Source organism: Streptomyces sp. ADI95-17, assembly GCF_003846175.1.
GTDB classification, from domain to species: Bacteria; Actinomycetota; Actinomycetes; order Streptomycetales; family Streptomycetaceae; genus Streptomyces; species Streptomyces sanglieri.
Window position 1 is genome coordinate 395,435 of the sequence record NZ_ML123052.1, and the last position, 42,850, is coordinate 438,284.

Sequence of the window (42,850 nt, forward strand, 5' to 3'; positions counted from 1 at the left end):
GATGACCATCGCCATGCCCTGGCCGCCGCCCACGCACATGGTCTCCAGGCCGAACTGCTTGTCGTGGAACTGCAGGCTGTTGATCAGCGTGCCGGTGATCCGGGCGCCGGTCATGCCGAAGGGGTGGCCGACGGCGATCGCGCCGCCGTTGACGTTGACCTTCTCCAGCGGCAGGCCGAGATCGCGGTAGGAGGGGATCACCTGGGCGGCGAACGCCTCGTTGATCTCGGCCAGGTCGATGTCGCCGACGGTCAGCCCGGCCCGCTTCAGCGCCTGCTTGCTCGCCTCCACCGGTCCGTACCCCATGATCTCGGGGGAGAGGCCGGAGACCCCGGTCGAGACGATCCGGGCCAGCGGGGTCAGTCCCAGCTCGCGGGCCTTGGTGTCGGACATGATCACGAGCGCGGCGGCGCCGTCGTTGAGCGGGCAGCAGTTGCCCGCGGTGACCAGACCGTCGGGGCGGAAGACCGGCTTCAGGCCCTGCACGCCCTCCAGGGTGACGCCCGCGCGCGGGCCGTCGTCCTTCGAGACGACCGTGCCGTCCGGAGTGGTGACCGGGGTGATCTCGCGCTCCCAGAAGCCGTTCTTGATGGCTTCCTCGGCGAGGTTCTGCGAGCGGACGCCGAACTCGTCCATGTCCTGGCGGGTGACGCCCTTGAGCCGGGCCAGGTTCTCCGCGGTCTGCCCCATCGCGATGTACGCGTCCGGGACGACGCCGTCCTCGCGCGGGTCGTGCCAGTCGTCGCCGCCCCGCTCGGCGCGGGCCGCGGTGCGGGCCTCGGCGTCGGCGAACAGCGGGTTGTGGGTGTCCGGCCAGCTGTCGGAGTTGCCCTTCGAGAAGCGGGACACCATCTCGACACCGGCCGAGATGAAGACGTCGCCCTCACCGGCCTTGATGGCGTGCAGCGCCATCCGGCTGGTCTGGAGCGAGGAGGAACAGTAGCGGGTGACCGTGCAGCCGGGAAGGTGGTCCATGCCCATCTGCACGGCGATGATGCGGCCCAGGTTGTTGCCCTGCTCGCCGCCCGGCAGGCCGCAGCCGAGCATCAGGTCGTCGATGTCCTTCGGGTCCAGCTCGGGAACCTTGGCCAGCGCGGTCTGGATGATCGTGGCGGTCAGGTCGTCCGCGCGCAGGTCCTTCAGCGAACCCTTGAAGGCCCGGCCGATGGGGGAACGGGCTGCAGAGACGATCACGGCTTCGGGCATCACGCGGCTCCATGAGGGCTGGAAGGCGGGTTCGGGCACGTACTGACTTGGAAGTTACCTGTACGTAGACGCTGGGTCACCGGGCTGCGCATGTGACGCCGACCTCTTTTCTAAGCGACCGCTCAGTCGACGGCGGGGCTGGACCCCGGAGGGGCGGCCGGCCCCTGGCGGGCCGGTCGGTTCGCCGGGAGGTCGCGCGGTTCCCCGTGCGGCTCCGGGTGCGGCTGGGGCTCCGTGGCCGCGGGCAGACGCCGCCGCCTGCGCTGCTTGAGGAGCGCCCACGGCGCCCGCGCCCCGGTGACCTCCGTACCGGCCTCCTTGGCCGCCTGGGAGGCCGCCTTGGCCACCGGCAGCATGTCCGCGCGCCGGGCCCCGTCCAGCCGCTCGGACTCCGGCCACAGCCCCAGCGCCGCGCAGAGCGTGGGCAGCACCGCCATCGCCGCCGTGGCGTACCCCTCGGCCGACGGGTGGTAGTTGTCCGGGCCGAACAGCTCCCGCGGATTCGCCTCGAACTCCGGCCCGAGCAGATCGCCCAGCGACACCGTGCGCCCGCCCTGCTCCACCGAGCCGATCGTCTGGGCGGCGGCCAGCTGCCGGCTCACCCGCCGGGCCAGCCAGCGCAGCGGCTGGTAGACCGGCTCGATGGTGCCCAGATCCGGGCAGGTGCCGACCACGACCTCCGCACCCGCCGTACGCAGCCTGCGCACGGCGGTGGTCAGACAGCGCACCGACTGGGTGGCCGGGATCCGGTGCGTCACATCGTTCGCACCGATCATGATCACGCAGACGTCGGGCGGCCGGGAGGTGTCGGCCAGCAGCAGCGAGACCTGCCGCTCCAGATCGTCCGACCGGGCACCCGGCTGCGCCACATTGCGCAGATCCACCGGCCGTTCCGAGACCGCCGCCAGCCCCGAGGCGAGCAGCGCCCCCGGGGTCTGCCCGGCCCGGCGCACCCCCTGCCCGGCCGCCGTCGAGTCACCCAGCAACCCCAGCCGCAACGGGTCCGCGGGGCCGGCGAACGCCACCCCGTACCGCCCGTCCGCGCTCGGCGGAACCGGTGCGATCCCGCCGCCCACCTGCCGTTTCGCCAGCTGGACCTCCGCCAGCAGGACGCCCACCGCCGCCGCACCGATCAATCCGATGCTGCCACCGCCGTAGGCCGCGCCCGCCGCGATCCGCCGTGCCACCCTTGCCCTTGACACAGTCCGGTCCACCTCCTCGTCGCCGTACCGCCGTACATACAGCTAACTGCCCCGCAGCGACCGTCGCTCAATCGCATCGCCCAATCCCGTCCCCGTACGCATACCCTTGCCGCACCATCTCGGAGACCCCGGAGTACACGGTGCAATTCCACGATTCGATGATCAGTCTCGTAGGCAATACCCCGCTGGTGAGGCTGCGCAGTGTGACGGCCGGCATCCAGGCGACGGTCCTGGCCAAGGTCGAGTACTTCAACCCCGGCGGTTCGGTCAAGGACCGCATCGCCCTGCGCATGATCGAGGCCGCGGAGCAGAGCGGCGAGCTCCAGCCCGGCGGCACGATCGTCGAGCCGACCAGTGGCAACACCGGCGTCGGCCTGGCGATCGTCGCCCAGCAGAAGGGGTACAAGTGCATCTTCGTCTGCCCGGACAAGGTGTCCCTGGACAAGATCAATGTGCTGCGCGCCTACGGTGCCGAGGTCGTCGTCTGCCCGACGGCCGTCGACCCCGAGCACCCGGACTCGTACTACAACGTCTCGGACCGCCTGGTCCGTGAGACGCCGGGGGCCTGGAAGCCGGACCAGTACTCCAACCCCAACAATCCGCGTTCCCACTACGAGACCACCGGTCCCGAGCTGTGGGAGCAGACGGACGGGAAGATCACCCACTTCGTCGCGGGCGTCGGCACCGGCGGCACGATCAGCGGCACCGGCCGCTATCTGAAGGAGATCAGCGGCGGATCGGTGCGGGTGGTCGGCGCGGACCCGGAGGGCTCGGTCTACTCCGGCGGCTCCGGGCGCCCCTACCTCGTCGAGGGCGTCGGCGAGGACTTCTGGCCGAGCGCCTACGACCGTACGGTCACGGACGAGATCGTCGCCGTGTCCGACAAGGATTCCTTCCAGATGACCCGCCGCCTCGCCAAGGAGGAGGGCCTGCTGGTCGGCGGCTCCTGCGGCATGGCGGTGGTCGCCGCCCTGGAGGTCGCGGCGCGGCTGGGCCCGGACGACGTGGTCGTCGTCCTGCTGCCCGACAGCGGGCGCGGCTACCTGAGCAAGATCTTCAACGACGAGTGGATGGCCGACTACGGCTTCCTGGAGGACACCGGCCCGTCCGCGCGCGTCGCCGATGTGCTCGACCACAAGGACGGCCCGATCCCGACCCTCGTCCACATGCACCCGGAGGAGACCGTCGGCGAGGCGATCGACGTGCTGCGCGAGTACGGCGTCTCGCAGATGCCGATCGTGAAGCCGGGCGCCGGCCACCCGGACGTGATGGCCGCCGAGGTCATCGGTTCGGTGGTGGAGCGGGAGCTGCTGAACGCGCTGTTCGCCCAGCGCGCCTCGCTCTCCGACCCGCTGGAGAAGCACATGTCGCCGCCGCTGCCGCAGGTCGGCTCCGGCGAGCCGGTCGAGGACCTGATGGCCGTGCTCGGCGGCACGAACACCGCGGACGCGGCGATCGTGCTGGTGGAGGGCAAGCCGAAGGGCGTGGTCAGCCGTCAGGACCTGCTGGCGTTCCTCGCCAAGGACGCGTCGGCCGGCAAGGCGTAGGAGCCCCGCGGGGCTCCGCTTCGCGAAAACGGTACGAGCGCGACACGTTCGCGCAGCACCGGCTTAACACGAGTCCGGCAGATTGACGGGTGTCGGCGGGGAAACCCGCCGGCACCCGATACGGCGACACGGACTACGGAGCGGCTCCCGGACCTCCACCGTCGCCAGGACGCGGTGACCGGAACTGACCCGGACCGTGTCCCTCGCGGGGACCGCCGTCGTCCCGCCCCCTGGGCGACCGGGGGTGCGGCGGTCCCCGCGACACATCCGTCCGTCCGTGCGTGCGCGCGGCAGTCCCCGCGACACATCCGTCCGTGCGCGCGGCCCGTGTGCGGCCCGTGGACGTGTATCAGCCGGCCGGTGCCGGTGCGGCCGCCCAGCTCGCCAGCAGCGCGACGCGTTCGGCGGTCTCGCTGCCGGGCTCCGGGGTGTAGACCACCAGGGACTGACCGGGATCGCCGGCCGCGCCGAGCGTTTCGTACGGGAGAACCAGCTCACCCGCGACCGCGTGGTTGACGCGCTTGACGCCGCAGGTCTTCGACTTCACCTGATGGTCCGCCCACAGCCGGCGGAAGTCCTCGCTCTTCAGTGACAACTCGCCCACCAGTGTGGCCAGTTGCCGGTCATTCGGGTGCAGCCCCGCGTCCAGGCGCAGATACGCGACCGTCTCCGCCGCCACCGCCGCCCAGTCCGGGTACAGCTCCCGCGCCGCCGGTTCCAGGAACACCTGGCGCGGCATGTTGCGCTCGGCGGCGGGCATCCGGGAGAAGCCGACGACGGCGTCCCCCAGCGCGTTCCACGCCAGCACGTCCATCCGGCGCCCCAGGATGAACGCCGGGGCACCGGCCAGCGAGTCCAGCACCAGGCGCAGCCCGGGACGTACCCGCTGGGAGGAGGCCGGAGCCGAGGCGCCCGCCCTGGGGCGCGCCACCGTACGCAGATACGTGTGCTCCGTCTCGTCCAGCCGCAGCACCCTGGCTATCGCGTCGAGCACCGCGTCCGAGACGCTCGGGCCGCGCCCCTGCTCCAGCCGGATGTAGTAGTCGACGCTCACCCCCGCGAGCTGCGCCACCTCCTCGCGCCGCAGTCCGGGCACGCGCCGCCGGCCGTACGCCTGGAGCCCCACGTCCTCGGGCTGGATACGGGCACGGCATGAGCGGAGGAAATCACCTGGGTCAGCGTCCATGGCGTCGATCGTAGAAGAAGCGCGGGCGCCCAGCCTGGTACTGGCAGACCCAGGAACAGCGTCGCCCTGGGTAACCCGGTGGCGGCCCCGCAGGGTGGAACCAGGCCCGGGGAGACGCCCCGGTCCCGGAAGCGAACAAGGAGCACGACATGTCGTACACGACTCTCGCAGGCCGCACCGCCGTCATCACCGGAGCCGCCAGCGGCATGGGCAGCGCGACCGCCCGGCTGCTCGCCTCCCAGGGCGTACGGGTCGCGCTGCTGGCCCGGCGGGCGGAGCGGCTGGAGGAGCTGGCCGCCGCGATCGAGGAGGCGGGCGGCGAGGCGCTCGCCGTCGCCACCGACGTCACCGACCAGGCGTCCGTCGACGCGGCGGCCGAGCTGGTGCACAACACCTTCGGCCGGGTCGACCTGGTGGTCAACGCGGCCGGTGTGATGCTGCCGAACCCGGTCGACGCGGGCCGGACCGACGAGTGGCAGCGGATGATCGACACCAATGTGACGGGCGCCCTGCGGATCATCCGGGCCTTCACGGCCGACCTGGTGGCGGCGGCGGCCGAGGGCCGCACCGCGGACCTGGTCAACATCTCGTCCATCGGCGCGCACATCACGTTCCCCAACTACGCGGTGTACGGGGCGACGAAGGCCGCGCTGACGTACCTGTCCACGTCGCTGCGCACCGAGTTCGGACCGCGTGACGTCCGCGTCACGAACATCGAGCCGGGCCTCACCGACACGGAGCTGGCCGGCCACGTCGACAACGCCGAGCTGAGCGGGCAGCTCGACGGCATGTTCGACGCGCTCGGCGGGCTCTCCAGCGACGAGATCGCCGACCTGATCGCCTACACCACCAGCCGGGCGCGCCACATCAACCTGCGCCAGCTGATCGTGCAGCCCACCCGCCAGGCGTAGGGCCGTGCGTTTCCGGGACGGCTGCGCGGCCCCCGGCCGTCAGTCCTCCCAGTCGGAGCCCGTACGTCCCGGGCGGTGCGAGAACCACGGCCAGCCGCGGGCGGCGTGCACGGCGTTGACCGCGACGATCCCGAGCCAGGCGACGATCAGGCCCCCGGTGCCGGCGGTCGAGGCGCCGATCGCGGAGAGCGGGACGGCCAGGATCAACGAGATGATCCCGAAGCCGTAGCGCTCACCGAAATGCCCCAGAGGCTGCGGCGGGCGCACACCCCTGGCGGCGGTCACCCGCTGTTCGGCGAGATGGCGCCGGACCTGGCGGTCGAGCGTGCTGTCGAGCTGCTGCTCGACCTTCTCCAGAAAAGACTCGACGAGCGCGGGCTCGTACTCCGAACCCAGCTCACTACGGGCGTGCAGGGCGGCATCGAGCTCGCTCTTGAGCTCCGAGTCTCCGGCTTTCATGCCCTTCACGCTATGGGCCGGCGGCCTCGCGCACAGTGGGGCTGTCCCCCCTTTTTCCCCGGGGGAGCGCCTCACGGGAGAGTTTTTCCCCGGGGGAGCGCCTCACGGGAGAGCGCCTCATGAGGAACCGGCAGGAGACCGGAAAGCCGTCCGTAACATCCGGCCCCGCCGGCGCGTGTATCCGGTGAGAACAGTTCCTGGGCGATGAACGGACGGAGGACGATGCTGACGGGGGCCGAGGATTTCGACGCGTTCTACACGGCCACGGCCAAGCGGCTGGTCGCTGCCGTCTACGCGACGACGGGTGATCTGGCGGAGGCGGAGGACGCGGTGCAGGAGGCGTATGTGCGGGCATGGCAGCGCTGGGACCGGCTGGTGCGTGAGGGCGACCCGCTCCCCTGGGTGCGGACAGTGGCGATCAGGTTGGCGATCAGCACCTGGCGCAGGACGCGCAACCGGGTGCGCGCACACTTCCGGCACGGGCCGCCCTCGGACGTGCCCGGCCTCTCGGCGGACCGGGTGGCGCTGCTGGACGCGCTCGGCGAGCTGAGTGCCGAGCAACGCCGGGCCGTGGTCCTGCACCATCTGCTGGACCTGCCGGTGGAAGAAGTGGCGCGCGAGACGGGAGTGTCGAACGGTGCGGTACGGACCCGGCTCCACCGGGCCCGCAAGGTGCTCGGTGAGCGGCTGGCCGATCCCTTTGCCACCGCCGGGCGTGTGAGGGGGGCCAGCCATGGCTGAGGTCGAGGAGCTGCTGGACGGTGTCGTGGTGCGGCTGCCCGCCGCCGAGGAGATCCGGCAGAGGGGGCAACGGCGCCGGGCGCGGCGCAGGGCGGGTACGGCGGCACTGTGCGCGGGCGTACTGATGGCCGCCGGGGCATGGATCCTGCTGCCGGCCGGAACGGACCGGCCGCACGAGCGGGGCGCGGTGGCCACCGCACCGGACAATCCGTTCCGCGAGAACGGCATGGTCCGGACCCTGCCCGCGGAGGAGGTGCCCCTGTACGGCACGTGGCACTGGAAGGAGAACGAGGGACGGCCGGTCGACTCCGACGCACGCGGCGACCTCCTGAACCGGGCGGGTCTGCGCACCTTCTGCCCGGTCGCGTCCCCGCAGACGGGCGCGCCCGACCGGGTCGGCTACAGCCAGGAGTACCGGGGCAGGCGCGACGCCGTGGCCCGGCAGTGCCTCGTCGAGTACGACGACGCGGCAACGGCCCGGGAACAGCTGGGGGCGGTGCACACCGGACTGGAGGCGGACGGCCTGCGCCGCACACCGGGAAGCGCACCGGACGATGTGCGGGGCGACCGGGGTGCGACCGCCGCCTGGGCCGGGACCGTGCCGGGCGGCCATACGCTGCGGGTGTACACGCGGCGATGGGAGTCCTGGGTCTCGGTCGTCGAGATCCTGGACGGCACGGTCACGCCCTGAGCGGCGGGCCGGGGCAGCGCCCGAGGACCGGGCCCGCGTCCCCGGCACGCACTCCGGCCCGCGCTCCCGGCTGCATATGGACATGCAGACGCCTTGCTGGCTGAATGGATTTGTCGGCGCCGGATCGCGGTACGCCGGAATCTACCGAGGGGACAGCATGAGCGGGAGCAGCCCGGCCGCGCGGTTGCAGCAGCTCTTCGAGGGGCGCCGGCTCACACCCACCCAGCGCCGCATCGCGCACTCGATGGTGCGCAGGGCCGGGGACGTCCCGTTCCTGTCGAGCGTGGAGCTGGCCGAGCTGGCCGGAGTCAGCCAGCCGTCCGTCACCCGCTTCGCCGTGGCGCTCGGCTTCGACGGCTACCCGGCGCTCCGCAAGCACCTGCGGGAGGTCGCGCCCACCGAGCCCGTGGCCGGGGACGGGGACGGGGACGACGCGTACAACGAGTACCAGCAGGCGGTGCTCGGCGAGATCGAGAACCTGCGGCACCTGGCCGAGCTGCTCGCCGACCCGGGGCCCGTGGAGCGGGCGGGCAGGCTGCTGGCGGCCTCGCGGCCGCTGCCGGTGCTCGGGCTGCGGGCCGCCTCCTCGCAGGCGCGCGGCTTCGGGTACTTCGCGGCCAAGGTCCACTCCGATGTCCGGGTGCTGGACGAGGGCGGCAGCATGCTGCGCGACCGGATCGACGCCGCGCGCCGGGCGGGCGCCTCCGCGCTGATCTGCTTCGCGCTGCCCCGGCACCCGCGGGAGGTCGTGGACGCGCTCGCGTACGCGCAGGAGCAGGGGATGACCGTCGTATCGGTGGCGGACTCCGCGTTCGCGCCCGTCGCCAAGTACAGCGATCTGCTGATCCCGGCCGCCGTCGGCACCGGCCTCGCCTTCGACACGGCGTGCGCGCCGATGCTGCTGGGCCGGGTGCTGCTGGAGGCGATGTGCGACGACCTGCCCGACGCGCAGGCGAGGCTGGAGGAGTTCGACGCGGGGGCGGCGGTGCGTGGACTGTTCGTGGAGTGACCGCCTCCCGGGGGCGCGGGCTCCGGGCCGTGGGCGGTGTCGTCCGGACCGGCCGTGGACGATGGCGCGGTGCTGGAACCGCTGCCGGCAATCGGTGTGGCGCTGCCGGGGGCGCCGGGGTGCCGCGATTCGGGACGGGCGCCGATACGGCCATGACCTCCTGACCTCCTGACCGCGGCTGCGGACTCGGTCCACCTGGGGCTGCGCTTCTCAGGCGGCGCTCATCTACGGCCACTAATCTCCGGGCCGGAAAGGCTCACGAGGAGCTGCGGAGAGGGGTACGGACGTGGGGCGCGGAGCGCAGTCGTTGGCGAGGGTGGCCGTGATCGTACGGGCCGGAGCCGCACCGCTGTGGTGGCCGGGGCTGCTGGCCGCGGCGATCGGCGCGCTGGTGCCGGGGCTCACCGGGCGCCGGATCGGCCTGCTGTCCGGGGCCGCGCTGTTCCTGATCACCGCGGCGGTGGTGGCGCTCGCGCGCGGCCGCCGGTACGCGGAGCTGGCCGGGGGCGCCACGCGGGCCGGGCGGTCCGACTTCCTCCAGGACCGGGCCGTGACCGTACGCAACTGGCGGCGCGGGCGCCGGTGGTGGCTGCTCGGGGCGTTCCTGGCCGCCGTGGCGAGCGCGTTCGTGCTGCCCGGGGCCGGCGGGATGGTGCTCGCCGGGGCGGGCGCCGGGCTCTGGCTCAAGGCCGTCCGGATCGGGCGGCGCGAACAGCAGGACGACGCCCTGTACTGGGTGCGGACCGACTGGGTGGAGCGCGGCCGGCCCGCGGGCAAGCGGGTCAAGGGGTACCGGACCACCGGGCCGATGGCGGGGGACGCCGCGCCCGGCGGGGCGCGGCGCCGGCGCTGAATCCGCCCGCCTGACCTCGGCCGTCAGGGGCGGGGCGACAGCGGGTCGGGCCGTGGAGGCTGTGACCCGCGCTGCTGCTGGGACGGCTGCGGAGGCTGTGACCGGGGTTGCTGCTGGGACGGTTGCGGAGGCTGTGACCGGGTTGCTGCTGGGACGGTTGCGGAGGCTGTGACCGGGGTTGCTGCCCGGGAGAGAGGGCCGGGGGTGCCGGTCGGGCGGCGCGACGCCGTGCGGCGTCGATCAGCTCGCCGATACGGTCGCCCGCCCGGCGGCCTTCGAGGTGGAGGGCGGCGACATCGGCCCCGTCCTCGGCCAGCAGTGTGAGTACGGCCGAGGGCCCCGCGGCGTACGACGCGATGCAGCCGGACTCGCCCCGTACGAGAAGTTCGCCGAAGCCGCCCCGGCCGGTCGCCTCCGTCATCCGCGTCGCGACGCCGAGCGCGGCCGCGGTCAGCGCGGCGACGCGCTCCAGCGCCACGTCCGCGGTGTCGTGGGCCAGGACGAGCCCGTCGATGCCGGCGACCAGGGCGCCGGACAGGAACGGGACCCCGGCCCGTAATCGTCGGAGTTCGGCCAGGACGTCCTCCGCTTCCGCCTCGGGCGCCATCGGCCGCTTCGTACCTGCGCGCAGTCTGAGTGCTCGGATCACAGGGACCTCCCAGGTTTTTTCTGAGTGCGTCTTCGAGCCAGTGCGGCGGAGCGGCCGCGGGCATGAGGGCACCCCGCCCGGCTCGGTGTGCGAATGTGACCACGAGGCTACGCAACGTGCTTTAGCCGGACAGGGGTTCGGGCATTTTCCACCGGCACATGCCCCGGGCGTACGGAGGCGCGGGGAGGGCGCGCGTCGGGAGCACCGGGCGACCTGTGCGCGGGTCGTCCGTTCCCGTGCGACGGCGCGGAACTGTTGACTACGAGTATTCAGGCCCCCAGGATGTGAATAGAAGACTTACAGTCGCGAGGAGGCATTGCCATGTCAGGACCCCGCCCCGTACGGGCACCGCGCGGTACGGAACTGAGCGCCCTGGGATGGCAGCAGGAGGCCGCCCTGCGCATGCTCCAGAACAACCTCGACCCCGAGGTCGCCGAGCACCCCGACAAGCTCGTCGTCTACGGCGGCACCGGCAAGGCGGCCCGCGACTGGCGCTCCTTCGACGCGATGGTGCGCACCCTGCGGACGCTCAAGCAGGACGAGACGATGCTCGTCCAGTCCGGGCGCCCGGTCGGTGTCATGCAGACGCACGAATGGGCGCCGAGGGTCCTGATCGCCAACTCCAACCTGGTCGGCGACTGGGCGAACTGGGAGGAGTTCCGCCGCCTGGAGGCGCTAGGGCTCACCATGTACGGCCAGATGACTGCCGGATCGTGGATCTACATCGGCACGCAGGGCATCCTCCAGGGCACGTACGAGACCTTCGCGGCGGTGGCGGCCAAGAAGTTCGGCGGCACCCTCGCCGGGACGATCACCCTGACCGCCGGACTCGGCGGCATGGGCGGTGCCCAGCCGCTCGCCGTGACCATGAACGACGGCGTCGCGATCTGCATCGACTGCGACCCGCGCGCCATCGAGCGCCGGATCGAGCACCGCTACCTGGACGTGCGCGCCGACTCCCTGGAGCACGCGCTCCAGCTCGCCACCGAGGCGCGGGACGCCCGCCGGCCGCTCTCCATCGGCCTGCTCGGCAACGCGGCGGAGCTGCTGCCCCGGATGCTCGCCGAGGGCGCCCCGATCGACATCGTCACCGACCAGACCAGCGCGCACGACCCGCTGGCGTACCTCCCGCTCGGGGTCGACTTCGACGACATGGCCTCGTACGCCGCCGAGAAGCCCGCCGACTTCACGCAGCGCGCCCGGGAGTCGATGGCCAAGCACGTCGAGGCGATGGTCGGCTTCATGGACGCCGGGGCCGAGGTCTTCGACTACGGCAACTCCATCCGCGGCGAGGCACAACTCGCGGGCTACGAGCGGGCATTCGACTTCCCCGGCTTCGTGCCCGCGTACATCCGGCCGTTGTTCTGCGAGGGCAAGGGCCCGTTCCGCTGGGCGGCCCTGTCGGGCGAGGCCTCCGACATCCACAAGACCGACAAGGCGATGCTGGAGCTCTTCCCGGAGAACGAGTCGCTGCACCGCTGGATCAAGATGGCCGGCGAGCGCGTCCACTTCCAGGGGCTGCCCGCCCGCATCTGCTGGCTCGGCTACGGCGAGCGCGACCGGGCCGGCGAACGGTTCAACGACATGGTGGCGAGCGGCGAGCTGGCCGCCCCGCTGGCCATCGGGCGCGACCACCTGGACTGCGGCTCCGTCGCCTCCCCGTACCGGGAGACCGAGGCCATGCTCGACGGGTCCGACGCGATCGCCGACTGGCCGCTGCTGAACGCCATGGTCAACGTGGCGTCCGGCGCCTCCTGGGTCTCCATCCACCACGGCGGCGGCGTGGGCATGGGCCGGTCCATCCACGCCGGACAGGTGACCGTCGCCGACGGTACGAAGCTGGCGGGCGAGAAGATCCGCCGGGTGCTCACCAACGACCCGGGCATGGGCGTCATCCGGCACGTCGACGCCGGGTACGACATCGCGGAGTCCGTAGCCGAGGACAAGGGCGTACGCGTGCCGATGACCGAGGACACCCAGTGAGCCTTCCTGCCGGGGGCGTGGCGAACCCCGGGGGCGGCGCCGCCGCCCCCGGCGGCTCGTCCTCGTTCCTGTCCATGTGGCGCGAGCTCCTGCCCATCGGCCGGCACCGGGGCAGCGGGGGCTACCGGCGCTACGCCTGGACCGGGGCCGACGTCGACTGCCGTGCCTGGTTCCGGACGCAGGCCGAGGCGCGCGGGCTCGCCTACGAGGTCGACCGCAACGGCAACCAGTGGGCCTGGCTCGGCGATCCCCTGGCCGGGGACGCCGTCGTCACCGGATCGCATCTCGACTCCGTACCGGACGGCGGCGCCTTCGACGGGCCGCTCGGGGTGGTCTCCTCCTTCGCCGCGCTCGACGAACTCCGCCGCAGGGGAGTGGAGTTCACCCGGCCGCTGGCCATCGGCAACTTCGGCGACGAGGAGGGGGCCCGCTTCGGGCTCGCCTGCGTCGGCTCCCGGCTCGCCGCCGGACAGCTGACCGTCGAAGCGGCGCACCGGCTCCGCGACGGCGACGGCATCACGCTGCCGCAGGCCATGGAGGCGGCCGGGTACGACCCCGACACCATCGGCCCGGACCCCGAACGGCTCGCCCGCATCGGCGCGTTCGTCGAGCTCCACGTCGAGCAGGGGCGCGCCCTCGACCTCACCGGCGACCCGGTCGGCATCGCCTCGGCGATCTGGCCGCACGGACGCTGGCGGTTCGACTTCCGGGGCGAGGCCAACCACGCGGGCACCACCCGACTGGCCGACCGGCGCGACCCGATGCTCACGTACGCCGAGACCGTGCTCGCCGCCCGCCGCGAGGCGGAACTCGCCGGAGCCCTCGCCACCTTCGGCAAGATCGCCGTCGAGCCCAACGGGGTCAACGCCATCCCCTCCCTCGTACGGGGCTGGCTCGACTCCCGCGCCGCCGACCAGGACCGCCTGGACGCCGTGGTCACCGGCATCGAGCGGGCCGCCCGGGAACACGCCGAGCGGGCCGGGATCGACCTCGACGTCGTACGGGAGTCCTTCACCCCCGTCGTGGAGTTCGAGCACGCCCTGCGCGACGAGCTCGGCAAGATCCTCGCGGGCCGGGGCGACGCCGGCCGGACCGTGCCCGTCCTCGGGACCGGCGCCGGACACGACGCGGGTATTTTGTCCGCTTCGGTACCGACCGCCATGCTGTTCGTACGGAACCCCACCGGGGTCTCGCACTCGCCGGCCGAACACGCGGCCGAGGACGACTGCGTGGCCGGGGTGGTCGCACTCGCCGACGTACTGGAAGGTCTCGCGTGCAGCTGACAACGGAACCGGCGGGCAGGCCCGCCACCGTGACGTACTGGTTGTCCCACGCCTGGCTCGGCACCCATGTCGAGCCGGGCGTCGCCCTGGACGTCTCCGGCGGGCTGATCGCGGGCGTCCGCACCGGCGTCGCCACCCCGCCGCCGGGCGCCACCGTACTGCGCGGGCTCACCGTCCCCGGGCTCGCCAACACCCACTCGCACGCCTTCCACCGCGCCCTGCGCTCCACCGTCCAGGTGGGCTCCGGCACCTTCTGGACCTGGCGCGAGACCATGTACCAGGTCGCCGCCCGGCTCACCCCCGACTCGTACTACGAACTCGCCCGCGCCGTGTACGCCGAAATGGCGCTGGCCGGCATCACCGCGGTCGGCGAATTCCACTATCTGCACCACGCGCCGGGCGGCACCCCGTACGACAACCCGAACGCGATGGGCGAGGCCCTGATCGCGGCGGCGGGCGAGGCCGGGATCCGGATCACGCTGCTGGACACCGCCTACCTCTCCGCCGGATTCGGCAAGCGCCCCACCCAGTACCAGCAGCCCGACCGGCACCAGCTGCGCTTCTCCGACACCACCGCGGACGCCTGGGCCGAACGCGCGGCCCTCCTCAAGGGCTCCGACCACGCCCTGATCGGCGCGGCCGTCCACTCCGTGCGCGCCGTGCCCGCCGCGCAGCTCGCCACCGTGGCCGCCTGGGCCGAGGAGCGGCAGGCCCCGCTCCACGTCCACCTCTCCGAGCAGACCGCGGAGAACGACGCCTGCCTCGCCGCCCACGGCTGCACCCCCACCCGGCTCCTCGCCGACCACGGCGTCCTCGGCCCGCGCACCACCGGCATCCACAACACCCACCTCACCGGCGAGGACATCGCACTGCTCGGCTCCTCGGCGACCGGCACCTGCATGTGCCCCACCACCGAACGCGACCTCGCCGACGGGATCGGCCCCGCCGTCGCCCTCCAGCGGGCCGGCTCGCCGCTCTCCCTCGGCAGCGACAGCCACGCCGTGATCGACCTCTTCGAGGAGGCCCGCGCGATGGAGCTCGATGAGCGCCTGCGCACCCGGGCGCGCGGTCACTGGACGGCGGCCGCCCTGCTGCGCGCCGCCACCGTCGACGGACACGCGGCGCTCGGCCGGCCGGAGGCGGGTGTCATCGAACCCGGCGCCCCCGCGGACCTGGCGACCGTCGCCCTGGACTCCGTCAGAACAGCGGGGCCGGTACCCCGGCTGGCTGCCGAAGCAGTCGTATTCGCCGCCTCCGCGGCCGATGTGCGGCACACGGTCGTGGCAGGCCGGCACATCGTGCGCGACGGGCGGCACGCACTCGTCGAGGACGTACCCGCGGCACTCGCCTCGGCCATCGCCGCCCTGCACCGCTGACGCCGGACCCCCGCAAGGAGAGCAGCACCCCGATGACGACGACCGCCATCACCAACATCGCCAGTCTGGTCACCAACGACCCCTCCCTGCGCGCGGATTCCCCCCTGGGCGCGATCCGGGACGCGGCCGTCGTCATCGAGGGCGACCGGATCGTCTGGACCGGTGAATCCAGCAAAGCACCCGCCACTGACAACGCCGTCGACGCGGGCGGCCGGGCCATGGTCCCCGGCTTCGTCGACTCCCACTCCCACCTGGTGTTCGCGGGCGACCGCACCGAGGAGTTCAACGCCCGGATGTCCGGCCGTGCCTACAGCGCGGGCGGCATCCGGACCACGGTCGCCGCCACCCGCGCCGCCACCGACGAACAGCTCGCCGCCAACGTCGCCCGCTACCTGGCCGAGGCGCTGCGCCAGGGCACCACCACCTTCGAGACCAAGTCCGGCTACGGCCTCACCGTCGAGGACGAGGCCCGCGCCCTGCGCATCGCCGCCCGGCACACCGAGGAGGTCACCTACCTCGGCGCCCACATCGTCTCCCCGGACTACGCCGACGACCCGGCCGGCTACGTCGACCTGGTCACCGGCCCGATGCTCGACGCCTGTGCCCCGTACGCCCGTTGGATCGACGTCTTCTGCGAGAAGGGCGCCTTCGACGGCGACCAGGCCCGCGCGATCCTCACCGCGGGCATGGCGAAGGGCCTGCACCCCCGCGTCCACGCCAACCAGCTCGGCCACGGCCCCGGCGTCCAGCTGGCCGTCGAGCTCGACGCCGCCTCCGCCGACCACTGCACCCACCTCACCGACGCCGACGTCGACGCCCTGGCCCAGGGCGACACCGTCGCCACCCTGCTCCCCGGCGCCGAGTTCTCCACCCGTGCCACCTGGCCGGACGCCCGCCGCGTCCTCGACGCGGGCGCCACCGTCGCCCTCTCCACGGACTGCAACCCGGGCTCGTCGTTCACGTCGTCCATGCCCTTCTGCATCGCCCTCGCCGTACGCGACATGGGCATGACGCCGGACGAGGCCCTCTGGTCCGCCACCGCGGGCGGCGCCGCGGCCCTGCGCCGTACGGACATCGGCCGCGTCACCCCCGGCGCCCGCGCCGACCTGATCCTTCTCGACGCCCCCAGCCACGTGCACCTCGCCTACCGGCCGGGCGTCCCGCTGGTCCACGCGGTCTGGCAGCGGGGCGAACGCGTCGTCTGAGCCATCGGCCACCGGTCACCGGGTGGTGACGGAGCGCCGGGCACGCGGAAGGACCCGCCTCAAGTGTCGAGGCGGGTCCTTTCACGAGGTCCCTGCGGCGGGTCGTGCGGCGTGGCCGCTCACTCCTCCAGGGTCAGCCCCTTGCGCAGCTTGACCAGGGTGCGGGAGAGCAGCCTCGACACATGCATCTGCGAGATGCCCAGCTCCTCGCCGATCTCCGACTGCGTCATGTTGGCGACGAACCGGAGCGAGAGGATCGTGCGGTCGCGGCGTGGCAGCGAGGCGATCAGCGGCTTCAGGGACTCGACGTACTCGATGCCTTCGAGTCCGTGGTCCTCGTAGCCGATGCGGTCCGCCAGCGCGCCCTCGTGATCGTCCTCCTCGGGCTTGGCGTCCAGCGAGCTCGCGGTGTACGCGTTGCTCGCGGCCATACCCTCGACGACCTCCTCGCGGGTGATGCCGAGGCGGTCGGCGAGCTCGCCCACGGTGGGCGATCGGTCCAGTCGCTGGGCGAGCTCGTCGCCCGCCTTGGCCAGGTCGAGCCGGAGTTCCTGGAGTCGGCGCGGGACGCGCACGGACCAGCTGGTGTCGCGGAAGAAACGCTTTATCTCGCCGACGATGGTCGGCATCGCGAACGTCGGGAACTCCACGCCGCGGCTGAGCTCGAAGCGGTCGATCGCCTTGATCAGGCCGATGGTGCCGACCTGGACGATGTCCTCCATCGGCTCGCTGCGGGAGCGGAACCGGGAGGCGGCGAACCTGACCAGGGCCAGGTTCAGTTCGACGAGGGTATTGCGGACGTACGAGTACTCGTGGGTGCCCTCTTCGAGGGATTCGAGCCGCTCGAAGAGCGTCTTCGACAGTGCCCTGGCGTCCAGTGGCCCCACCTCGTCGAAGGGCGGGATCTCGGGAAGTCCTTCGAGACCGTCACTCACGCCGTGGTCGAAGCCGCCGGAGTGGTCGGTGTCACTGGTGGTGCTGATGGTGCTGGTGGTACCGGTACCGGTACCGGTACCGGTACCGGTGCTGCTGCGGGTGCCGTGCTCGGCGCTCGCGGCAGGGGAGTCTGAGTGGGTCAGTCCCTGAGGACATGCTGACGTCGCGTTGTGGGGACGCGGTCCGTCGAGCCGGGGTGACATGGTCTCCTCCATCGTTCTCGGCATATGGCTGCCGATGCCCATACGTGTTCCTGCGGTGAAGCGGCGCCTCCGAAGCCGGCCGTGTTTTGGGTGTCCTCCTACCCTTACCCGCTTCGGACGGACAGTTACAAGCGCCAATTGCCGCTATATGTCCGGTTTGTTGAGGTCTTCGGGTATCGCGTGGCGCACAGACCGCGTACTGTTTCAAGAACGTCAGAGGCAGCACATACGTATCTGCGCACACGAAGACGCGGACAGTGACGAACGGCGAAGAGGGACGGGCATGGACCGCGGGACGGTCGGCAGTGCGAACCGGGGTCGACTTCAGGTCGAGGTCCGGACCGAAGGGCGCAGCGAGGTCGTGACGCCGGTGGGTGAGCTGGATCACCACACGGCGGATCTGCTGCGGGAGCCCCTGGAGCACGCGGTCGAGCAGGGGCGGGTGCGCCTGGTGGTCGACTGCTCGGGACTCGAATTCTGTGATTCCACCGGGCTCAATGTGCTGCTCGGTGCCCGCCTGAAGGCGGAAGCGGCCGGGGGAGGGGTCCATTTGGCCGGGATGCTGCCGGTGGTGGCGAGGGTCTTCGAGATCACCGGGGCCGAGGCGGTCTTCACCGTCCACGACTCCCTCGAAGCGGCTCTGGACGTGTGACCGCGGCGCGTTTCGCGGCCCCGGGCGCCCCTCGTGTTGCCCGTGTCACGCGATCCGCGTAGACGAAGTGGGTGTTGTCACGATTCGGCCGGGCAGGAGTCATCCGGCGGAGCCGTGGGCGACCACCACACTCTGTATGTGTACCTGTAATTGTTCGATGGCGACATGGTGAATCGGTGAGGTGAAGCGCTGATGAGCACCACCCGGCAGCATCCGCCGGGCGACCTCGGCCGCGAGCCGGAGGACGTCGGCGTGGACCCGCACCCGGACGCGGGCGCCGGTGCGGCCTCCCGCGAACCGGCCGAGCGGCAGTGGCTCACCCTGTCGCTGCGCGGGGTCAGCGGCATCGTGCCGACCGCCCGCGACTTCGCCCGCCAGGCGCTGCACGAATGGGGCTGGCTCCCCGCTTCGAGCGCCGACGGCCGGGCCGCCGCCGAGGACGTCCTGCTGGTCGTCTCCGAGCTGGTCACCAACGCCTGCCTGCATGCCGACGGGCCCGAGGAGATGCGTATCGCCTGCACGGCGAAGGTGCTGCGGGTGGAGGTCGCCGACGCGGGTGCGGGACAGCCCGCGCCCCGCACCCCGCACCGGGCCGGGCGGCCCGGCGGGCACGGAATGTTCATCGTGCAGCGGCTCTGCCTGGACTGGGGCGTCCTGCGGGTGCCCGGCCGGTCCGGGAAAACAGTCTGGGCGGAGCTGGCCGCCCCCGCGTAGGACCTGTCCGGCGGACCGGGGCCGAAGAGGCCCTGGGGCCGGCCGGACCCCCGGGGGCATGCCGCCCCGTCGTTCGCAGCACCGAGGAGCGCGCCGGATCGGCGCGCTCTTTGTCTTCCCTCCACAAGGCGCCGGGCGTACCTTGAGCGCCCGATCTGATGTGTCGTCAGGAAATTGCGTCGGTGCGAACCGGCGTGCGGCGACTTCCGGCATGAGGGGAACTCAGGTGTCCTACCAGAAGCGAACAGCTCTCGCGCTGGCGTCCGCGCTGGCGGGCACGGTGGTGCTGATGGCCGCGCCCGCCGCCCACGCCACGGTCGTGGACGTCGACTACAAGTGCAAGACCCCGATCGGCGACAAGAGCGCCGTGTCGCCCATCGACATCAAGAGCGTCAAGAGCGGGGGTGGCTACCGGCTCACCATGTCCTTCCAGAAGGGCGTCTCCTCCAGTCCCGTCGAACTGGGCAAGGGTGCGATGAGCCCCAGCGCGGTCATCGAGGTGGGCGGCGCCGACTCCGGCCAGGTCCAGGTCTCCGGCGCGCCGAACTCCGCCGCCATACCCGCCAACACCCCCATCAAGATCAGTGACCTGTCGGGTACGTACACCCCGAAGAAGAGCGGCAAGGTCGACTTCACCGCCGGAGTGCTCACCATCAAGGCGCTCGGTACGACCACGACCTGCACCCCCGCCAACAAGCCGGGACCGTCGCTTCAGCTCGATGTGACGGCCGCGGGCAACGGGCAGGGCGCCCCGGACGACAACGACGGCGGCGGGCAGCTGCCGAAGACCGGTCCGCTCGACTCGGCCGTGGCGCTCGGCACGCTGGGCGGCACGGTGCTGCTGACCGGTGCGGCCGGGGTGCTCTGGCTGACCAGGCGCGGGCAGGGGGCCGCGGGCCGATAGGGGCCGTTCCTGCCGGACCGGGCCGGATCCGGAGCGACCCGGTCCCGCGATCCAGCCGCCGCCGTCACGCATCAGGGAGCCGCCCATGCCGTCGCCGACCGGTCACGCCGCCCGACTCGCCCTCGCCGTACTGCTGTGCGCCCTCGCCATGACACCGGCGGCCGCCGGTGCCGTGGAGCGGACGCCGCCGCACGCCGGCGCCGCTTCATGGACGGCGCAGCCCGCGGTGAGCGGTTCCGGTACGGGCGGCAGACCGTACATCTATCTGGAGGGCCCGCCCGGCACCGTTCTCCAGGACCGGATCTCCGTCACCAACCCGGGGCGGTCCCCGGTCACCGTGCGGCTGAGCGGCGCCGACGGGTACGACGCGAAGAGCGGCGGCTCCGGAGGCAGGGGCGCCACCGGGGCCGGGCGCTGGCTGCGGACCGTCGCCGCCGAGGTGACCGTCCCGGCCCGCACCCGGGCCGATGTGCCGTTCACCGTCACGGTGCCGGCCGGTGCGACGCCCGGTGACCGCCCCGCCGCGATCGTGGTGCGCGGCGGCGACCGCACGGTGGGCGTGCCGGTCCGGCTGCGGGTCGGCGGGCCGACGCTGGCCGCACTCACCGTCGAGGACGTCACCGTGTCCGGACGGGTCATCCACTACACGCTGGTCAACCGGGGCAACGCGGTCCTCGCCCCGCGGCTCGCGGTGCGGGCCGACGGGGTGTTCGGGACGCTGCTGCGGCGCGGGGCCCGCACCCTGCCGGTGGAGCTGCGGCCCGGACAGCGCCTCCGGCTCACCGAGCCGTGGCGGGACGTCCCCGCGCTCGACTCGGCGACCGTACGGCTGCGCGTCACGGCGGAGGGCGGAGCGCACGGCGAGGCGACGGCCCGCGCCGTCTTCGTCCCGTGGGCGCCGCTGACCGCCGGCGCACTGCTGTTCCTGGCCGGTGCGGGCGCGGGCACGTACGCGTACCGGCGCAGGCGAGCGCGCCGGCAGGAGCAACGCGACGCCGACGCCGACGCGGGTGGCGGCAGCGATGACGGCGGCGGCGATGGCGACGGCAGCAATGGCGACGGCGACGGCGACGGCGGCGATGGCGACGGCGGCGGCGATGGCGGAGAGCGGCCCGTACGGCCGCCGGGCGGTCGGCAGCACTCAGGGAGCAGGCACTTGGCGAAGGCGGGAGCGGAATCGTGACTGGACAGGCCGGACCGGCAGCACCCCGCAGCGGCGTTCACCGGGGGGCCACGAGGCGATTCGCCGCGCCGTTCGCGGCGCTGCTCGTGGCCCTGCTGCCCGCTCTGCTGATGCTCTCCGCGCCCGGGGCCGGCGCGGCGGACACCCGGGCGGCGGACGCGAAGCCCGTGGTCACCCTCTCCAAGCAGCAGGCGGGCAAGGGCGGCGAGATCACCGTGAAGGGCGGCGGGTGGCGGCCGAACGCGCTGCTGATGATGCTGATCTGCGGCCGGTCCACGCCGGACCGGGGCGTGATCGGCGGCACCAACTCCTGCGCCAACGCCGAGGGCCGGGCCGTCACCACCGACGGCAAGGGCGCCTTCCGCAAGAAGATGCCGGTCGCCGAACCGCCAGTGCCCTGCCCCTGCGTGGTGCACGTCGCCACCGTCACCGGGGAACAGGCCGCGGCCGACGCCGTGTTCGTCGTCGCGGGCCACCCGCTCGCCGCGCTGCCGAAGGAGACCGGGGACGGCCGGCTCGCGGTGCTCGCCACCACCCGGCTGGAGGGCGAGAGCGGGATCCTCACCTGGTTCGGCGCCCCGCCCGCCCGGCAACTGGTCCTCACCGTGGGCAACCTCGGCTCAACCCCCGTCAAGGACCCGGTCTTCGAGGTCGGCACCGCGCACGGCGTCTTCGCCCCGCAGTGGGAGGAGCAGCAGTGGCGCGGCACCATCGCCTCCGGCCGCAAGGCGCAGATCAAGCTCCCGGTCGAACTGACGGCGGGCGCCCACGGCGACTACCAGATCTCGCTCAGGTACGGCGGCAAGGTGCTGGCCGAACAGCCCTGGGGGGTCGGCCGTCCCTGGGGGGTCACGCTCTTCTGGATCCTGCTGTGCCTCGTCGTACCGGCCGCCGTGTTCCGGATCGGCATGGCGGTCGTCGACAAGGTACGTCCCCGCTCCTCGCACGCCCCGGGCCGCGCCCGGCGCCGCCGCTCGCCGCGACGGGCCGGTACGACCGCGAAGGCCCCGAAGACCCCGAAGCCGCGCCGTACACGGGGGCCCGCCCAGGGCTCCACGGCCGCGCCCACCGACGGCCCGGCCTCCACCACGGCCGCGCTGCCGTGGTTCACACCCGATTCCGCACCGTCAGAGAACAGACCGACGACGAAGGGACATTCGTGAGTACGCATCGCAGGACGGTCGCGGCGGGAGTCGCGATGATGCTCGGCGGCGCGGGCATGCTGCTGGCCGCGAGTCCGGCACAGGCCGCCGACGTCTCGTACGCGACGGAGTGCATTCCGCCGCCCATCTCGGGGCTGCCGGCCGTGCAGGGCACGACCAAGGTGCAGTTGACCGCGCCCGCCGAGGCCAAGGTCGGGGACACCGTCGAGGTGGTGTGGAAGACGGTCGAGGCCGCCTCCAAGAACCCCGACATCCTCGACCTGGACAAGGACACCGTCAAGCCGACCGGCACGCTCAAACTGGGCGGCGCCGCCACCGGCACCGTGCAGATGGAAGGGCCGCGGCAGAACCCGCCGATCCCCAAGAACAGCGCCATGGTGCTGCCCGACATGAAGGGCACGCTGAAGCTGGAGAAGGCCGGTGAGATCACGCTGACGCCGGACGCGTACAAGATCAACGTCTCCAAGCCGATCTCCACGGACACCAAGTGCACCCCGAAGGAGACCGTGCAGCCGGGCGCGACCATCAAGGTCACGGACGGCGGCGGATCCACCACCGCGGGCGGTACGACGAGCGGCACCACCACCGCGGGCGGCACCACCTCCGGTACGTCCGCGGGCGGCACGACATCGGGCACGACCGCGGGCGGCACGACGTCCGGCGGCGGTGACTCCGGCGGCTCCACCTCGGGCTCCGGCGGCAGCGGCGGACAGACCGACTTCCCCGGCAAGGAGGTCTCGGTCAACTTCACCTGTACGTCCCCGGGACCGCCCGACATCGCCTCCAAGGTGACGATCAACGCCAAGAAGAGCGGCGGGAGCTACGCCCTCACGGTCAAGACGGCCAAGGGCGTGATGGACAGCCCGGCCGCGCTGCCGGCCGGTGCGCTCAAGCCGTCCATGGACGTCACCATCGGCGGCGCGGACAAGGGCTCGGTGAAGGTCACAGGACCGGCCAACGCCGAACCGCTGGAGCAGGGCAAGCCGGTCGACCTGGCCGACATGACCGGCACGTACAAGCCCGGCGCGTCCGGCAAGTCCACGCTCAGCCCCGGCACCCTGACGATCGATGTCACGCTGGGCGCCTCGAAGATCAACATCCCGTGCAAGGTCAAGGGCTCGGCGACCCCGTCGCTGGAGCTCGACACCACCGCCCAGCAGGGCGGCGCCTCCGGCTCCGCCACCTCGGGCTCCACGGGCGCCGGCGGCGCCGCTGCGGCCGGTGGTACCGCCTCGGGCGGGCTGGCCGCCACCGGGGCCGAGGACAACGGCACCCTGCGTGCCCTCGGCCTGGTCGCGGGCACGGCGATCCTGCTGGGCGGCGCCGTGTTCACCTTCACCCCGTGGCGCAGGCTGCGCGGCACCAGGTGAGCCGGCTCCCGTAGCGGCGGAAGGCCGTCGCGACAGCGGAAGGGCCGCCGCACCGATCGACGGTGCGGCGGCCCTTTCAGGTACGACGTGCCCTTTCGGGTACGACGTGCGATCAGCGCATCAGCGCATCAGCGCACGTCACCCATGAGCTGGGAGACCTTCTTGCGGTACATCCAGATCGCGAACGCCGCCACGATCGCGAGCGCCGCCTCCAGACCCACCATGCCGGTCTTGTTCAGGTCGACACCGGCCAGCGACAGCAGGCTGGTGGTGCAGTCGCCCGCGGTGACCGCGAGGAACCAGACACCCATCATCTGGCTGCCGTACTTCGCGGGCGCCATCTTCGTGGTGACGGACAGGCCGACCGGGGAGAGGCAGAGCTCACCGACGGTCTGCAGGAAGTAGATCGACACCAGCCACATCGGGCTGACCTTGTCGCCGTCCGTCGTCATGGTCAGCGGCAGCATGAAGACGAGGAAGGAGACACCGACCAGGAAGAGACCCGAGCCGAACTTGACGACCGTGCTCGGCTCCTTTCCGCGCCGGTTCAGCGCCAGCCATATCCAGGCGACGACCGGGGCCAGCGCCATGATGATGACCGGGTTGACCGACTGGTACCAGGAGGTCGGGAAGTCCACACCGAACAGGCTGTTGGTGGTGGAGGACTCACCGAAGAGCGACAGCGTGGAGCCGCCCTGGTCGTAGATCATCCAGAACACGGCCGCGGCGACGAAGAACCAGATGTAGCCGGACATCTTCGACTGCTCGGTCTTCGAGAGGTCCCGGTCGCGCTTGATCCGCACCAGCACCGCGACCGGGATGAGCAGACCGGCGACGGTGATCGGGACGAGCGCCCAGTTCAGCGTGTAGACGTCGGTGGCGACGAGGACGCCGTAGAAGACGACGGCCGCTATCAGCCACAGCAGACCCTTGCGCAGGGTCGTGCGGCGCTCCTCGGCCGACAGCGGCTTCGGGACGATGCTGCTGCGCGCGTTGAGGTGGCGCGTACCGATCAGGAACTGGGCCAGACCCAGCGCCATGCCGGCCGCGGCGATGGCGAAACCGAGGTGCCAGTTCACCTTCTCGCCGATGGTGCCGATGATCAGCGGCGCGGCGAAGGCACCGAGGTTGATGCCCATGTAGAAGACGGTGAAGCCACCGTCGCGGCGGGCGTCCTCCGGACCGTTGTAGAGGTGGCCGACCATCGTCGAGATGTTGGCCTTCAGCAGCCCGGATCCGAGCGCGACCAGCGCCAGACCGGCGAAGAAGGTGCCCGAGCCCGGCAGCGCCAGCGTCAGGTGGCCCAGCATGATGATCGCGGCCGAGATGGTGACCGTCTTGCGCGGCCCCCAGACCCGGTCGCCGAACCAGCCACCGGGCATGGCCAGCAGGTACACCATCGCCATGTAGATGGAGTAGATCGCGGTGGCCGTGGCCGCGTTCATGTGCAGGCCGGAACTGGAGACCAGGTAGAGCGGAAGCAGGGCCCGCATGCCGTAGAAGCTGAAGCGCTCCCACATCTCCGTCATGAAGAGAGTGGCCAGGCCGCGGGGGTGGCCGAAGAAGGTCTTCGCGGATCCAGAAGTACTGGCCGGGTCCTTCGTCAGGCTGGACGCCATGGTCGATCCTTGTGTGCTCGGGACGCGACGCCTTGTGAGCGTGGTGCGCCCGGTGGGGGGAGGCCGGCACCGGCACGGGCACGTCCCACCCCTCACGCCCGAGAGGGATTCGCCCCGACCGCCGGCTCACGAAGGAGCCGGCTGGAGGAGACGGGGACCGACCGTGTCGGGATCCACGCCCGGTGCGCATCCTCGCGTTCCGGGCCCGGCCACAGGTCATTCACTGAATTCGCGACTGGCGGGTACCAGTCGGCCCACAAAAGAGACCCTCGGCGCTAAAAGCTGCCCAAGGGTCCTTGAGTAGTGCAACAGGCGTCGAGCAACCATACGCCACGACAGAACCGGATATGAAAGGACTTGAGAGATGGATCACAGGTTTCGATGGAACCACGCCCATACATTCAAAGGCGAAGATCCGCTTATTTCGCAGACCCGCAGGGCGTGCGGATCACCTCCCGACAGCCGCCCCGCGCGGACTACCATCACTCCATGACCCGTGTACTGCTCGCCGAGGACGATGCATCCATCTCGGAGCCGCTGGCCCGCGCCCTGCGTCGGGAGGGTTACGAGGTCGAGGTCCGCGAAGACGGTCCGACCGCACTCGACGCCGGCCTCCAGGGCGGGATCGACCTGGTCGTGCTCGACCTGGGGCTGCCCGGGATGGACGGCCTCGAAGTGGCCCGCAGGCTCCGTGCCGAGGGTCACACCGTGCCGATCCTGGTGCTGACCGCCCGCGCCGACGAGGTGGACACCGTCGTCGGCCTCGACGCCGGTGCCGACGACTACGTCACCAAGCCCTTCCGCCTCGCCGAACTCCTCGCCCGGGTCCGGGCCCTGCTGCGCCGCGGCGCCACGGAGCCCGCGCCGCAGCCCGCGACGCACGGCGTCCGGATCGACGTCGAGTCGCACCGCGCCTGGATGGGTGAGGAGGAACTCCAGCTCACCGCCAAGGAGTTCGACCTGCTGCGGGTCCTGGTCCGGGACGCCGGCCGGGTCGTCACCCGGGACCAGCTGATGCGCGAGGTCTGGGACACCACCTGGTGGTCGTCGACGAAGACCCTCGACATGCACATCTCCTGGCTCCGCAAGAAGCTCGGCGACGACGCCGCCAACCCCCGCTACATCGCGACCGTACGGGGCGTCGGCTTCCGCTTCGAGAAGAGCTGACGTTCCGAGGGGGGCCACCGTTCCGGGAAGAGCCGACGAGCAGAAATACTCATGCGCCGCAGACTGATCAACTCCACGCTCGCCGTGGTGCTCGTGGTGATCGCCGTCTTCGGCGTCTCCCTCGTCATCGTCGAGACCCGCACCATCAGCAACAGCGCCCAGGAGAGCGTCGACTCCGAGGCGCTGCGGCTGATCAGCGTCGTCGAGAGCCGGCTGCTGGAGGACGAGCGGATCACCCCCGTACTGCTGTCCCAGCAGATCGCCAGCAAGCGCTACGCACTGATCAAGATCCCCGGCCGGGCGCCGCTCGAACTGGGCAAGCGCCCCACCGGCAGTGTGATCAGCAGCACGGCCGAGGGGGAGCGCGGCGAGAAGGTCACCGTCGAGGAGTCCAGCTCGGCGGTCACCCGGGAGGTCGGCCGCACCCTGATGATCATCGGCGCGGTGGCGCTGCTGGCCATCGTCTCCGCCGTGCTCCTGGCCGTACGCCAGGCCAACAAGCTGACCTCACCGCTGACCGACCTGGCCGAGACCGCCGAACGCCTGGGCTCCGGCGACCCGAGGCCGCGCCACAAGCGGTACGGGGTGCCGGAGCTGGACCGGGTCGCCGATGTCCTGGACGCCTCCGCCGAACGGATCGCCCGGATGCTGACCGCGGAACGCCGGCTGGCCGCCGACGCCTCGCACCAGCTCCGTACGCCGCTCACCGCGCTCTCCATGCGGATCGAGGAGATCTCGGTCACCGACGACCCGGACACGGTGAAGGAGGAGGCGAACATCGCCCTCACCCAGGTCGAGCGGCTCACCGACGTGGTGGAGCGGCTGCTGACCAACGCCCGCGATCCGCGTACCGGCTCCGCCGTCGTCTTCGACCTCGACGAGGTCGTCAAGCAGCAGATCGAGGAGTGGCGTCCCGCCTACCGGAGCGCGGGCCGGGCCATCGTCCGCTCCGGCAAGCAGGGGCTGCGGGCCGTCGGCACACCCGGCGCCGTCGCCCAGGTGCTGGCCGCGCTGATCGAGAACTCGCTGATGCACGGCGGCGGCACGGTCGCGCTGCGCACCCGGGTCACCGGCAACCAGGCGGTGATCGAGGTCACGGACGAGGGCCCGGGGGTTCCCCCCGACCTCGGCGCCCGGATCTTCGAGCGGACGATCAGCGGACGCAATTCCACGGGCATCGGCCTCGCGGTGGCCAGGGACCTCGCGGAGGCGGACGGCGGCCGCCTGGAGCTGCTCCAGCAGCAGCCCGCGGTCTTCGCCCTGTTCCTCAGCCGGGTGGCCCTGAAGCGGCAGGAGCCGGAACGCCCGGTGAGGTGAGCGGTGGGCGGTCGCGATTCGCCGTGGGACCGCCCCTCAGCGACGCGCCGCCGAATCCGCCTCGACCCGCGGCGCCTGCTCCGTCCGCCCCTGCTTCACGAACCCCTCGGCGCCCGGCGCGGCCTTCGCCGCCTCGACGGGCAGCGCCTTGAACACCCACGTCCGGTAGGACCAGAAGCGGAACAGCGTCGCGATGCCGATCCCGAGGATCTTGAAGACATTGCTCTGGACCGGGGTGTCCCACCCGAAGCCGTACGTCGCGGTGTACAGCACACCCGTCTCGATGACCGCGCCCACCGCGCTGAACAGCAGGAACAGCGTCAGCTCGCGGGTCCGTCCGCTCTTGTCGCGGTCCCGGTAGGTCCAGTACCGGAAGCCGATGTAGTTGCCCAGGATGGCGACGAAGGTGGCCAGCAGACCGGCCCGAACCGTCGGGATGGGGGTGTAGCGCCAGAGCAGGTTGGACACCACGATGTTGACCACCAGGCCGACCCCGCCGACCACGCCGAACTTGGCGACTTCCCGGGCCAACAGCTCCAGCCGGGTCCGCAGGGAGCCCCGTTCGCTCATGGTGATCGCTCAGCCCGTCTGTCGCTCGTGTGGATGCCGGTCGTGCGGATGGCGCGGCGTCGATGCCGGTCGTGCGGATGGCGGTCACGTGTACGCCGGTTGTATGGATCCAGTCATGCTAACCAGCCCGTCCGCGGGCCGCCCGTGGATGCCGTGAGTGATGTGGCGATGCTGTGACACGACGGCCCGGCCCGGGGGCGGCCGGGAGGGCGTCGTCGGAAGCTTCCCGGGGCGGCGGATACCCTGGAGGAGTGACGTTCCCGGTAGTCGGCATGGTCGGTGGCGGTCAGCTCGCCCGTATGACCCACGAGGCGGGCATCCCCCTCGGCATCAAGTTCAAGCTCCTCAGTGACACCCCCCAGGACTCGGCGGCCCAGGTGGTGAGCGAAGTCGTCGTGGGCGACTATCGCGACCTGGACACGCTGCGCGCCTTCGCGCGCGGCTGTGACGTGATCACCTTCGATCACGAGCACGTGCCCACCGAGCACCTGCGGGCCCTGGAGGCGGACGGCATCCCCGTGCGCCCAGGCCCGGACGCGCTGGTGCACGCCCAGGACAAGGGGGTGATGCGCGCGAAGCTCACCGAGATCGGCGCGCCCTGCCCCCGGCACCGCATCGTGTCGGACCCGGCCGACGCCGCGGCCTTCGCGGACGAGGTCGGGGGCTTCCCCGTGATCCTCAAGACGGTCCGCGGCGGCTACGACGGCAAGGGCGTCTGGGTGGTCCGCTCCGAGGCGGACGCGGCCGACCCGTTCCGGGCCGGTGTGGCGGTCCTCGCCGAGGAGAAGGTCGACTTCGTACGGGAGCTGGCGGCCAACATCGTCCGCTCGCCGCACGGCCAGGCCGTCGCCTACCCGGTCGTCGAGTCGATCCAGGTCGACGGGGTCTGCGACACGGTGATCGCCCCGGCGCCGGAGCTGGACGAGGGACTGGCCGGCGAGGCCCAGCAGCTCGCGCTGCGGATCGCCGCCGAGCTGGGCGTCGTGGGCCACCTCGCCGTCGAGCTCTTCGAGACGCGCGGACCCGACGGGAAGCCCGGCATCCTGGTCAACGAGCTGGCGATGCGCCCGCACAACTCCGGCCACTGGACCCAGGACGGCGCGATCACCTCCCAGTTCGCCAACCACGTCCGGGCCGTGCTCGACCTGCCGCTCGGCGACCCGCGCCCGCGCGCCACCTGGACGGTCATGTCCAACGTCCTCGGCGGCGACTTCCCGGACATGTACCAGGCGTACCTGCACTGCATGGCCCGCGACCCGCAGCTCAAGATCCACATGTACGGCAAGGACGTGAAGCCCGGCCGCAAGGTCGGACACGTCAACACCTACGGCGACGATCTGGCGGACGTGCGGGAGCGCGCCCGGCACGCGGCCGACTACCTGCGAGGAACGATCACCGAATGACCTCCCCCGCCACCGCCGCGCCCGTCGTCGGCATCGTCATGGGCTCGGACTCCGACTGGCCCGTCATGGAAGCAGCGGCCAAGGCCCTCGACGAGTTCGAGATCCCCTACGAGGTCGACGTCGTCTCCGCCCACCGCATGCCGCACGAGATGATCGCGTACGGCGAGCAGGCGGCGGGCCGCGGTCTGAAGGCGATCATCGCCGGCGCGGGCGGTGCCGCCCACCTCCCCGGCATGCTCGCCTCGGTGACCCCGCTGCCGGTCATCGGCGTACCGGTCCCGCTGAAGTACCTGGACGGCATGGACAGCCTGCTCTCCATCGTGCAGATGCCCGCCGGTGTGCCGGTCGCGACCGTGTCGGTCGGCGGCGCGCGCAACGCCGGTCTGCTCGCCGCCCGGATCCTCGCCGCGCACGACGGCGAGCTGCTGGCCCGGATGCGGGAGTTCCAGCAGGAGCTGAACGACCAGGCGACGGAGAAGGGCAAGCGGCTCCGCAGCAAGGTCCAGGGCGCCGACTCCTTCGGCTTCGGAAAGTAGGCGGCCGTGGAGCAGGCACAGCAGGCGGTCCGGCTGGAGCGGGCGCGGCGGCTCCTCGCCGAGTACCCCGTCGTCGACGGGCACAACGACCTGCCGTGGGCGCTGCGCGAGCAGGTCGGCTACGACCTCGACGCCCGCGACATCGCCAAGGACCAGTCCGCCCATCTGCACACCGACATCCCGCGGCTGCGCGCGGGCGGCGTCGGCGCCCAGTTCTGGTCCGTCTACGTACGGACCGACATGGCGGGCGACGAGGCCGTCAGCGCCACGCTGGAACAGATCGACGCGGTCGACGAGCTGATCGTCCGCCACCCCGCCGACCTGCGGCGCGCGTTCACCGCCGACGACATGGAGGCGGCCCGCGCCGAGGGCCGGATCGCCTCCCTGATGGGCGCCGAGGGCGGCCACTCCATCAACAACTCGCTGGGCACCCTGCGCGCCCTGCACACCCTGGGCGTCCGCTACATGACGCTCACCCACAACGACAACATCGCGTGGGCGGACTCGGCGACCGACGCTCCCCGCATCGGCGGCCTCTCGCCGTTCGGCCACGAGGTCGTACGGGAGATGAACCGCACCGGCATGCTGGTCGACCTCTCCCACGTGGCGGCCGGCACGATGCGCGACGCGCTCGACACCTCCACGGCGCCGGTGATCTTCTCGCACTCCTCGGCGCGGGCGATCTGCGACCACCCGCGCAACATCCCCGACGACGTCCTCGGCAGGCTCCGGGTCAACGGCGGCATCGCCATGGCCACCTTCGTGCCGAAGTTCGTCCTGCCGGAGGCCGTCGCGTGGACGCTGGCCGCGGACCGGAACATGCGCGAGCACGGGCTGCACCACCTCGACACCACCCCGCAGGCCATGCGGATCCACGCCGACTTCGAGGCGGCCAACCCGCGCCCGATGGCCACCGTGGCGACCATCGCCGACCACCTCGACCACATGCGCGAGGTCGCCGGCATCGACCACATCGGCATCGGCGGCGACTACGACGGAACGGCCTTCCTCCCCGACGGCCTCCAGGACGTCGCCGGCTACCCGAACCTGATCGCGGAGCTGCTCGGCCGCGGCTGGTCCGACGCCGACCTCGCCAAGCTCACCTGGCGCAACGCCGTACGGGTGCTGCGCGACGCCGAGGACGTGGCACGCGAGCTGCGCACCCGACGCGCCCCGTCGCACGCCACGATCGAGCAGCTGGACGGCGTGGCGGTCTGAGCCGTCGACGTGTGGGGGGCGCGACCCGCGGGGTCGCGCCCCCCACACACGTCTGCGCCCGCTACCCGGCGCAGAGACAGAACGGGTGCCCCGCCGGGTCCGCGTACACCCGGAAGCTCCGCTCCCGGTCCTCCGCCTCCAGCACGGTGGCGCCCAGCGCGAGCACTTCCTTCTCCGCCGCGTCCAGGTCCGGCACGGTCAGATCCAGATGGATCTGCTGCGAGGCGTCCGCGTTCGGCCACCGCGGCGGTACGAAACCGGGCGCGGCCTGGAACGCGAGCAGCGTGCCCCCGGTCCCGGTCAGCTCCAGCCAGCCGTCCTCCTCACCGGGAGTGATCTCACCGCCGAGCAGCCCGGCGTAGAAGTTTGCGAGCGCGGCGGTGTCTGGGCAGTCCAGGACGACGGCACCGAGTGTGGCGACAGCCATGACAATTCCTCCTCCGGACGAATGGGTGCAGCCGGTTACCCGTAGACGTCCTCAACAGGTAACCGTTACTGCATGCTGCCGCAAAGGAGGTAACGTCGCAACCATGAGGTCGCACCATGAGTGAGAAGGATTCCGCGCCCGGGGAACTCGTACTGATCGAGGCCCTGGTCAACACCCTGGACATCGAGACGGGTGCGGACACTCTCGACACGGCGGACGGACGCGCCGCCTTCGGCCTCACCGAGCGGGACGTCCCCGAAGCCCGGGAGCTGCGCGAGGCGCTCCGTACCGCCTGCCTCGCCCACGCCGGCCACCGCCCGCCGGGCGACGCCGCACCCCTGCTCGACCGGCTGCTCGCCGGGGCGCCGTTGCGCGTCACCGTGGACGCGGCGGGCGCCGCCGCACTGCGCCCCGCCACCGAACCGGCCGGGCTGACCGCCCGGGTCGCCGCGGCCATCGCCGGCGCGGCGGCCGACGGCACCTGGGCCCGGCTCAAGGCGTGCGAGGCGGAGGACTGCCGCTGGGCGTACTACGACCGCAGCCCGGCGGGGCGGCGGCGCTGGTGCTCCATGTCGGTGTGCGGCGCCCGAGCCAAGATGCGCACCTACCGCGCGAAGCGCGCGTGACGCACGGGATCAGGCGGTCGGGCGTCCCATCGCCCGGTACGTCCAGCCGGCCTCGCGCCACAGCTCGCTGTCCAGCGCGTTGCGGCCGTCCAGGATGATCTGGCGGGACGCGACCTCGCCGAGCGCCGCCGGGTCCAGCTCGCGGAACTCCCGCCACTCCGTCAGGTGCAGCACCACATCGGCGCCGCGCACCGCGTCCAGCGCCGTGTCCGCGTAGCCGAGGGTCGGGAAGAGCCGCCGGGCGTTGTCCATGCCCTTCGGGTCGAAGACCGTGACCTGGCCGCCCTGGAGGTGGATCTGCCCGGCCACGTTCAGCGCCGGGGAGTCCCGTACGTCGTCCGAGTCCGGCTTGAACGTCGCACCCAGCACCGCCACCCGCTTGCCGAGGAACGAGTCGCCGCCCACGGCCTCCCGGGCCAGCTCCACCATGTGGCCCCGGCGCCGCATGTTGATCGAGTCGACCTCGCGCAGGAAGGTCAGCGCCTGGTCCGCGCCCAGCTCACCGGCGCGCGCCATGAAGGCCCGGATGTCCTTCGGCAGACAGCCGCCGCCGAAGCCGATCCCGGCCCGCAGGTACTTCGAGCCGATCCGCTCGTCGTGCCCGATCGCCTCGGCCAGCTTCTTCACATCGCCGTCGGCGGCCTCGCAGACCTCCGCCATCGCGTTGATGAACGAGATCTTCGTGGCCAGGAACGAATTGGCCGCGGTCTTCACCAGCTCGGCGGTCGGGAAGTCCGTCACCACGAACGGCGACCCCTCGGCGACCGGCACCGCGTACACCTCGCGCAGCAGCTTCTCGGCCCGCTCGCTCGTCACGCCGACGACGATCCGGTCCGGGCGCAGGGTGTCGTTCACGGCGAAGCCCTCGCGCAGGAACTCCGGGTTCCAGGCCAGCTCCGCGTCGGCGCCCACCGGCGCCAGCTCCGCCAGCCGTGCCGCGAGCCGGGCCGCCGAGCCCACCGGGACGGTCGACTTCCCGACGACCAGGGTGGGCCGGGTCAGATGCGGGGCCAGCGACTCGAACGCGGTGTCCACGTAGCTCATGTCGCAGGCGTACTCGCCGTGCTTCTGCGGAGTGTTCACACAGACGAAGTGCACATCGCCGAAGGCCGCCACCTCCTCGGGGGAGGTGGTGAACCGCAGCCGTCCGGTGGACCCCGCGATGCCCTCGACGTGCTTGCTCAGCAGCTCCTCCAGCCCCGGTTCGTACATCGGGACCTTGCCGGTGCTGAGCATCTCGATCTTCTCGGGCACGACATCGAGGCCGAGCACTTCGAAGCCCAGTTCCGCCATGGCCGCGGCGTGGGTGGCGCCGAGGTAGCCGGTGCCGATCACAGTGATCCTGAGGGCCATGGAACGCTCCTGGGAGATGCGGACAGACGTGCGGTGAACGAGCATAGCCGTGCTCCCGAAGGCCCGGATTCCAGCCGTCCGCACAGCTTTGCCCACCCCTGTCGTGAAGCTCACGCGGGCTTTGCATAGGCCATCGTGGGAGCCGCGCTCTAAAATTGGGTTACTTAACGGTAGTTAGCGTCTTGGGGAGTGAGCGTCTTGGCGGGTTCGACCGATTTCGACCTGTACCGTCCGGCCGAGGAGCACGAGATGCTCCGGGAGACGGTGCGTGCGCTCGCCGAGGCGAAGATCGCCCCGCACGCGGCGGCGGTCGACGAGGAGGCGCGCTTCCCGCAGGAGGCGCTGGACGCCCTGACCGCGGCGGACCTGCACGCGGTGCACGTACCCGAGGAGTACGGCGGCGCGGGCGCCGACGCGCTGGCCACGGTCATCGTGATCGAGGAGGTGGCCCGGGTCTGCGCCTCGTCCTCCCTCATCCCGGCCGTGAACAAGCTGGGCTCCCTCCCGGTGATCCTCTCCGGCTCCGAGGACCTGAAGAAGAAGTACCTGGGCCCGCTGGCCAAGGGCGACGGCATGTTCTCGTACTGCCTCTCCGAGCCCGACGCGGGTTCCGACGCGGCCGGCATGAAGACCAAGGCCGTCCGCGACGGCGACTTCTGGGTGCTCAACGGCGTGAAGCGCTGGATCACCAACGCGGGCGTCTCCGAGTACTACACGGTCATGGCCGTCACCGACCCGACCAAGCGCTCCAAGGGCATCTCGGCTTTCGTCGTCGAGAAGTCGGACGAGGGCGTCTCCTTCGGTGCCCCGGAGAAGAAGCTCGGCATCAAGGGCTCGCCGACCCGCGAGGTCTACTTCGACAACGTCCGCATCCCCGCCGACCGCATGATCGGCGAGGAGGGCACCGGCTTCGCCACCGCGATGAAGACCCTGGACCACACCCGCATCACCATCGCGGCCCAGGCCCTCGGCATCGCGCAGGGCGCACTCGACTACGCCAAGGGCTACGTCCAGGAGCGCAAGCAGTTCGGCAAGCCGATCGCCGACTTCCAGGGCATCCAGTTCATGCTCGCCGACATGGCCATGAAGCTGGAGGCGGCCCGCCAGCTCACCTACTCCGCCGCCGCCAAGTCCGAACGCCTCGACGGCGACCTCACCTTCTTCGGCGCCGCGGCCAAGTGCTTCGCCTCCGACGTGGCGATGGAGATCACCACGGACGCGGTCCAGCTGCTCGGCGGCTACGGCTACACGCGGGACTACCCGGTGGAGCGGATGATGCGCGACGCGAAGATCACGCAGATCTATGAGGGCACGAACCAGGTCCAGCGCATCGTGATGGCGCGGAACCTGCCGTAGCGGTTGCTGCTCCGGCGTCCAGCCCCCGATGTACGCGTCGGGGGCCGGACGTGTGTCTGCGGCCGGGAGGCCAGGGTTGGATCACTCCCCGGCGAAGATTTCCTCGGCGGAGGCGGCGGTGACGGCTCGCATGAGCCACTGGCGCAGAGTCTCGGGGTCGCCGCAATCGGTGATCCGCTCGCGAACCCTGTCGGGAACGGCGATGCCGCGCTGCTCCAGCACGAGCAGGATGTCCTCGGCCCGGCCCTGGGCCCGGCCCTGGGCTCGGCCCTGGGCTCGGCCTTCGTCCCGGATTTCTTCCGACATGAAGGACTTGTAGAAAGACGTGTCCACGGCCACCAGGTTCCTCCAGTGTTGTGCGGCCGGGCGGTTGCCCAGGCCCTGTGCGGTGAGTTCGATGACGGGGTCGGCGATGGCTTCAGGCGTGTCCCGCAGTGCGACGGACAGGGTTTTCAGTATGGCACCGACGTCCGGATTGTCGGCGTGTGTGATGTCGGCCAGGGTGGCGAGCGCGAGGTCCTTGCGGGCTTCGGCCACATCGGTGATGACAGGCATGTTGTGCGGGCCTGCGACGAGGGGGTTCAGGGCGAGCGTCTGCCATTGACGGAGGCCGATGCGGATGGGGCGTGCGGCCCATTCGGCGGTGGCGCGGTCCTGGCAGACGACCAGTAGCAGGACCGGCAGGCCATATCTGTTGTGGAGATAGCTGACGTAGTACGGCCAGCTGGCGGTCTTGCGCGGGTCCTTCTTGCCCTGGGCCTCGATGGCGAGGACGAAGGGCCCGTCGTGCTCTGTCTCGATGCGCAGGAGGGTGTCCACCCGGCGTTCCACGGGACGGGCTTCGGTGAGGTCGGTGGGCAGGGTAGTGGCCGAGGTGGGCGGTGGGATGTCGACCCCGAGCACCTCGGAGACGCGGGAGAAGAGGCCGGGGTACTCCTGGAAGATGCGGTGCATTGCCTCGTGGGGCGAGCTGACCATGCAGGTCCGTTCGGGTTGTGGGTGATGTTCCGGTCAGGCGGCTGCGTGGAGGTCTGTCCGGCAGTCGTGGCAGTGGCCGGGGTGGCGGGAGCGGAAGGCGCGGTCGCAGCCGTCGCAGTTCTGGAGCGGGATGACGATGACGCCGGGGCGCGCGTGTGCGACGACGTCCTGGGCTCCTGGTAGCGGTGGTGGCAGGAGTGTTGTGATGCGGTGGCGCAGGAGTTTGGCCGGGTGCTTCAGGGGGCTCGGGAGGTCGGTGGTGAGGGTGTGGCGGATGGTGTCGGGGTGGGCGTCGCGTTCGAGCCAGGTGGCGATGCCGGGGGCGAGGGCGCGGATGTCGTGTTCGGAGAGGACGAGTTGAGGTGCGTGGCGGCGCAGGTCGGCGAGGAGGGTGGTGGCCGCGCGCTGGAGTTCCGGTGTGAGTTCCTGTGGCTGGGGGAGCGGTGGTGGTGGCGTGGTGCGTGCGGTGGGGGCCGGGACGAGGACTGGGGTGGGCTGAGGCTGCGGCGCGGGCGGCTGCGGCGTGGGTGTCGGGGGTGGTGCGGGGGCCGGAGCCGGGTGCGGTTGGAGAGCGGTTGCGTGTGGTGGTGGCGGTGGTGCGGGGTGTGGGGTCGGCTTGCTGGGGGCCGTACGGGGGCGGGGAGTTGCGGCGGGGTGGGCGGCCGTGCCCGGCTGGTTGTACGAGACGGTGCGGGTGACGATTCGGCCGTCGGCGAGGCGTACGCGGCTGCGGTGGAGGTAGCCGTGGGCTTCGAGTTCGCGCAGGGCGGCGGCGATGCGGGTCTCGCTCTCGGGGAAGCGTTCGGCGAGGCGCTTGATGCCGATCCTGGCTCCGGCGGGCAGCGACTGGATGTGGGCGGCCAGCCCGATCGCGGCGAGGGAGAGCCCGCGGTGCTGGGCGAGGTGGTTGCCGATGACGGTGAAGCCCGCGGCATGCCGGAAGTTGATGTGGATGACACCGGATGACGGCGTGGCGTCTCCGGGTACGGGGGACGGACCGCGCGAGGGCGCGGTAATCTGCGGGGTATCCATCGGGAAGCCTCTTACTTCCTCGGTGGTCAGGCCCCCGGTTGAGACTGTGAATCTCGTCGGGGGCCGTCGCATGTCTGGAGTTGTCGCGGCGAGCATATGCCAGCCAACCCGTATGAAATCCAGCTCAGTTGTCCCATGTCACCCGCGTGAGTGACGGCGACGGGACCGGGGTCGGGTTTGGGTGGGGAGGGTGATTTCCCCAAGTTCTTTAAAGCCTTATGCGTCGTGGAACGCGGGGACGTGGTCGACCGGGTCGTGGATATCCGCGACCCGGTGGAGCGGTCGCGGTACGAGGTCGATCTCGGCCCAGACCGTCTTGCGCGGCACGGGCCCGTGGGTGACGCCCCAGCGGTCGGCGAGGGCCTCGACGATGAGGAGGCCGCGCCCGCCCTCCGCGTGCAGGTCGAGGGTGGAAGCGACGGGCAGTTGCTCGTCCCGGGTGTCGGTCACCTCGATCCGCAGGAGCTTGCCGCTGTGGGCGGTGAGGCCGAGCCGGAAGTCCCGGCCGGGTACGCGACCGTGGACGGCGGCGTTGGCGGCCAGCTCGGCGACGATGTGCGCGGCCGGTTCGCAGACGATCCCCCAATCGCCCAGATGCGCCGTGGCCAGGAGACGGGCGAGCCTGGCGCCCCGGCGGGTGGGGGAGAGCAGCACCGTGAACTGCCGGGCAGGAGCGGAATGTTCGGTTCGGGTGATGTGTTGGTTCACGCCGCTCAGCGTGGCCGTGGCTGCGTACCGTGAACAGCGACGAGCCGCTTGCGTACGGCGATTGTCCAGGGCTTGTCCAGTGCTGTCCCGGCTGTCCGGAGTGACGCGCCGGGGACGTCAGGGGTTGGGCCGAGAACGGCAGACGCATCGGAAGTGGGGCACGGATGAGCGTGGATGAGACCGGTACGGAACACGGCGACGCCGGGGCGGACGAGCCGGGCTGGGATGTTGATCCCGATGACGAGTCGGGGGCGGCCGTGGTCGCGGCGGTGGGCCGCCAGATCAAGGCGTGGCGGGAGGCGGCGGGGCTGCGGGCCGGGGAGTTCGGGATCGCGATCGGGTACGGCGAGGACATGGTCTACAAGGTGGAGGGCGGCCGTCGCATCCCTCGGCCGGAACTCCTGGACAAGGCGGACGAGGTGCTCGGCGCGGGCGGGAAGATCGCCGCGATGAAGCAGGACGTGGCGGAGGTCCGGTATCCGAAGAAGATCCGGGATCTGGCGGGGGTGGAGGCGAAAGCGGTCGAGATCGCGGCCTACGTGGGACACGGCCTGCACGGGCTGTTGCAGACTCCCGGGCACGCGCGGGCGCTGTTCGAGGCCCGACAGCCCCCGTACTCGCAGGACGAGGTGGAGCGGATGGTGGCCGGGCGCATGGCACGGCAGTCGATCTTCGAGCGATCGCCCGCCCCTGCTCTGAGTTTCGTCCAGGAGGAGTCGTCGCTCTGGCGGCCCATCGGAGGCACAATGGAGTGGCGGCGACAACTTGAACGTCTGTTGGAGATCGGGCAGTTGCGCAATGTCACCCTCCAGGTGATGCCTACGCGTCGTGAGGCGCATCCCGGCATGGATGGGGACATCAGTGTGTTGAAGTTCAAGGACGGTTCGGCGGTTGGGTGTTCGCACGGGGCGTTCAGCGGGCGTCGGGTGACCGACCCGAAGCAGCTCCGTATCCTCGAACTGCGGTACGGCACCATCCGGGCCGAGGCTCTCACTCCCCGAGAGACCCTGGCCCTCATCGAGCGAATGCTGGGAGAGACATGATCCGCAGGACTTCCGTGCAGGACGTTTCCGAGTCGGCCTGGTTCAAGAGCAGCTACAGCAGCAACGGCAACGAAGGCGACTGCGTCGAAGTCGCCGCTTCCCCCGGCACGGTTCACGTCCGGGACTCCAAGAACGCCCAAGGCCCACGCCTCGCCTTCGGCCCCAACGCCTGGGCCGGCTTCGTCTCCTACGCCGCCGAGCGCTGACCCGGCCGTCAGTCCACCTCGTCGTCCTCGTCCTCCCCGTCGAAGCGGTCGAAGGCCGCCTCCGTGCGGGCGCGGAACATCGCGGTCCCGCGATCGTCGCGGAGGATGATCTCGTCGTGCGCGTACCAGCGTGAGCCCGGCTGCTGGCTGATCGGGTACTCCGGGAGCGGCAGGCGCCGGAACGTGGCGGCGATGTCCTCGGGCAGGTCGGTGTCGTCGGGGGTCACCCATCCCATCAGGTCCTCGTCGGCGCACAGGGCCTCGGACAGGACGATCTCGACGAACGCGACGCTGACCCGGCCCAGCCACGCGGCCCAGTCGTCGGCGGTGGGCCGGACGAGGTCGGCGCGTACGACGACCGGCGGGTCGTCCTGGTCGAGGTCCGTGACGCGTATGCCCCAGTAGGCGCAGGACTGGTTCTCGACGCGGAAGACCAGCACGCCTCGGTCCGCATCGAGGTAGAGGTCCTTCGGGGCGAGCAGGGAATCCTGATTGTCCGTCAAGTCTGAGCGGCAGCCGAGCAGTTGGTAGGCATCGCGCAGTGCCGCGGGCAGGGGCAGGCCGAGCCGGGCCTGTGCCGCGTCGAGATCGGCGGGGGCGTAGCCGTCGGCCTCGGCGAGGGGGCGTCGGCTCCAGTCGCGGGCGAAGGCGCGGACGAAACGCCATGCCGCCTGCCTGTCGGGCTGTTCGCCGACGGCCGCGGCGAGGGCGTCGAGGTCGAGCGCGAGGTTCGGGAGCGATGGTTCCTGGGTCATGCGTGCGACTGTAGGCGCCGCCACTGACAAGGTTCCGCGTCCCGCTTCCCGTATTCCCCCGACTCTCCGGCCACGGTCTCGGCACACTGGGTGCATGAGCGATCACCCACAGGCGCCGCCGGATCACCTCGTCATCAATGTGAAGCACCGGGAGGACCCGGTGTCCCTGGTCACCGAGGCGGACGCGTTCGCCGCTTCCCGGACGTACGGGAACATCGTGGTCCGGGGGCCGCTCTTCGGCGTCGCCGAGCAGCGCCGCGGCGAGCGGCCGCGATGGCGGCTGCTGACCGACATGGACACCGGCTATCCGCAGGACGCCCGCGACGCGCTGAACTCCCATCTCTGGTTCAAGGCCAAGGACAAGACGGACGACCCCAAGGAGCGGCGCGCCCTGCTGGACGCGGTGGCCCGGCTGGAGACCGAGCCGGTGAACGAACTGACCGTCGGCGATACGCGCTACCGCATCGTGCGCGCCGACGAGTTCGCCCGGACCGGCGAGGGGCGCCTGGAGCCGCCCAGGCCCACGGACGTCGACACGGAGGGCTGGGACATGACGGCGCACACGCCCTCCACCACCAAGGGCTTCGTCGTCGACCACGCGGCGGCGGTGGGGCTGACGGAGGGCCTGGAGCGGATGGGCCTGGTGCCGGTCTCGTACACCTCGGAGCGCTTTCCGCCCGATGTACTGGCGGATTCGCAACGGGCGTTGCGGACCCATCCGGGCCTGGTGCTGCTGCCGGTCGTCTTCCGGGTGATGGAGCGCGAGGAGAAGTCCTGGTCGATGGCGTCGAGCCAGCAGCCCACCCCGCAGGACGCGCGGCGTTCACTGGTGTACTGCCTGAAGACGTTCCTGCCGCTGACCGAGGAGCTCGACGAGCGGGAGGCTGCCGTGTACGCGCGGGCGGCGGATGCGTTCGCGCGCCGGCTGCGCCCCAACGAGCTGAACGTACGGGGGCGTCGCTTCGAGATCGCCCGGATCGAACGGATGATGCGCGTCGGTCCCGCCGGCCCGGAAGGCCCCCGGCGCTCCGACATCGACGAACAGCGCCCCACGAAGATCCATCCCACGATGGACGAGTGGGGCAACATCGCCCGCAACGAATGAGCGAACAGCAGCAGGGCCCGGACGGCGAACCGTCCGGGCCCTGTCTCCGGTCGCCGTCACTTCTCGGTGACGGTGACCTTCTCGTCGTTCTTGAGCTGCTCCACCAGCTGCTTCACCTTGGCCTTGTCCCAGACCACGTTGCCGTTCCTGAAGCCCGACATCGGCATGTTCATGGACTTGCCGTCGCCGCCCGTGACGTCCTTCATGGCGAAGAACATCTGGCTCAGGGACCAGAGCGACATGTCCTTGTCCACGACCAGGGTGTCCAGCCCGGCCCCCATCGTCGGGTACAGCTTGAACGGGTTGAGGATCGTGGACGGCGTCGCCGTCTGGCTCGCCAGCGCCGCGAGGAACTTCTGCTGGTTCTTCGTACGGGCCAGGTCCGCCTCGGCGAAGGCGTACCTGGTGCGGACGAAGGCCAGCGACTGCTCGCCGTTCAGCGTCTGCTTGCCCGCCTGGAAGTCGGCGCCGGACTTCTTGTCCTTGAAGGCCTTGGGGATGTCCAGCTCCACGCCGCCGATCGCGTCCACGATCTTGGCGAAGCCGCCGAAGCCGATCTCGCAGTAGTGGTCGATCCGCAGCCCGGTGTTGAACTCGACAGTGCGGACGAGGAGTTCGGGGCCGTCCATGGCGTACGCGGCGTTCAGCTTGGTGAAACGGCCGCGGCCCGGGTAGAGCTTGCCGGAGTCGGAGCCCTTGAACGAGGGGATCTCGACATCGGAGTCACGGGGCAGGGAGATCAGTGTCGGTCCGTTGGATCCGTCGTGCAGGATCATCATCGAGTCGGTGCGGCCTTGGTCTTTCGGGCCGCCCGTGTGGAGCTTCTTCTTGTCCTCGGCCGTCATGCCCTCACGGCTGTCGGAACCGACGATCAGGTAGTTGGTGCCGTCGCCGCCCTCCGGCCGCTCGATGACCTTGGAGAGGTCCACCTCGCGCTTGAGCTTGGAGTCGGCCCAGAAGTACGTGCCTATGGAGACCCCGAGGACCACGACCACCAGGGACAGCGCGCCTATCTTGATCCGGCGGCGCCAGTCGGGCGCCGGGCGCCCCTGCGTGTGGCCGCCGTCCCCCGGGCCGCCGCCGTGGCCGTTGCCCCGCCCGCCGGCGTTGCCGCCGCCGTAGACCTGGCCCGTGTTGTACCCGCTGTCGTACTGCGAGCCACCGTTGTCGTAGCCGCCCGGCTGCTGGGGGATCGGCCGCTGCCTCGGCGGCGCGGGGTGCCGCTGCTGCGGGGCGGGGCGCCGCTGGACGTGCGGCATCGAGCGGGCGCCCTCCGGCTGCTCACCGGCACTGCCCCGCCCGTAGCGGTTGCCGCCGCGGTTGTCGTCTGACCATCCCTCGGGCCAATCGTTCATGCGGTCCAGTGTGCAGGCCAGGTGCACCGCTATTACAGGGGGTACGGGAAATCGCACCAGGGCTGTTGCGAAGCTGATGCATTGCTGCCGGGCGGAAGCCCCCGCATAAGGTGGACGGTATGACAGATCAGGCCCCGCGCCCGGAGGGCGATATTCCGGGCAAGCCGACCGCCGCCTCCCGGACCACCCTCAGCCACATCATGACCGGCAGCGACACCAATCTGCTGGGCACCGTGCACGGTGGAGTGATCATGAAACTGGTCGACGACGCGGCGGGCGCCGTGGCCGGCCGGCACTCCGGCGGTCCCGCCGTGACGGCCTCGATGGACGAGATGGTCTTCCTGGAGCCGGTCCGCGTGGGTGATCTCGTTCACGTCCGCGCCCAGGTGAACTGGACCGGCCGCTCCTCGATGGAGGTCGGCGTCCGGGTCATGGCCGAGCGCTGGAACGAATCCACCCCCGCCCAGCAGGTCGGCAGCGCCTATCTGGTGTTCGCCGCGGTCGACGCGGACGGCAAGCCGCGCCCCGTACCGCAGGTGATCCCGGAGACGGAGCGCGACAAGCGGCGCTACCAGGAGGCGCAGATCCGGCGCACCCACCGCCTCGCCCGCCGGCGCGCGATCAAGGAACTGCGCGAGAGGCGGGCGGCC

41 protein-coding genes and 1 pseudogene are annotated in these 42,850 nt (G+C 71.4%); 27 read left to right on the forward strand and 15 right to left on the reverse strand.

Features of this window, described 5'->3' with window-relative positions; translation table 11 throughout:
* Together EES42_RS39090 and EES42_RS39095 are read right to left on the reverse strand one after the other, a co-directional pair.
* Nucleotides 1–1,206, reverse strand: a 1,206-nt coding sequence (locus tag EES42_RS39090) for an acetyl-CoA C-acetyltransferase (protein WP_124723035.1), incomplete at its 3' end; no start/stop codon positions are given.
* A gap of 122 nt (nt 1,207–1,328) precedes the next feature.
* Nucleotides 1,329–2,393, reverse strand: a complete 1,065-nt coding sequence (locus tag EES42_RS39095) for an SGNH/GDSL hydrolase family protein (RefSeq protein ID WP_241196880.1) — start codon at nt 2,391–2,393, stop codon at nt 1,329–1,331.
* Nucleotides 2,394–2,548: 155 nt separating this feature from the next.
* Between EES42_RS39095 and EES42_RS39100 the strand changes: the two genes are divergently transcribed.
* A complete protein-coding gene (locus EES42_RS39100; protein WP_124722945.1) occupies nt 2,549–3,955 on the forward strand; it encodes a cystathionine beta-synthase in 1,407 nt (468 codons plus the stop codon).
* A 349-nt stretch (nt 3,956–4,304) separates the two neighbouring features.
* On the opposite strand, the gene EES42_RS39105 is transcribed toward EES42_RS39100, so the two are convergent.
* Nucleotides 4,305–5,141, reverse strand: a complete 837-nt coding sequence (locus EES42_RS39105; RefSeq protein WP_124722946.1) for a helix-turn-helix transcriptional regulator — start codon at nt 5,139–5,141, stop codon at nt 4,305–4,307.
* Between the two features lie 149 nt (nt 5,142–5,290).
* On the opposite strand from EES42_RS39105, the gene EES42_RS39110 reads away from it, so the two are divergent.
* Nucleotides 5,291–6,052 carry an SDR family oxidoreductase gene (locus tag EES42_RS39110; protein WP_124722947.1) on the forward strand — a complete coding sequence of 254 codons (762 nt, stop codon included), beginning with the start codon at nt 5,291–5,293 and terminating at the stop codon, nt 6,050–6,052.
* A gap of 39 nt (nt 6,053–6,091) precedes the next feature.
* Here the strand turns inward: EES42_RS39110 and EES42_RS39115 are convergent, their stop codons facing one another.
* Nucleotides 6,092–6,511, reverse strand: coding sequence for a hypothetical protein (locus EES42_RS39115; protein ID WP_124722948.1), 420 nt, complete (start codon nt 6,509–6,511; stop codon nt 6,092–6,094).
* 204 nt (nt 6,512–6,715) lie between these two features.
* On the opposite strand from EES42_RS39115, the gene EES42_RS39120 reads away from it, so the two are divergent.
* From EES42_RS39120 to EES42_RS39135, 4 genes are all read left to right on the forward strand, one after another.
* Nucleotides 6,716–7,252 (forward strand): SigE family RNA polymerase sigma factor, encoded by a 537-nt coding sequence (locus EES42_RS39120; protein WP_241196871.1) that lies wholly within the window; start codon nt 6,716–6,718, stop codon nt 7,250–7,252.
* Entirely contained in the window at nt 7,245–7,943 is a 699-nt protein-coding gene (locus EES42_RS39125) for a hypothetical protein (RefSeq protein ID WP_124722949.1), read from the forward strand. The genes EES42_RS39120 and EES42_RS39125 overlap by 8 nt, the downstream gene beginning before the upstream one ends.
* Nucleotides 7,944–8,100: 157 nt before the next feature.
* Entirely contained in the window at nt 8,101–8,952 is an 852-nt protein-coding gene (locus tag EES42_RS39130) for a MurR/RpiR family transcriptional regulator (RefSeq protein ID WP_124722950.1), read from the forward strand.
* A gap of 316 nt (nt 8,953–9,268) precedes the next feature.
* Complete coding sequence (locus tag EES42_RS39135) at nt 9,269–9,805, forward strand: hypothetical protein (protein WP_124722951.1); 537 nt, start codon at nt 9,269–9,271, stop codon at nt 9,803–9,805.
* A gap of 151 nt (nt 9,806–9,956) precedes the next feature.
* On the opposite strand, the pseudogene EES42_RS39140 reads toward EES42_RS39135, so the two are convergent.
* Nucleotides 9,957–10,412, reverse strand: a pseudogene (locus EES42_RS39140) (roadblock/LC7 domain-containing protein); the annotation flags it as partial.
* Nucleotides 10,413–10,775: 363 nt separating this feature from the next.
* Between EES42_RS39140 and hutU the strand changes: the two are divergent.
* The 4 genes from hutU (at nt 10,776) to hutI (ending at nt 16,301) form a co-directional block, all read left to right on the forward strand.
* Entirely contained in the window at nt 10,776–12,437 is a 1,662-nt protein-coding gene (gene hutU, locus EES42_RS39145) for a urocanate hydratase (RefSeq protein ID WP_124722952.1), read from the forward strand.
* Between the two features lie 74 nt (nt 12,438–12,511).
* Complete coding sequence (locus tag EES42_RS39150; protein WP_124723038.1) at nt 12,512–13,720, forward strand: allantoate amidohydrolase; 1,209 nt, start codon at nt 12,512–12,514, stop codon at nt 13,718–13,720.
* Nucleotides 13,711–15,096, forward strand: coding sequence for a formimidoylglutamate deiminase (locus EES42_RS39155; RefSeq protein ID WP_124722953.1), 1,386 nt, complete (start codon nt 13,711–13,713; stop codon nt 15,094–15,096). Before EES42_RS39150 ends, EES42_RS39155 begins: the two co-directional genes overlap by 10 nt.
* A gap of 32 nt (nt 15,097–15,128) precedes the next feature.
* Nucleotides 15,129–16,301: an imidazolonepropionase gene (hutI, locus tag EES42_RS39160; RefSeq protein ID WP_124722954.1), complete on the forward strand. Its 1,173-nt coding sequence runs from the start codon at nt 15,129–15,131 to the stop codon at nt 16,299–16,301.
* A gap of 119 nt (nt 16,302–16,420) precedes the next feature.
* On the opposite strand, the gene EES42_RS39165 is transcribed toward hutI, so the two are convergent.
* Nucleotides 16,421–17,440 (reverse strand): RNA polymerase sigma factor SigF, encoded by a 1,020-nt coding sequence (locus EES42_RS39165; protein ID WP_124723039.1) that lies wholly within the window; start codon nt 17,438–17,440, stop codon nt 16,421–16,423.
* Nucleotides 17,441–17,723: 283 nt separating this feature from the next.
* On the opposite strand from EES42_RS39165, the gene EES42_RS39170 reads away from it, so the two are divergent.
* The 6 genes from EES42_RS39170 to EES42_RS39195 all read left to right on the forward strand — a co-directional run bounded on the left by EES42_RS39170 (nt 17,724) and on the right by EES42_RS39195 (nt 23,426).
* Nucleotides 17,724–18,092: an STAS domain-containing protein gene (locus EES42_RS39170; protein ID WP_124722955.1), complete on the forward strand. Its 369-nt coding sequence runs from the start codon at nt 17,724–17,726 to the stop codon at nt 18,090–18,092.
* 192 nt (nt 18,093–18,284) lie between these two features.
* Nucleotides 18,285–18,806 (forward strand): ATP-binding protein, encoded by a 522-nt coding sequence (locus EES42_RS39175; protein WP_124722956.1) that lies wholly within the window; start codon nt 18,285–18,287, stop codon nt 18,804–18,806.
* A gap of 226 nt (nt 18,807–19,032) precedes the next feature.
* On the forward strand, nt 19,033–19,710 hold the full coding sequence (locus tag EES42_RS39180) for a peptidase (RefSeq protein ID WP_124723040.1): 678 nt from the start codon (nt 19,033–19,035) through the stop codon (nt 19,708–19,710).
* A gap of 85 nt (nt 19,711–19,795) precedes the next feature.
* Nucleotides 19,796–20,893: a COG1361 family protein gene (locus EES42_RS45250; RefSeq protein ID WP_164495490.1), complete on the forward strand. Its 1,098-nt coding sequence runs from the start codon at nt 19,796–19,798 to the stop codon at nt 20,891–20,893.
* A 92-nt stretch (nt 20,894–20,985) separates the two neighbouring features.
* The gene (locus EES42_RS39190; protein WP_241196881.1) at nt 20,986–22,056 is read left to right on the forward strand and encodes a hypothetical protein; all 1,071 of its coding nucleotides are present in this window, start codon (nt 20,986–20,988) and stop codon (nt 22,054–22,056) included.
* 38 nt (nt 22,057–22,094) lie between these two features.
* Nucleotides 22,095–23,426: a hypothetical protein gene (locus EES42_RS39195; protein WP_124723041.1), complete on the forward strand. Its 1,332-nt coding sequence runs from the start codon at nt 22,095–22,097 to the stop codon at nt 23,424–23,426.
* A 128-nt stretch (nt 23,427–23,554) separates the two neighbouring features.
* On the opposite strand, the gene EES42_RS39200 is transcribed toward EES42_RS39195, so the two are convergent.
* Nucleotides 23,555–25,045, reverse strand: a complete 1,491-nt coding sequence (locus EES42_RS39200) for a peptide MFS transporter (protein WP_124722958.1) — start codon at nt 25,043–25,045, stop codon at nt 23,555–23,557.
* A 489-nt stretch (nt 25,046–25,534) separates the two neighbouring features.
* On the opposite strand from EES42_RS39200, the gene EES42_RS39205 reads away from it, so the two are divergent.
* Both EES42_RS39205 and EES42_RS39210 read left to right on the forward strand, forming a co-directional pair.
* A complete protein-coding gene (locus tag EES42_RS39205; protein WP_072488330.1) occupies nt 25,535–26,212 on the forward strand; it encodes a response regulator transcription factor in 678 nt (225 codons plus the stop codon).
* A 51-nt stretch (nt 26,213–26,263) separates the two neighbouring features.
* Nucleotides 26,264–27,529 (forward strand): ATP-binding protein, encoded by a 1,266-nt coding sequence (locus tag EES42_RS39210; RefSeq protein WP_124722959.1) that lies wholly within the window; start codon nt 26,264–26,266, stop codon nt 27,527–27,529.
* A gap of 36 nt (nt 27,530–27,565) precedes the next feature.
* Here EES42_RS39210 and EES42_RS39215 read toward each other — a convergent pair whose 3' ends face one another.
* Nucleotides 27,566–28,099, reverse strand: a complete 534-nt coding sequence (locus EES42_RS39215; RefSeq protein WP_124722960.1) for a GtrA family protein — start codon at nt 28,097–28,099, stop codon at nt 27,566–27,568.
* Nucleotides 28,100–28,350: 251 nt separating this feature from the next.
* Here EES42_RS39215 and EES42_RS39220 point away from each other — a divergent pair, with 251 nt between their 5' ends.
* Genes EES42_RS39220 through EES42_RS39230 form a run of 3 tightly spaced genes read left to right on the forward strand, consistent with a single transcriptional unit; the run spans nt 28,351 to nt 31,256 of the window.
* Entirely contained in the window at nt 28,351–29,502 is a 1,152-nt protein-coding gene (locus tag EES42_RS39220; RefSeq protein ID WP_124722961.1) for a 5-(carboxyamino)imidazole ribonucleotide synthase, read from the forward strand.
* The gene (gene purE / locus EES42_RS39225; protein WP_124722962.1) at nt 29,499–30,038 is read left to right on the forward strand and encodes a 5-(carboxyamino)imidazole ribonucleotide mutase; all 540 of its coding nucleotides are present in this window, start codon (nt 29,499–29,501) and stop codon (nt 30,036–30,038) included. The genes EES42_RS39220 and purE overlap by 4 nt, the downstream gene beginning before the upstream one ends.
* 6 nt (nt 30,039–30,044) lie before the next feature.
* On the forward strand, nt 30,045–31,256 hold the full coding sequence (locus tag EES42_RS39230) for a dipeptidase (RefSeq protein ID WP_124722963.1): 1,212 nt from the start codon (nt 30,045–30,047) through the stop codon (nt 31,254–31,256).
* A 61-nt stretch (nt 31,257–31,317) separates the two neighbouring features.
* On the opposite strand, the gene EES42_RS39235 is transcribed toward EES42_RS39230, so the two are convergent.
* Entirely contained in the window at nt 31,318–31,683 is a 366-nt protein-coding gene (locus tag EES42_RS39235) for a VOC family protein (RefSeq protein WP_124722964.1), read from the reverse strand.
* Nucleotides 31,684–31,799: 116 nt separating this feature from the next.
* Here EES42_RS39235 and EES42_RS39240 point away from each other — a divergent pair, with 116 nt between their 5' ends.
* Nucleotides 31,800–32,309: a CGNR zinc finger domain-containing protein gene (locus EES42_RS39240; RefSeq protein ID WP_124722965.1), complete on the forward strand. Its 510-nt coding sequence runs from the start codon at nt 31,800–31,802 to the stop codon at nt 32,307–32,309.
* 9 nt (nt 32,310–32,318) lie between these two features.
* Here the strand turns inward: EES42_RS39240 and EES42_RS39245 are convergent, their stop codons facing one another.
* Nucleotides 32,319–33,662 (reverse strand): UDP-glucose dehydrogenase family protein, encoded by a 1,344-nt coding sequence (locus EES42_RS39245; protein WP_124722966.1) that lies wholly within the window; start codon nt 33,660–33,662, stop codon nt 32,319–32,321.
* A 198-nt stretch (nt 33,663–33,860) separates the two neighbouring features.
* Here EES42_RS39245 and EES42_RS39250 point away from each other — a divergent pair, with 198 nt between their 5' ends.
* A complete protein-coding gene (locus EES42_RS39250) occupies nt 33,861–35,018 on the forward strand; it encodes an acyl-CoA dehydrogenase (RefSeq protein WP_124723042.1) in 1,158 nt (385 codons plus the stop codon).
* Nucleotides 35,019–35,099: 81 nt separating this feature from the next.
* Here the strand turns inward: EES42_RS39250 and EES42_RS39255 are convergent, their stop codons facing one another.
* The 3 genes from EES42_RS39255 to EES42_RS39265 all read right to left on the reverse strand — a co-directional run bounded on the left by EES42_RS39255 (nt 35,100) and on the right by EES42_RS39265 (nt 37,736).
* Nucleotides 35,100–35,996 (reverse strand): RpnC/YadD family protein, encoded by an 897-nt coding sequence (locus EES42_RS39255; RefSeq protein WP_124722967.1) that lies wholly within the window; start codon nt 35,994–35,996, stop codon nt 35,100–35,102.
* A gap of 33 nt (nt 35,997–36,029) precedes the next feature.
* Nucleotides 36,030–37,028 (reverse strand): helix-turn-helix domain-containing protein, encoded by a 999-nt coding sequence (locus EES42_RS39260; protein ID WP_124722968.1) that lies wholly within the window; start codon nt 37,026–37,028, stop codon nt 36,030–36,032.
* A 216-nt stretch (nt 37,029–37,244) separates the two neighbouring features.
* Entirely contained in the window at nt 37,245–37,736 is a 492-nt protein-coding gene (locus tag EES42_RS39265; protein WP_241196872.1) for an ATP-binding protein, read from the reverse strand.
* A gap of 164 nt (nt 37,737–37,900) precedes the next feature.
* Here EES42_RS39265 and EES42_RS39270 point away from each other — a divergent pair, with 164 nt between their 5' ends.
* Nucleotides 37,901–38,779 (forward strand): helix-turn-helix domain-containing protein, encoded by an 879-nt coding sequence (locus EES42_RS39270; RefSeq protein WP_124722969.1) that lies wholly within the window; start codon nt 37,901–37,903, stop codon nt 38,777–38,779.
* On the forward strand, nt 38,776–38,985 hold the full coding sequence (locus tag EES42_RS39275; RefSeq protein WP_124722970.1) for a DUF397 domain-containing protein: 210 nt from the start codon (nt 38,776–38,778) through the stop codon (nt 38,983–38,985). The genes EES42_RS39270 and EES42_RS39275 overlap by 4 nt, the downstream gene beginning before the upstream one ends.
* Before the next feature lie 8 nt (nt 38,986–38,993).
* Here the strand turns inward: EES42_RS39275 and EES42_RS39280 are convergent, their stop codons facing one another.
* Nucleotides 38,994–39,740 carry an SMI1/KNR4 family protein gene (locus tag EES42_RS39280; RefSeq protein WP_124722971.1) on the reverse strand — a complete coding sequence of 249 codons (747 nt, stop codon included), beginning with the start codon at nt 39,738–39,740 and terminating at the stop codon, nt 38,994–38,996.
* Nucleotides 39,741–39,834: 94 nt separating this feature from the next.
* Here EES42_RS39280 and EES42_RS39285 point away from each other — a divergent pair, with 94 nt between their 5' ends.
* Entirely contained in the window at nt 39,835–40,845 is a 1,011-nt protein-coding gene (locus EES42_RS39285; RefSeq protein ID WP_124722972.1) for a DUF5954 family protein, read from the forward strand.
* A gap of 56 nt (nt 40,846–40,901) precedes the next feature.
* On the opposite strand, the gene EES42_RS39290 is transcribed toward EES42_RS39285, so the two are convergent.
* The gene (locus EES42_RS39290) at nt 40,902–42,200 is read right to left on the reverse strand and encodes an LCP family protein (protein ID WP_124722973.1); all 1,299 of its coding nucleotides are present in this window, start codon (nt 42,198–42,200) and stop codon (nt 40,902–40,904) included.
* A gap of 119 nt (nt 42,201–42,319) precedes the next feature.
* Between EES42_RS39290 and EES42_RS39295 the strand changes: the two genes are divergently transcribed.
* The coding region (locus EES42_RS39295; RefSeq protein ID WP_164495491.1) for an acyl-CoA thioesterase at nt 42,320–42,850 on the forward strand (531 nt) is incomplete at its 3' end.

Bases quoted from the DNA above. Each gene is read 5' to 3' on its own strand.
- purE (WP_124722962.1), top strand. From the start codon at position 29,499: ATGACCTCCCCCGCCACCGCCGCGCCCGTCGTCGGCATCGTCATGGGC.
- EES42_RS39270 (WP_124722969.1), top strand. From the start codon at position 37,901: ATGAGCGTGGATGAGACCGGTACGGAACACGGCGACGCCGGGGCGGAC.
- EES42_RS39175 (WP_124722956.1), top strand. From the start codon at position 18,285: ATGAGCACCACCCGGCAGCATCCGCCGGGCGACCTCGGCCGCGAGCCG.
- EES42_RS39215 (WP_124722960.1), bottom strand. From the start codon at position 28,099: ATGAGCGAACGGGGCTCCCTGCGGACCCGGCTGGAGCTGTTGGCCCGG.
- EES42_RS39120 (WP_241196871.1), top strand. From the start codon at position 6,716: ATGAACGGACGGAGGACGATGCTGACGGGGGCCGAGGATTTCGACGCG.
- EES42_RS39235 (WP_124722964.1), bottom strand. From the start codon at position 31,683: ATGGCTGTCGCCACACTCGGTGCCGTCGTCCTGGACTGCCCAGACACC.
- EES42_RS39210 (WP_124722959.1), top strand. From the start codon at position 26,264: ATGCGCCGCAGACTGATCAACTCCACGCTCGCCGTGGTGCTCGTGGTG.
- EES42_RS45250 (WP_164495490.1), top strand. From the start codon at position 19,796: ATGCCGTCGCCGACCGGTCACGCCGCCCGACTCGCCCTCGCCGTACTG.
- EES42_RS39125 (WP_124722949.1), top strand. From the start codon at position 7,245: ATGGCTGAGGTCGAGGAGCTGCTGGACGGTGTCGTGGTGCGGCTGCCC.
- EES42_RS39280 (WP_124722971.1), bottom strand. From the start codon at position 39,740: ATGACCCAGGAACCATCGCTCCCGAACCTCGCGCTCGACCTCGACGCC.
- hutU (WP_124722952.1), top strand. From the start codon at position 10,776: ATGTCAGGACCCCGCCCCGTACGGGCACCGCGCGGTACGGAACTGAGC.
- EES42_RS39285 (WP_124722972.1), top strand. From the start codon at position 39,835: ATGAGCGATCACCCACAGGCGCCGCCGGATCACCTCGTCATCAATGTG.
- EES42_RS39260 (WP_124722968.1), bottom strand. From the start codon at position 37,028: ATGGATACCCCGCAGATTACCGCGCCCTCGCGCGGTCCGTCCCCCGTA.
- EES42_RS39105 (WP_124722946.1), bottom strand. From the start codon at position 5,141: ATGGACGCTGACCCAGGTGATTTCCTCCGCTCATGCCGTGCCCGTATC.
- EES42_RS39255 (WP_124722967.1), bottom strand. From the start codon at position 35,996: ATGGTCAGCTCGCCCCACGAGGCAATGCACCGCATCTTCCAGGAGTAC.
- EES42_RS39115 (WP_124722948.1), bottom strand. From the start codon at position 6,511: ATGAAAGCCGGAGACTCGGAGCTCAAGAGCGAGCTCGATGCCGCCCTG.
- hutI (WP_124722954.1), top strand. From the start codon at position 15,129: ATGACGACGACCGCCATCACCAACATCGCCAGTCTGGTCACCAACGAC.
- EES42_RS39150 (WP_124723038.1), top strand. From the start codon at position 12,512: ATGTGGCGCGAGCTCCTGCCCATCGGCCGGCACCGGGGCAGCGGGGGC.
- EES42_RS39130 (WP_124722950.1), top strand. From the start codon at position 8,101: ATGAGCGGGAGCAGCCCGGCCGCGCGGTTGCAGCAGCTCTTCGAGGGG.
- EES42_RS39110 (WP_124722947.1), top strand. From the start codon at position 5,291: ATGTCGTACACGACTCTCGCAGGCCGCACCGCCGTCATCACCGGAGCC.
- EES42_RS39275 (WP_124722970.1), top strand. From the start codon at position 38,776: ATGATCCGCAGGACTTCCGTGCAGGACGTTTCCGAGTCGGCCTGGTTC.
- EES42_RS39170 (WP_124722955.1), top strand. From the start codon at position 17,724: ATGGACCGCGGGACGGTCGGCAGTGCGAACCGGGGTCGACTTCAGGTC.
- EES42_RS39165 (WP_124723039.1), bottom strand. From the start codon at position 17,440: ATGTCACCCCGGCTCGACGGACCGCGTCCCCACAACGCGACGTCAGCA.
- EES42_RS39195 (WP_124723041.1), top strand. From the start codon at position 22,095: ATGCTCGGCGGCGCGGGCATGCTGCTGGCCGCGAGTCCGGCACAGGCC.
- EES42_RS39245 (WP_124722966.1), bottom strand. From the start codon at position 33,662: ATGGCCCTCAGGATCACTGTGATCGGCACCGGCTACCTCGGCGCCACC.
- EES42_RS39200 (WP_124722958.1), bottom strand. From the start codon at position 25,045: ATGGCGTCCAGCCTGACGAAGGACCCGGCCAGTACTTCTGGATCCGCG.
- EES42_RS39290 (WP_124722973.1), bottom strand. From the start codon at position 42,200: ATGAACGATTGGCCCGAGGGATGGTCAGACGACAACCGCGGCGGCAAC.
- EES42_RS39240 (WP_124722965.1), top strand. From the start codon at position 31,800: ATGAGTGAGAAGGATTCCGCGCCCGGGGAACTCGTACTGATCGAGGCC.
- EES42_RS39205 (WP_072488330.1), top strand. From the start codon at position 25,535: ATGACCCGTGTACTGCTCGCCGAGGACGATGCATCCATCTCGGAGCCG.